At 43.6% G+C, this 57,671-nt stretch carries 63 protein-coding genes (2 of these 63 cut by a window edge); 2 read left to right on the forward strand and 61 right to left on the reverse strand.

The features are described 5' to 3' along the window. From KGMB01110_RS00295 to KGMB01110_RS00520, 46 genes are all read right to left on the reverse strand, one after another. Positions 1-393, reverse strand: the 5' portion of a protein-coding gene (locus KGMB01110_RS00295; protein WP_117602216.1) for an enoyl-CoA hydratase-related protein. Its footprint begins 384 nt before the window's first position; the window shows 393 of its 777 coding nt (coding positions 1-393); the start codon lies at positions 391-393; its stop codon lies off the left edge, out of view. A gap of 75 nt (positions 394-468) precedes the next feature. Continuing rightward, positions 469-1,650 (reverse strand): acetyl-CoA C-acetyltransferase, encoded by a 1,182-nt coding sequence (locus KGMB01110_RS00300; protein WP_117602215.1) that lies wholly within the window; start codon positions 1,648-1,650, stop codon positions 469-471. 765 nt (positions 1,651-2,415) lie between these two features. Further along, entirely contained in the window at positions 2,416-3,048 is a 633-nt protein-coding gene (locus KGMB01110_RS00305) for a cytidylate kinase-like family protein (RefSeq protein WP_117602214.1), read from the reverse strand. An 11-nt stretch (positions 3,049-3,059) separates the two neighbouring features. Continuing rightward, the gene (locus KGMB01110_RS00310; RefSeq protein ID WP_117602213.1) at positions 3,060-3,770 is read right to left on the reverse strand and encodes an ABC transporter ATP-binding protein; all 711 of its coding nucleotides are present in this window, start codon (positions 3,768-3,770) and stop codon (positions 3,060-3,062) included. 15 nt (positions 3,771-3,785) lie between these two features. Continuing rightward, positions 3,786-4,547, reverse strand: a complete 762-nt coding sequence (locus KGMB01110_RS00315; protein WP_117602212.1) for an ABC transporter ATP-binding protein — start codon at positions 4,545-4,547, stop codon at positions 3,786-3,788. 2 nt (positions 4,548-4,549) lie between these two features. Then, positions 4,550-5,596 (reverse strand): branched-chain amino acid ABC transporter permease, encoded by a 1,047-nt coding sequence (locus tag KGMB01110_RS00320; RefSeq protein ID WP_243112603.1) that lies wholly within the window; start codon positions 5,594-5,596, stop codon positions 4,550-4,552. A gap of 21 nt (positions 5,597-5,617) precedes the next feature. After that, positions 5,618-6,502, reverse strand: coding sequence for a branched-chain amino acid ABC transporter permease (locus tag KGMB01110_RS00325; protein ID WP_117602211.1), 885 nt, complete (start codon positions 6,500-6,502; stop codon positions 5,618-5,620). Positions 6,503-6,656: 154 nt separating this feature from the next. Beyond that, positions 6,657-7,832, reverse strand: coding sequence for an ABC transporter substrate-binding protein (locus KGMB01110_RS00330; RefSeq protein WP_117602210.1), 1,176 nt, complete (start codon positions 7,830-7,832; stop codon positions 6,657-6,659). Between the two features lie 202 nt (positions 7,833-8,034). Then, complete coding sequence (rsfS, locus tag KGMB01110_RS00335) at positions 8,035-8,379, reverse strand: ribosome silencing factor (RefSeq protein WP_117602209.1); 345 nt, start codon at positions 8,377-8,379, stop codon at positions 8,035-8,037. Between the two features lie 51 nt (positions 8,380-8,430). Beyond that, positions 8,431-9,036, reverse strand: coding sequence for a bis(5'-nucleosyl)-tetraphosphatase (symmetrical) YqeK (gene yqeK, locus KGMB01110_RS00340; protein WP_119297260.1), 606 nt, complete (start codon positions 9,034-9,036; stop codon positions 8,431-8,433). Beyond that, positions 8,990-9,637 (reverse strand): nicotinate-nucleotide adenylyltransferase, encoded by a 648-nt coding sequence (nadD, locus tag KGMB01110_RS00345; RefSeq protein WP_119297261.1) that lies wholly within the window; start codon positions 9,635-9,637, stop codon positions 8,990-8,992. Before nadD ends, yqeK begins: the two co-directional genes overlap by 47 nt. 11 nt (positions 9,638-9,648) lie before the next feature. Next, positions 9,649-9,939, reverse strand: a complete 291-nt coding sequence (gene yhbY, locus KGMB01110_RS00350) for a ribosome assembly RNA-binding protein YhbY (protein WP_117602206.1) — start codon at positions 9,937-9,939, stop codon at positions 9,649-9,651. A 15-nt stretch (positions 9,940-9,954) separates the two neighbouring features. Next, positions 9,955-11,250: a GTPase ObgE gene (gene obgE / locus KGMB01110_RS00355; protein WP_117602205.1), complete on the reverse strand. Its 1,296-nt coding sequence runs from the start codon at positions 11,248-11,250 to the stop codon at positions 9,955-9,957. A 158-nt stretch (positions 11,251-11,408) separates the two neighbouring features. Then, on the reverse strand, positions 11,409-11,693 hold the full coding sequence (gene rpmA, locus KGMB01110_RS00360) for a 50S ribosomal protein L27 (RefSeq protein WP_117602204.1): 285 nt from the start codon (positions 11,691-11,693) through the stop codon (positions 11,409-11,411). 5 nt (positions 11,694-11,698) lie between these two features. After that, positions 11,699-12,031, reverse strand: coding sequence for a ribosomal-processing cysteine protease Prp (locus KGMB01110_RS00365; protein WP_117602203.1), 333 nt, complete (start codon positions 12,029-12,031; stop codon positions 11,699-11,701). Positions 12,032-12,044: 13 nt separating this feature from the next. Further along, complete coding sequence (rplU, locus tag KGMB01110_RS00370; RefSeq protein WP_117602202.1) at positions 12,045-12,353, reverse strand: 50S ribosomal protein L21; 309 nt, start codon at positions 12,351-12,353, stop codon at positions 12,045-12,047. 251 nt (positions 12,354-12,604) lie between these two features. Further along, entirely contained in the window at positions 12,605-13,033 is a 429-nt protein-coding gene (locus tag KGMB01110_RS00375; protein ID WP_117888504.1) for a CBS domain-containing protein, read from the reverse strand. A 176-nt stretch (positions 13,034-13,209) separates the two neighbouring features. Then, positions 13,210-14,529 (reverse strand): aspartate kinase, encoded by a 1,320-nt coding sequence (locus KGMB01110_RS00380; RefSeq protein WP_117602201.1) that lies wholly within the window; start codon positions 14,527-14,529, stop codon positions 13,210-13,212. Next, on the reverse strand, positions 14,526-15,137 hold the full coding sequence (locus KGMB01110_RS00385; protein WP_117602200.1) for an HAD family hydrolase: 612 nt from the start codon (positions 15,135-15,137) through the stop codon (positions 14,526-14,528). The genes KGMB01110_RS00380 and KGMB01110_RS00385 overlap by 4 nt, the downstream gene beginning before the upstream one ends. A 79-nt stretch (positions 15,138-15,216) precedes the next feature. After that, positions 15,217-15,714, reverse strand: a complete 498-nt coding sequence (gene ybaK / locus KGMB01110_RS00390) for a Cys-tRNA(Pro) deacylase (protein ID WP_117888306.1) — start codon at positions 15,712-15,714, stop codon at positions 15,217-15,219. 43 nt (positions 15,715-15,757) lie between these two features. Then, positions 15,758-17,035, reverse strand: coding sequence for a ribonuclease E/G (locus KGMB01110_RS00395; protein ID WP_119297262.1), 1,278 nt, complete (start codon positions 17,033-17,035; stop codon positions 15,758-15,760). Next, complete coding sequence (locus tag KGMB01110_RS00400; RefSeq protein WP_119297263.1) at positions 16,968-17,729, reverse strand: TIGR03936 family radical SAM-associated protein; 762 nt, start codon at positions 17,727-17,729, stop codon at positions 16,968-16,970. The genes KGMB01110_RS00395 and KGMB01110_RS00400 overlap by 68 nt, the downstream gene beginning before the upstream one ends. Continuing rightward, entirely contained in the window at positions 17,713-19,575 is a 1,863-nt protein-coding gene (locus KGMB01110_RS00405; RefSeq protein WP_119299005.1) for a TIGR03960 family B12-binding radical SAM protein, read from the reverse strand. Before KGMB01110_RS00405 ends, KGMB01110_RS00400 begins: the two co-directional genes overlap by 17 nt. Before the next feature lie 125 nt (positions 19,576-19,700). Then, positions 19,701-20,048, reverse strand: a complete 348-nt coding sequence (locus KGMB01110_RS00410) for an FtsX-like permease family protein (RefSeq protein WP_279220904.1) — start codon at positions 20,046-20,048, stop codon at positions 19,701-19,703. Between the two features lie 5 nt (positions 20,049-20,053). After that, positions 20,054-21,628: an ABC transporter permease gene (locus KGMB01110_RS00415; protein ID WP_119297265.1), complete on the reverse strand. Its 1,575-nt coding sequence runs from the start codon at positions 21,626-21,628 to the stop codon at positions 20,054-20,056. Further along, a complete protein-coding gene (locus KGMB01110_RS00420) occupies positions 21,628-22,176 on the reverse strand; it encodes an ABC transporter ATP-binding protein (RefSeq protein WP_119297266.1) in 549 nt (182 codons plus the stop codon). The genes KGMB01110_RS00415 and KGMB01110_RS00420 overlap by 1 nt, the downstream gene beginning before the upstream one ends. A gap of 149 nt (positions 22,177-22,325) precedes the next feature. Further along, entirely contained in the window at positions 22,326-23,651 is a 1,326-nt protein-coding gene (locus tag KGMB01110_RS00425; RefSeq protein ID WP_119297267.1) for a Wadjet anti-phage system protein JetD domain-containing protein, read from the reverse strand. Then, complete coding sequence (locus KGMB01110_RS00430) at positions 23,596-27,006, reverse strand: SbcC/MukB-like Walker B domain-containing protein (protein ID WP_119297268.1); 3,411 nt, start codon at positions 27,004-27,006, stop codon at positions 23,596-23,598. Before KGMB01110_RS00430 ends, KGMB01110_RS00425 begins: the two co-directional genes overlap by 56 nt. Then, positions 26,963-27,670, reverse strand: a complete 708-nt coding sequence (locus tag KGMB01110_RS00435) for a DUF4194 domain-containing protein (RefSeq protein ID WP_119297269.1) — start codon at positions 27,668-27,670, stop codon at positions 26,963-26,965. Before KGMB01110_RS00435 ends, KGMB01110_RS00430 begins: the two co-directional genes overlap by 44 nt. A gap of 143 nt (positions 27,671-27,813) precedes the next feature. Then, positions 27,814-29,343 (reverse strand): Wadjet anti-phage system protein JetA family protein, encoded by a 1,530-nt coding sequence (locus tag KGMB01110_RS00440; RefSeq protein ID WP_174714257.1) that lies wholly within the window; start codon positions 29,341-29,343, stop codon positions 27,814-27,816. A 73-nt stretch (positions 29,344-29,416) separates the two neighbouring features. Next, positions 29,417-29,740 carry a hypothetical protein gene (locus KGMB01110_RS00445; protein ID WP_117602192.1) on the reverse strand — a complete coding sequence of 108 codons (324 nt, stop codon included), beginning with the start codon at positions 29,738-29,740 and terminating at the stop codon, positions 29,417-29,419. 198 nt (positions 29,741-29,938) lie between these two features. Continuing rightward, positions 29,939-31,222: a bifunctional phosphoribosyl-AMP cyclohydrolase/phosphoribosyl-ATP diphosphatase HisIE gene (gene hisIE / locus KGMB01110_RS00450; RefSeq protein ID WP_119297270.1), complete on the reverse strand. Its 1,284-nt coding sequence runs from the start codon at positions 31,220-31,222 to the stop codon at positions 29,939-29,941. Positions 31,223-31,245: 23 nt separating this feature from the next. Further along, positions 31,246-31,836, reverse strand: a complete 591-nt coding sequence (hisB, locus tag KGMB01110_RS00455; protein WP_117602190.1) for an imidazoleglycerol-phosphate dehydratase HisB — start codon at positions 31,834-31,836, stop codon at positions 31,246-31,248. A 22-nt stretch (positions 31,837-31,858) separates the two neighbouring features. Continuing rightward, complete coding sequence (gene hisD / locus KGMB01110_RS00460; protein ID WP_119297271.1) at positions 31,859-33,154, reverse strand: histidinol dehydrogenase; 1,296 nt, start codon at positions 33,152-33,154, stop codon at positions 31,859-31,861. Next, positions 33,151-33,801 (reverse strand): ATP phosphoribosyltransferase, encoded by a 651-nt coding sequence (gene hisG, locus KGMB01110_RS00465; protein ID WP_117602188.1) that lies wholly within the window; start codon positions 33,799-33,801, stop codon positions 33,151-33,153. Before hisG ends, hisD begins: the two co-directional genes overlap by 4 nt. Positions 33,802-33,837: 36 nt before the next feature. Then, positions 33,838-35,073, reverse strand: a complete 1,236-nt coding sequence (gene hisZ, locus KGMB01110_RS00470) for an ATP phosphoribosyltransferase regulatory subunit (protein ID WP_119299010.1) — start codon at positions 35,071-35,073, stop codon at positions 33,838-33,840. Between the two features lie 78 nt (positions 35,074-35,151). Beyond that, positions 35,152-35,688 (reverse strand): Holliday junction resolvase RecU, encoded by a 537-nt coding sequence (locus KGMB01110_RS00475; RefSeq protein WP_117888295.1) that lies wholly within the window; start codon positions 35,686-35,688, stop codon positions 35,152-35,154. 1 nt (position 35,689) lies between these two features. After that, positions 35,690-36,694 carry an RluA family pseudouridine synthase gene (locus tag KGMB01110_RS00480; RefSeq protein WP_119297272.1) on the reverse strand — a complete coding sequence of 335 codons (1,005 nt, stop codon included), beginning with the start codon at positions 36,692-36,694 and terminating at the stop codon, positions 35,690-35,692. 85 nt (positions 36,695-36,779) lie between these two features. Continuing rightward, positions 36,780-37,355 carry a hypothetical protein gene (locus tag KGMB01110_RS00485; RefSeq protein ID WP_172590445.1) on the reverse strand — a complete coding sequence of 192 codons (576 nt, stop codon included), beginning with the start codon at positions 37,353-37,355 and terminating at the stop codon, positions 36,780-36,782. Between the two features lie 90 nt (positions 37,356-37,445). After that, positions 37,446-38,204 (reverse strand): SDR family NAD(P)-dependent oxidoreductase, encoded by a 759-nt coding sequence (locus KGMB01110_RS00490; protein WP_119297274.1) that lies wholly within the window; start codon positions 38,202-38,204, stop codon positions 37,446-37,448. Continuing rightward, positions 38,201-40,243, reverse strand: coding sequence for a YgiQ family radical SAM protein (locus KGMB01110_RS00495; RefSeq protein WP_119297275.1), 2,043 nt, complete (start codon positions 40,241-40,243; stop codon positions 38,201-38,203). Before KGMB01110_RS00495 ends, KGMB01110_RS00490 begins: the two co-directional genes overlap by 4 nt. After that, the gene (locus KGMB01110_RS00500) at positions 40,230-40,898 is read right to left on the reverse strand and encodes an HAD family hydrolase (RefSeq protein ID WP_117602182.1); all 669 of its coding nucleotides are present in this window, start codon (positions 40,896-40,898) and stop codon (positions 40,230-40,232) included. Before KGMB01110_RS00500 ends, KGMB01110_RS00495 begins: the two co-directional genes overlap by 14 nt. After that, entirely contained in the window at positions 40,892-41,608 is a 717-nt protein-coding gene (locus tag KGMB01110_RS00505; protein WP_117888291.1) for a pseudouridine synthase, read from the reverse strand. The genes KGMB01110_RS00500 and KGMB01110_RS00505 overlap by 7 nt, the downstream gene beginning before the upstream one ends. Then, positions 41,605-43,053: an RsmF rRNA methyltransferase first C-terminal domain-containing protein gene (locus tag KGMB01110_RS00510; RefSeq protein ID WP_119297276.1), complete on the reverse strand. Its 1,449-nt coding sequence runs from the start codon at positions 43,051-43,053 to the stop codon at positions 41,605-41,607. Before KGMB01110_RS00510 ends, KGMB01110_RS00505 begins: the two co-directional genes overlap by 4 nt. Before the next feature lie 46 nt (positions 43,054-43,099). Next, positions 43,100-43,999: a M23 family metallopeptidase gene (locus tag KGMB01110_RS00515; RefSeq protein ID WP_117602179.1), complete on the reverse strand. Its 900-nt coding sequence runs from the start codon at positions 43,997-43,999 to the stop codon at positions 43,100-43,102. Then, positions 43,996-45,450, reverse strand: coding sequence for an aminoacyl-histidine dipeptidase (locus tag KGMB01110_RS00520; protein ID WP_119297277.1), 1,455 nt, complete (start codon positions 45,448-45,450; stop codon positions 43,996-43,998). The genes KGMB01110_RS00515 and KGMB01110_RS00520 overlap by 4 nt, the downstream gene beginning before the upstream one ends. Positions 45,451-45,540: 90 nt before the next feature. Here KGMB01110_RS00520 and KGMB01110_RS00525 point away from each other — a divergent pair, with 90 nt between their 5' ends. Further along, the gene (locus KGMB01110_RS00525) at positions 45,541-46,566 is read left to right on the forward strand and encodes a nucleoside recognition domain-containing protein (protein ID WP_119297278.1); all 1,026 of its coding nucleotides are present in this window, start codon (positions 45,541-45,543) and stop codon (positions 46,564-46,566) included. A 29-nt stretch (positions 46,567-46,595) separates the two neighbouring features. On the opposite strand, the gene KGMB01110_RS00530 is transcribed toward KGMB01110_RS00525, so the two are convergent. The 11 genes from KGMB01110_RS00530 to KGMB01110_RS00580 form a co-directional block, all read right to left on the reverse strand. Continuing rightward, positions 46,596-47,168, reverse strand: a complete 573-nt coding sequence (locus KGMB01110_RS00530; protein WP_117602176.1) for an ATP synthase subunit B family protein — start codon at positions 47,166-47,168, stop codon at positions 46,596-46,598. Positions 47,169-47,170: 2 nt separating this feature from the next. Beyond that, positions 47,171-47,659, reverse strand: a complete 489-nt coding sequence (gene coaD, locus KGMB01110_RS00535) for a pantetheine-phosphate adenylyltransferase (protein ID WP_117602175.1) — start codon at positions 47,657-47,659, stop codon at positions 47,171-47,173. Then, positions 47,652-48,221, reverse strand: a complete 570-nt coding sequence (gene rsmD / locus KGMB01110_RS00540) for a 16S rRNA (guanine(966)-N(2))-methyltransferase RsmD (protein WP_119297279.1) — start codon at positions 48,219-48,221, stop codon at positions 47,652-47,654. Before rsmD ends, coaD begins: the two co-directional genes overlap by 8 nt. A gap of 237 nt (positions 48,222-48,458) precedes the next feature. Then, positions 48,459-48,665, reverse strand: coding sequence for an alpha/beta-type small acid-soluble spore protein (locus KGMB01110_RS00545; protein ID WP_117602173.1), 207 nt, complete (start codon positions 48,663-48,665; stop codon positions 48,459-48,461). A 165-nt stretch (positions 48,666-48,830) separates the two neighbouring features. Beyond that, entirely contained in the window at positions 48,831-49,130 is a 300-nt protein-coding gene (locus KGMB01110_RS15940; RefSeq protein ID WP_119299011.1) for a CAP domain-containing protein, read from the reverse strand. Beyond that, positions 49,130-49,966, reverse strand: coding sequence for a VanW family protein (locus KGMB01110_RS15180; RefSeq protein WP_198411018.1), 837 nt, complete (start codon positions 49,964-49,966; stop codon positions 49,130-49,132). Before KGMB01110_RS15180 ends, KGMB01110_RS15940 begins: the two co-directional genes overlap by 1 nt. An 8-nt stretch (positions 49,967-49,974) precedes the next feature. Further along, a complete protein-coding gene (locus KGMB01110_RS15185; RefSeq protein WP_117888288.1) occupies positions 49,975-50,517 on the reverse strand; it encodes a YqeG family HAD IIIA-type phosphatase in 543 nt (180 codons plus the stop codon). 82 nt (positions 50,518-50,599) lie between these two features. After that, positions 50,600-50,833, reverse strand: coding sequence for an Abi family protein (locus tag KGMB01110_RS00565; RefSeq protein WP_117602170.1), 234 nt, complete (start codon positions 50,831-50,833; stop codon positions 50,600-50,602). Between the two features lie 185 nt (positions 50,834-51,018). After that, a complete protein-coding gene (gene recG / locus KGMB01110_RS00570) occupies positions 51,019-53,082 on the reverse strand; it encodes an ATP-dependent DNA helicase RecG (protein WP_119297281.1) in 2,064 nt (687 codons plus the stop codon). A 4-nt stretch (positions 53,083-53,086) separates the two neighbouring features. Further along, positions 53,087-54,748 (reverse strand): DAK2 domain-containing protein, encoded by a 1,662-nt coding sequence (locus tag KGMB01110_RS00575; protein WP_119297282.1) that lies wholly within the window; start codon positions 54,746-54,748, stop codon positions 53,087-53,089. A gap of 13 nt (positions 54,749-54,761) precedes the next feature. Beyond that, positions 54,762-55,121: an Asp23/Gls24 family envelope stress response protein gene (locus KGMB01110_RS00580; RefSeq protein ID WP_117602167.1), complete on the reverse strand. Its 360-nt coding sequence runs from the start codon at positions 55,119-55,121 to the stop codon at positions 54,762-54,764. A 213-nt stretch (positions 55,122-55,334) separates the two neighbouring features. On the opposite strand from KGMB01110_RS00580, the gene rpmB reads away from it, so the two are divergent. Continuing rightward, the gene (gene rpmB, locus KGMB01110_RS00585; protein ID WP_117602166.1) at positions 55,335-55,520 is read left to right on the forward strand and encodes a 50S ribosomal protein L28; all 186 of its coding nucleotides are present in this window, start codon (positions 55,335-55,337) and stop codon (positions 55,518-55,520) included. An 85-nt stretch (positions 55,521-55,605) separates the two neighbouring features. Here the strand turns inward: rpmB and KGMB01110_RS14995 are convergent, their stop codons facing one another. The 4 genes from KGMB01110_RS14995 to KGMB01110_RS00600 form a co-directional block, all read right to left on the reverse strand. After that, positions 55,606-55,743 (reverse strand): hypothetical protein, encoded by a 138-nt coding sequence (locus tag KGMB01110_RS14995; protein WP_170141668.1) that lies wholly within the window; start codon positions 55,741-55,743, stop codon positions 55,606-55,608. 161 nt (positions 55,744-55,904) lie between these two features. After that, positions 55,905-56,288, reverse strand: coding sequence for a GerW family sporulation protein (locus KGMB01110_RS00590; RefSeq protein WP_117602165.1), 384 nt, complete (start codon positions 56,286-56,288; stop codon positions 55,905-55,907). An 88-nt stretch (positions 56,289-56,376) separates the two neighbouring features. Continuing rightward, the gene (locus tag KGMB01110_RS00595; protein WP_119297283.1) at positions 56,377-57,621 is read right to left on the reverse strand and encodes a hypothetical protein; all 1,245 of its coding nucleotides are present in this window, start codon (positions 57,619-57,621) and stop codon (positions 56,377-56,379) included. A 3-nt stretch (positions 57,622-57,624) separates the two neighbouring features. Further along, on the reverse strand, positions 57,625-57,671 hold the 3' end of the coding sequence (locus tag KGMB01110_RS00600; protein ID WP_174714241.1) for a hypothetical protein. It continues 292 nt past the right edge of the window; the window shows 47 of its 339 coding nt (coding positions 293-339); the start codon falls outside the window, past its right edge; the stop codon is at positions 57,625-57,627.

The raw sequence follows: 57,671 nt of genomic DNA on the forward strand, positions 1-57,671 counted from the left end.
TTCCGGCTGACCGAACATTGCATTCTCAGAGCAGATTCTGATGTCACAACTCATAGAAAGCTCGCATCCTCCACCCAGTGCAAATCCGTTGACAGCAGCGATTACCGGAATCGGGAATGTTTCCAGTTTACGGAAGACATCATTTCCCTTCTTACCAAATGCTTCTCCTTCTGCTTTTGTCAGATTGCTCATCTCGGCAATATCAGCACCTGCAACGAAAGATTTATCTCCAGCGCCTGTTAAGATCAGGCATCTTGTAGACTCCAGATCCACTGCATCGATGGTCTGATCCAGTTCTTCCAGAACCTGGCTGTTCAATGCATTTAAAGCCTTTGGACGGTTGATGGTGATTACACCAACAAAACCTTTCTGTTCATAACAAATGAATTCCATTTTGAAATCCTCCTTTTTGGGTTCAATCCGATTTTCCTTAAAGGGAGCACGCATTCCTGCGTGCTCTCTATGTAATTAGTCTCTTTCTACGATTGTAGAGCAGCCCATTCCGCCACCGATACAAAGTGTAGCAAGACCCTTCTTAGCATCTCTCTTCTGCATCTCATGAAGCAGAGTAACCAGGATACGGCATCCAGATGCTCCAACCGGATGTCCAAGTGCAATTGCACCACCGTTTACATTGACTTTACTCATATCGAACTCAAGGTCATGAGCAACTGCCAGAGACTGAGCTGCGAAAGCTTCGTTTGCTTCGATCAGATCCATGTCTGCAACAGACAGTCCTGTCTTAGCCATAACTTTTCTTGTAGAAGCAACCGGTCCAACACCCATGATAGATGGATCTACACCGCCAAGAGCTCCTGCAACCCATGTAGCCATTGGAGTCACACCAAGTTCTTTTGCTTTTTCTTCGCTCATAACAACGATTGCTGCTGCTCCATCGTTGATTCCGGATGCGTTACCAGCTGTAACGATACCGTCTTTCTTGAATGCCGGACGAAGTTTTCCGATTCCTTCTGCTGTAGTTCCCGGACGCGGTCCCTCATCTGTATCAACAACGATTGTCTGTTTTTTCTGTTTTACTTCAACCGGAACGATCTCATCTTTGAAACGTCCAGCTTCAATTGCTGCGCAAGCCTTCTGCTGGCTGGCTGCTGCAAACTCATCTAACTGTTCACGGGTCAGTCCCCACTGTTCTGCAACGTTCTCAGCAGTGATTCCCATGTGGTAGTCATTGAATGCATCCCAAAGAGCATCGTTTACCATGGTATCAACCATCGGAGCGTTACCCATTCTATATCCGTAACGAGCGTTCTTCAATGCGTAAGGAGCCATGGACATGTTCTCCATTCCACCTGCTACAACAATGTCTGCATCTCCTGCAAGAATCATCTGTGCTGCCATGTTTACACAGTTCAGACCTGATCCACAAACAACGTTTACTGTAACTGCCGGTGTTTCGATCGGAAGTCCAGCTTTTAAAGAAGCCTGACGAGCTACGTTCTGTCCAAGACCAGCCTGGATAACACAACCCATATACACATGATCAACCTGATCAGCCGGAACGCCTGCTCTGTTCAATGCCTCTTTGATAACGATTGAACCAAGTTCCGGTGCTGGAGTTGTACTTAAAGCTCCTCCCATTTTGCCGATTGCGGTACGACAAGCACCTGCCAAAACAACTTTCTTACTCATAATTTGCCTCGCTTTCTCTTTTAACACATTTGGTTGTTAAATATTTCACACACCATGAATTCATTATACCACGAAATTTTTCATTTACAAGTATTTTTTTCAAAAATGTGCGCTGAATTTATTTTAGCATATTTTATAAGAGATAGGAATCATTTTTTCTGAGAGTTGGTACATGTTGATGAAAGTTTTTCAAACTTTAATTTTGCGATAGGATAAAAGATATCTTTTGCCTGAAATCTGCTTATATGGTACCCTTTTTTCGGCGTTTTGTCTAATACAGGCAAATAATTATGATATAGTCGTTTTCTATATCATTTCTTTAAAAAATCCTAAATATTCTGAATATTGCACGATGGAGAAATCAATCCAAAATAGTTTTCGAGAATTATTCTCGCTCGAATTTTCTTTCTTTTTTCGGGAATTTTTCAAAATTTCAATCTCCTGAAAGTGTCAAAAAGGAAATAGAACAAAATGCGTTGATGTAAACCATTACTCTCCCGCAAAAGGTTGCAACGGGAACCGCTTACGCTTGCCTTCGCCCCATAGAGAGATCCCTTTCGAGCGGCGCCCGCGCTCGCTCTCAGAAAGTACCGGGGCTTCGGATGTTCCCTTATGCATTCCTTTTGCGGGAGTTAAAGTTAATTCCTATAATTCCCATATGAAGTTTGATTTTTCCCAAAAAGGTTCGATGAACTTTCTTATCCCCTCAAAATATAAAAATGGCATGGGAAATGATTTCCCATGCCAAATATAATCTCAAACCTCTTAAATTTCTTCTCCGAATCTGATCTTTGTATAAGAGCAGATCTCGTCCACACATCGTTCAAATCCAAGTTTTCCGCTGTCCAGACACAGATCGTAGTTTCTGGCATCATACCATTCATGACCTGTATGATACCGGTAAAAATCTCCACGGAATTTATCGGTCTTTTCGATATATCTTGCCATCTCTCTTTCAGACATGCTGTGACGTTCCATGGATCGATCCAGACAGAACTTCGGATCTGCATGAATAAATACACGGATCAGATTTTCATGATCCTTCAGGATATAATCGGCACATCTTCCGATGATTACGCAGGATTCTTTTTCTGCCAGTTCTTTGATGATCTTTGCCTGATAATTAAACAGGTTATCATCCTTGATAAAATCTTTGTCTTCCGGAGCAAGAAGTTCCCCGTCATAGGGACGGCTCAGGGTCTTAAACCAGGGAGCTTTCCTGAGTTTTTCATCCGACATGCCAAACAATTTTTCATTGATTCCGCTGTCTTCTGACGCCATACGTAAGATCTGGCTGCTGTAACAGTTGATACCAAGTTTTTTTGCCAGCATTGCAGCTATGGTTTTTCCGCCGCTTCCATACTGTCTTGCAATTGTGATTACAACATGTTTCTCCATGAGATCCCCTCCTATTCTCCCAGATAAGCTTTTTTCACGGAAGTATCATTCAGAAGTTCCGTTGCATTTCCTGACATGGTAATATTACCGGTTTCCAGTACATAAGCCCGGTCTGCGATAGCGAGTGCTTTCTTCGCATTCTGCTCCACCAGAAGTACGGTGGTTCCGCTCTCACTGACAGCCTGGATAATATCAAAAATCTCATTGACCAGGATCGGAGAAAGACCCATGGAAGGCTCATCCATCAGAATAATCTTTGGCTTTGACATCAGCGCACGGCCCATAGCCAGCATCTGCTGCTCTCCACCACTCAAAGTACCGGCCATCTGTTTTTTACGTTCTTCAAGACGCGGGAAACGCTTATATACATTTTCCAGATTCTCTTCGATCTCATCTTTATTTTTTCTGGTATAGGCACCCATTTTCAGATTTTCATAGACACTCAGCTCTGCAAAAACACGGCGTCCTTCCGGAACATGTGCCATTCCCATAGTCACAATCTTGTGAGCAGGAACTTTCGTAATATCCTGTCCTTCAAAAATGACAGAACCATGCTTCGGATGAAGCAGCCCTGTAACTGTATGCAGAATTGTGGTCTTTCCGGCTCCGTTGGCTCCGATCAGAGCAATGACTTCGCCTTCATTTACTTCAAATGAAATCCCTTTGATTGCCTGGATCACTCCATAATAGACTTCCAGGTCTTTTACTTCAAGCATCGCCATTTTTGCTTCCTCCTATTATTCTCCAAGGTATGCCGTGATGACCTGAGGATCGTTGAGGACATCGCTGGTCTTTCCGTGCGCAAGAACCTCTCCAAAGTTCAATACCGTCAGCTCTTCGCAGATTCCGCTTACAAGTTTCATATCATGTTCGATCAGCAGGATTGTCATATGAAAATGGTCTCTTACAAACCGGATCATATCCATCAGTTCTCCTGTCTCGTTCGGGTTCATACCTGCCGCCGGTTCATCCAGAAGAAGAAGCTTCGGATCCGTTGCCAGTGCTCTTGCGATCTCCAACTTACGCTGCTGACCGTATGGAAGATTTGCTGCCTGATAAGAAGCAAACTGTTCCAACTCAAAGACTTTCAGAAGTTCCATTGCCTTCTCATTCATTTCTTTTTCAACTTTTCGGTATTTCGGAAGTCGCAGAATTCCCTCGATCGCCATATATGGATGGTGATTATGAAGTCCTACTTTTACATTATCCAATACGCTCATCTGTTTGAATAGACGGATATTCTGAAAGGTTCTGGCAATGCCTGCCTGATTGATATCAATAATCTTCTTTCCGGTAATATCTTCTCCATCCAGAAGGACTTTTCCGGTATCCGGTTTATAGACTCCGGTCAGAAGATTGAAGACGGTAGTCTTTCCGGCTCCGTTTGGTCCGATCAGTCCATAAAGCTGTTCCTTTTCGATGGTAATGTCAAATCCGTTTACCGCACGAAGACCACCAAATGAAATCCCCAGATTTTTTACATCCAATAATGTGCTCATGTCTATTCCGCCTCCTTTTTCTTCTTTCCGAAACGGAAATATTTTTCACGAAATTCAATGGATTTCGGAGCCCAGTTGAATAACATCATCCCGATCAGGACGATGGCATAGATCAGCATACGATAATCAGACAGACCACGCAGCATCTCCGGAAGCATGGTCAGAATAACAGCTGCGATCATGGAACCGCGAACGCTTCCGATTCCGCCGAGAACCACAAATACCAGGATGTTGATAGACATATTGTAACCGAAATTGTTGGTATTGGCAGTCAAGGTAGACAGATTATGTGCGTAAAGTACACCGGCCGCACCCGCCATGGCAGAAGAAATGGTAAATGCCATCAGTTTATATTTAGTAACATTGATGCCGACAGATTCTGCTGCGATCCGGTTGTCACGGATTGCCATGATTGCACGTCCATCTCTGGACTGAATCAGATTTAGAACAATAAACAGGGTAATCATGACCAGAATAAATCCGATTAAAAACGTGGAATCTTTCGGTGCTCCGGTAATTCCCTGAGGTCCGTTTAATACAACCAGACCATCCGGATCCATATTCAGGCTCATTACGTCCTTTGTTGAGAAATGAAATCCTTTTGAGTCTTTGCCGATGTAAAGGGCATTGACCAGATTCTTAATGATCTCTCCAAACGCCAATGTCACAATCGCAAGATAATCGCCTTTCAGTCGAAGAACAGGAATTCCGATCAAAATTCCGAAAATTGCAGCCACTACGATTCCAATCAGCAATGCACATAAGAATCGAACTGTAGGGGAAGTTATGGTGTCTCGCATACATTTTGAGAAAAAGGCACTGCTAAAGGCACCCACACACATAAAACCGGCATGACCGAGACTGAGTTCTCCCAAAATTCCAACGACCAGATTCAGGGACACTGCCAGAATCACATAAGTACAAAGTGGAACAAGAAGTCCCTGCATCAGACTGGAAATGCTTCCGCTTCCGATCAGGATCTGCATAAGGATGAATGCTCCGATTGCAATCGCGTATGTGATCAGATTATTTTTTGCTGTTTTATTCATTGTCTTTTTCATCCCGATCACCTACACTTTCTCCTGAATTTTCTTGCCTAACAATCCGGTCGGTTTTACCAGCAATACAATGATCAAAACCGCAAATACAATGGCATCTGCCATCTGTGATGAAATATATGCCTTTGCAAGAATCTCAATCACGCCCAGAAGCAGTCCACCGATCAAAGCTCCCGGAATTGATCCGATTCCACCGAATACTGCTGCTACGAATGCCTTAATACCAGGCATCGCACCGGTATAAGGGGTTACGCTCGGATATGCGGAACAAAGTAAAACACCTGCAATTGCAGCAAGTCCTGAACCAATTGCAAAAGTAAGGGAAATCGTGGAGTTGACATTGATTCCCATAAGCTGGGCGGCTCCACGGTCTTCAGATACCGCACGCATGGCCTGACCCGGCTTTGTCTTTTGCACGAATAACATCAGTAATATCATGATAATGATACATACTACGATTGTAATGATGGTTTCTCCGGAGATTTTTAACTTTCCTCCTGCCAGTGAAAGGCCTTCCCATTTGACTACAGACGGGAAAGTCTGTGCATTTGCACCAAACACAAGAAGTGCAATATTCTGTAACAGGTAGCTTACGCCAATCGCAGTGATCAATACTGCCAGAGACGACGAAGCATTTCGAAGTGGGCGATATGCAATTTTTTCTACCAGGATACCAAGTACCGTACAGACAACCATCGAAAGAATAATTGCCACCACCGGTGACATTCCGGACTGGGTCATGCTAAGCAATGCAACATAAGCTCCGATCATGATGACATCACCATGCGCGAAGTTCAGCATTTTAGCAATTCCGTATACCATGGTATATCCAAGTGCAATGATCGCATATACGCTTCCAAGACTTAATCCATTTATAAAATACGATATAAAGCTCATATACACTTTCCTCTCATTTCCTATTTGTGAATCAGTTAAAGTACGAAACGATATGATTGAAACAAGGGCGGTACAGAGGGAATTCCACTGTATCCGCCCTATATCTTTTCGATAAATCCGGCAGATTCAAATTGCCGGAAAGTTTACCGCAGGCTTAGTTCTCTTCCAGAACTTTGTATTTTCCACCTTCTACAACTACAACAGTCGGAAGTTTGGTCGGCTCTCCGTCTGCTCCCCATGTAATCTGTTTTCCTGTCAGACCATCATAGGTAATCTCTGTCATAGCAGTTTTTAATGCATCACAGATTTCAGATGTGCTCATATCCGGTGTGATCTCAGCTTTTTCAGCAGCAGCTTTGATTACATATACACAGTCATAAGCGTCAGCAGCGAACTGAATCGGAGTCTCACCAAATTTGTCCTTGAAATCGCTTACGAATGTCTGAGTTTCTTCATCTTCAGCATCTGCTGTAAATGGAGTCAGGAACATAACACCCTCAGCCAGAGATGTGTCGAATCCTTCCAGTGCAAGCAGTCCGTCCATACCGTCACATCCGAAATATTTCGGTGTAAATCCTGCTTTATTTGCCTGTGCAAGAATCAGAGAAGCTTCCTGATAATAGATTGGCAGGAATACAAGTTCAGCACCTGCATCTTTTGCTTTCTGGATCTGTACGGAGAAGTCTTTGTTCTGGTCTGCTGTAAATGCTTCTGCAGCTACCACGTCAAGACCTTTGTTCTTTGCTTCTTCAGCAAATTTCTGATAGATACCGGTTGAATATGTATCAGAACTGTTGTAGATAACAGCGATCTTTGTTGCGATTCCGTTATCTGCGATGTAATCAGCAGATGCAGTTCCCTGGTTCGGGTCTGAGAAACACATACGGAATGCATTCTCATACTGAATACTGTTTTCTGCTGTTGCAGACGGTGTCAGCTGGAACATATTGTCGGCCTGTGTCTCTTCTACAACGGCTGTACACGGTGTAGATGTAACAGTACCTACCAGCATCTGCATACCCCAGTCTTTCAGGTTGTTGTATGCATTCAGTGATTTCTCGGAATCAGACTGATCATCTTCAAACTTGTACTCAATCTGCTTTCCGTTGATTCCGCCTGCTTCGTTGATCTCATCAACTGCAAGCTGGATACCGTTCTGTACGGCTGTACCGTAAATTGCTGCATCACCTGTTGTAGGTCCGATTCCACCGATCTTAAATGTATCGGAAGAAGATGCTTCTTTTTTGTCACTGCTTCCGCCGCAGGCTGCAAGTGAAACTACCATTGCAGCAGCGAGAGCAATGCTTCCAACTCTCTTGATCATTTTCATAATGTTTCCTCCTTAACTTTTTCGTTTGTAACAATCTTAAACTGCTGCAAACGATTTGTCAAGCAAAATAGAGTGCGATCTGTTTTGTTTTTTTATTGTCAAATATAAAACAATAAAATCCTATGGATCCTTTTTTGTTTGCCGGACATACGACAAAAAGGTTCAATGGACCTTTTTTCGTTCGAACAATATCGTGCGTTATTTATAATTTTGACAGATCTACCTTAGTTCCGTCTCTCCAGATTCTCTCCAGATCGTAGAACAGGCGATTCTCTTTGTCGAAAATATGAATGATCACGTCTCCGAAATCCAGCAGCACCCATCCGGTATTTCCCTCTCTTTGTTTAACAGAACAGCCGGCCTTGTGAAGTTCTTCTTCTACGTTTTCAACCAGTGCCTGTACCTGGCTGTCACTGTTACCGTTTGCAATGATAAAATAATCTGCCAGAACAGATACTTTTGAAATGTCGATTACCTGAATATCTTCACCCTTTTTATCATCCAGAGCAGTGTAGGCAATTTTTGCCATTTCCAATGCTTCTATCATGTCTTTTCTCCTTTCTATTCCTCTGCTTTCAATTTACAAAATTCCCATATCTCATCGAACAAGAACAGATCCGTCCAGCCTACAACCCCAATCTGCTTTCGATTTATAAAACTTCCAGGTTTCATAGGACGCAGGATCAATGAGCCGTCCTTGTTTTTCCAGATAGGTAATGGATCCCCTTGTGGCCAGAGCCACTGCCTTGTCCAGATCATGAAACGCTTCATAACGAATCTCTTCCAGACCCGGAATCATCTTTCGTCCCGGTTCCATATAGTCCGCCACATACAGAATCTTTTCCATCAGACTCATATCTGCTCTTCCGGTGGTGTGATACAGAATGGCATCTAAAATCTCTTTGTCTGCGACTTCGTACTTTTCCCTGGCGAAATACGCACCTAGCTTTGCATGCGCCAGTGCAGGGATTTTTTCTTCCGATTCCGTCAGCGTAATTCCTTGTTTCCTGCAACGTTCCACCTGTTCCTGTGCGCTTCCGTACTTCCCGCAGTCGTGAAGCAGTCCGGCTTTCATTGCTTTTTGCACATCTCCGTGATGAGCCATAGCCAGTGCCGCAGAGGTATACATCACGCCAATCGTATGTTCGTAGCGTTTTTCACTCAGTTTCTTTTTCAGACATTCCTGTATTTTCTGATTTTCCACGTTTGTAAAATCCTTTCTCACGAATGTATTGTGCCACAGTATCCGGCACCATATACCGGACCGTATAACCGTTTCCGGCTCGATTTCGAATGGTTGTGGAAGAAATTTCGAGAAGTGGAGCCTGCAGCAGCTCAATCTTTGCCTGATACGTTTCTTCCAGATAACGGATCTGATCTTCCATATCTTTCCGATCCTTGTCATCTCGCATCGCTGCAAGGATCGTACAAGTCGGAAAAATTTCCCGGAAATATTTCCACTGTTCAATTGCAAACAGGGAATCCGCTCCCAGAATAAAATAGAACTGATGCTGAGGATAGGTTTCGCTGAAATGCTGCATGGTACGATAGGTATAGGAATGAGCATTTTCAATCGCTTCATATTCCGAGACTTTAAAATAAGGGACTCCCTGAATCGCTTTTCGTACCATCTCCACCCGCTCCATCACGCCCGGAGTCACTTCCGCCAGACTTTTATGGGGAGGATTCCCGTTTGGAAGAAACCAGATTTCATCCAGACCGAAATCCTCATATGCAAATTCTCCAAGCAAGAGATGTCCGATATGGATTGGATCAAATGTTCCGCCCATGATTCCGATTTTCATAGCCATTCTCCTTATGGAAGGATAATCTTTTTCTTCTCGTCTTTTCCTTCTTTATAAAGTACAATCTTCTTTCCGATCACCTGAACCACCTGGGAACGGGTTCTTTCGGCCACGATCTGTGCCAGTTCTTTCGGATCATCGGCACAGTTCTTCAGTACACTGATCTTTATCAGCTCTCTCGCTTCCAGTGCCTCTGAAATAGCCGCTACCAGACTGGGAGAAATGCTTCCTTTTCCAATCTGGAAAATCGGTTCCATCGTCATTGCCAGTCCTTTCAGATATGCACGCTGTTTTGTTGTCATAATGATCTCCTTTTTCTATTTATAATAATCAAACTGCAATCCGTACATCTTGACCGTATCGCCCTCTTGGATTCCGGCCTGTTCCAGTTCTTCTAAAATTCCGGTATTCTTCATAAAGTTCTGGAAGAAAGCAAATCCTTTTTCGGAATCCAGATTGGTATAACCCAGCATTTTTTCGATCTTCGGACCCTCTACCACATACATTTCGCCGTCTTTTGTCATTTCTTTTGTGACAGTATACGGCAGATCTTCGTAAAGCAGTTCTTCCTCCGGGAAGAATTCCTGTTCAAAGACGACCGGACCTTCCTCCAGATTTTTCAACTGATCATTTACATAATAAAGCAGTTCTTTGATGCCTTTTCCGGAAACTCCTGAAATCGGGAATACCCGGATCCCTTTTGGCTCGTAAGCTGCTTTCAGACGATCGACCGGTGACTCATCTTCCGCATAGATCAGATCTGTTTTATTCGCTGCGATAACCTGCGGTCTCTTTGCAATCTCTGGATTGTAAGCAGAAAGCTCCGCATTGATCTTTTCGATATCATCCACCGGATCCCGTCCTTCTGTTCCGGCTGCATCAACCACATGGATCATCATTTTTGTCCGCTCGATATGGCGCAGAAATTCATGTCCCAGTCCGACTCCTTCCGAAGCGCCTTCAATCAGTCCCGGAATATCCGCCATGACAAATCCCTGTCCGTCCCCTAAGTCTACCACTCCCAGATTTGGGTTAAGGGTTGTAAAATGGTAATTTGCAATCTTCGGATCTGCATTGGTTACACGGGAAAGCAGTGTAGATTTTCCGACATTCGGAAAACCGATCAATCCCACATCTGCAATAACCTTTAATTCCAGGCAAACTTCCAGCTCCTGAAATGGCTGTCCGGGTTGAGCGTATTTCGGAACCTGCATGGTAGCCGTTGCAAAATGCTGGTTTCCGAGACCGCCTTTTCCGCCTTTCAAAACAATCTGCCGACGGTTCTCACCCGACATATCCGCAATGACTTTTCCGCTTTTTGCTTCCTTGATTACGGTTCCCTCCGGTACTTTTAAGACCAGATCTTCTCCATCTTTTCCATGACATCTGCGTTTGCCGCCTTCCTTGCCGTCGCCGGCCGCAAACTTACGCTTATGACGGAAATCAACCAGCGTGTTTAATCCCTTGTCCACTTCAAAGATCAGATCGCCGCCTCTTCCGCCGTCTCCGCCGTCCGGTCCGCCATTTGCCACATAAAGCTCCCGGCGGAAACTGCAATGTCCATCACCGCCCTTTCCGGAACGGATATATATTTTCGCTCTGTCCGCAAACATGCTGTACCTCCTTTTTTATTTTCATCTATCTCATGATCGCCTCTTACTTTAAACAAAGAGGTTTGTTTATTGTTCTGTTAATTATTAAAAACCAAGCGAAAAAAGAAAAGCTTCAGTCGACATCACTCTTGCCGCCTGAAGCCTTTTCAACCTCTCGCTTACTCAGCTACCGGATAAATAGAAACCTGTTTCTTGTCTCTACCTTTTCTTTCATATCTTACAACACCGTCAACTAATGCAAACAGAGTATCATCTCCGCCGCGTCCTACATTCACACCTGGGTGAATCTTTGTTCCACGCTGTCTGTAAAGGATATTTCCGGCTTTTACAAACTGTCCGTCAGCTCTCTTTGCGCCAAGTCTCTTTGACTCGGAATCACGTCCGTTCTTGGAAGAACCCATTCCTTTTTTATGAGCAAAAAACTGAAGATCTAACTTCATCATGATTCTTACACCTCCTCGATATCTACCTTGATGTATTTCTTATAGTCATTCGATCCGGCAGATTCTTCTAATCCGAGAATCATTGCCTTCAACAATAAGTCTGCATCGTGTGTGGGGCGGTTAAGTAAATGATATTCTATCATTCCTGTCTCCTGATCGACCTCCTGCGTAAATGCATCATCTGTGTAGGTTTCGATCGCGTTCATGGTATTGATGATCAGCATGGAAGTCGCTGCGCATACAATATCCTTTCCGCTCTCTGCCATCTCAGCATGCCCGGAAGTCCGAAATCCCATACACTCATGCCTGTCACTCATGAAAATGGTTACATGAATCATTTTCTGCTCCAGACTATGCGTTGATCTTTTCGATCTTTACAGCTGTGTACTGCTGTCTGTGGCCGTTTTTCTTATGATATCCGGTCTTTCTCTTGTACTTGTAAACGGTAACTTTCTTTCCTTTACCATTCTCAACGACAGAAGCTGTTACAGTTGCACCTTCTACATTAGGTGTTCCTACTACCATCTTCTCACCGCCGATTGCAAGCACCTGATCGAAAGTATAAGACTCTCCGGCTTCAACGCCCAGCTTTTCCACTTTAATGACATCGCCTTCGGATACTTTGTACTGTTTACCACCTGTTGCTATAATCGCGTACATATGGCACCTCCTATAAATTACTCGCCAATTACGGTGTTCTGTAACAGAACTTTGAAACCTCATTGTGCGGCATACTGTTTAATCATATATGATTCGTATTATAAAGTCAACAATTTCCTTGCATTTTTAGAAAATATTTTTTCTTTTGTCTCTTCATCCAACGGCATAGAGCGCAGAATCTTCACATAAAAGATATGTAATCGTTAATTTTGCAATACGATCCGGAAACATATGGGTATGAAAATCGATAATCAAGCCTCGTTCTCTCTTTCCGAATATTCTTTCAGTCTTTTATAACAGTAGTTGATAATACTTTTTCTGGTAATAATTCCGATAAATTTCTTCTGGTCATCTACCACCGGAACAAAATTCTGATTCATCGCTTTCTGAATCAGATCTTCCATATCACAGTCTGCATCAACCGCTTCATAATCTGCTCTTCTCGGAAAATCTGTGATAAAAATTTTCTCAGCCTCTTTGATATTCAGAGAAGTGCGGCTTTTGATGCCCCAGAGCAGATCGCCTTCCGTGATAGTTCCTACATATTCGCCTTCTCTGTTCAGCATTGGAATACACGAATACTTATGGTACTCCATCGTCTCCAGAACCTGTCGCAACGTGCAGTAGTCATAGACATACGCCGTTTCAGCTTTTGGATTCAGAAAAAATAAAATATTCATATCTGTTCCTTTCCTGTATAAACAATAGAATGCACGCTCCGCGAACATTCTATTGTCATGAACTAAAAAAGGTTCACTGAACCCTTTTGTCATATGCCTGACAACCAGAACATGCATCTTTGCATCTTCAAAGAATGGAAATGCATGTTTGGGAAAATCTGTAAAAAATAACTTCATTAAAGTTGTGTAACAACGAAAATATCATATAATGCGCGGATCGCATTTTTAAAGTCTTCATGACGGACACCAATGATGATATTCAACTCACTGGATCCCTGGTCGATCATCTTCACGTTGATATTGGCATGTGCCAGAGCAGAGAAGATTCTTCCGGCAGTACCCCTGGTTGCCCGCATACCGCGTCCAACGACTGCAATCAGTGCCAGATTGGATTCCATCTCAATGTGATCTGGATCTACCGCTTTGTGAATTCCTGCAATAACTTTCTGCTCTTTTTCTTCGAATCCATCCTGATGCACAAAAATCGTCATCGTATCAATTCCGGACGGCATATGTTCAATCGAGATATCATTTTCTTCAAATACTTCCAGAACCTTCCGACAGAAACCGACTTCCGAGTTCATCATGGCTTTTTCTACGGTTACGGATACAAATCCATCGGTTCCGGCGATTCCGGTTATCGTGTATTTCGGCTGTCTGCATGTACTCTCTACGATCAGAGTTCCCTTATCTTCCGGAGCGTTTGTATTTCGGATATTGATCGGAATTCCGGCTTTTCTTACCGGGAAAATAGCATCTTCGTGAAGAACAGATGCTCCCATATAAGACAGTTCCCGAAGCTCACGATAGGTAATGGATTCGATTGCTTTTGGATTGTTTACGATTCTCGGATCTGTAATCAGGAATCCGGACACATCCGTCCAGTTCTCATAAAGGTCTGCCCCAACCGCAAGAGCCACCAGAGAACCTGTAATGTCAGAACCGCCACGGGAAAATGTTACGATCGTTCCATCTTCTTTGGCTCCGTAAAATCCTGGAACAACCGCATGTTCCAATTTGGAAAGTCTTGCAGATAACAGATCATTCGTCTCACCTGCAAGGAAGTTGCCCTCAGCATCGAAACGGATGACTTCAGCCGCATCTACAAAATCAAAACCAAGATAGGCAGCCATGATCTTTCCGTTTAAATATTCTCCTCTGGAGGCAGCATACTCTCTGCCAATCTTTTTTCCAAAATTATGACGGATCATCTGAAAATCTTCTTCTAATGAAAGATCCAGGTTCAGTCCATCGATGATTTCCTGATATCTTGCCTGAATTTCTTTTAACTGCTCTGTAAATTTTTTTTCACGAATCGCTGCTCCATAGCAGTTGTAAAGCATGTCCGTAACTTTTGTATCAGAAGAGAATCTTTTTCCAGGTGCAGACGGCACCACAAATCTTCTGCTTTCATCGGAACGAATGATCTGTCCAACTTTCTTGAACTGATCAGAACTGGCAAGGGAGCTTCCTCCGAATTTTACTACTTTTTTCATCTTTCTTGTCCTCCGGTATATTTTCCTGTTAATATTTCTTCCACAGTATGACTGTCAAATACAATTCCATGCATGCCAACAGCATTTGCTGCCTCCACATTTTCCGGTCTATCATCAATAAACCAGGCATCATTCGGTTTTATATTATATCTCGTCATCAGAAGATTGTAAATTTCTTTTTGTGGTTTCATCAACTTTTCACGATAAGAAATGATTCCGCCATCGAATTTTCGAAGAAAATCCAGTTCATATTTTGTTTTTTCGAACAAATACTCCCCATAATTTGAAAGGTAATAGAGTTTAAACCCGGCTTTCCGAAAATGTGCCAGCACTTCTTCTGTATAATCGAATTTACGGATAGATCCATCCAGATGTTCATAGACATCTCTGATTTCTTTTTCCAGATGCGGAGCGTTGTTTATAAACTGTGTCAGCTGTTCCTCCGGTGTCACGCTGCCCTCGTCTCCTGCTTTCCATGCATCACTCAGAAAAATAGCATGGATCAGTTCCTTTTTCACTTCTCCCGTATATCCCAGCATGTCTACACAGACACCGCCGTTATAATCGACCAGGACATTTCCCAGGTCAAACACCACTGTATTCATCATCTTCTCCTCTGTCTTTTTCTTTCTTTTCTTCTATAACATAATGATTCACGATTTTTCTGACTGGTTTGCCTGAAAACTTTCAACCTTTCACCTTTTCGTCAAAAATCACATTCCCATATTCAGCCTTCGCTGCTTTTTTCAGGTCATCCGGCTTTAATTTTAACTGCATTCCGATCTTCCCTCCGCTTACATATATGTATTCCAGCTCTTTTGCGGATTCCTCAATCACCGTCGGAAACTGCTTTTTCATCCCGATTGCCGTGCAGCCGCCTCTTACATAACCGGTCAATGGGGTGATCTCTTTGACATGCAGCATTTCCACCGATTTTTCTCCCACCGCTTTTGCAGCTTTTTTCAGATTTAGTTCCTTTTCAATCGGAATCACGAACACATAATGTCCCCCACTTTTTCCGGTTGTAACCAGAGTTTTATAAACCTTTTCATGTGGCAGCCCCAGTTTGTCAGCTGTTTCAATTCCGTCTGTAAACTCTTCGCACTCATAGGTGCTGAATTCATAAGGAATTTTATTTCGGTCTAAAATTCGCATGGCATTGGTCTTTAATTCTTTCTTACTCATACTACTACATCTTCTCTCTTTTTGCTTCTGACTATTTGTTTTATTAGCACACGCCGAATTGTATACATTCATACAATGGTCGCTGCACCTTTTTTCTGGTCAATTCTACCAGATGGAGCTTCGTAATATCAATCACATTGGTCGGGATTGGATCCTTTTTTACGAATCTTTCTAATAAAGAAAGCAAATCCTGTTGCTCCTCCTTATCAGAAAAATTGATAAAATCGATCAGGATAATCCCTGAAAGATTCCGAAGCCGTATTTGCCTTGCCGCTTCTTTCGCTGCTTCTTCGTTTATTTTCCGATAGGTTTTCTGCGCATCTTTTCCTTTGATATATTTTCCCGAATTCACATCAATTACATGCAACGCTTCCGTATGTTGGATCACCAGATAGCCGCCGTTTTTCAGCCAGACTTTCTCCTGTGTCGCTTTCTGTATCTCCTGATCCAGGTTATACAACTTATGCAAAGACAGAGTTTCTTTCCGGTATTTTCTCAAACAGGAAACATCTTGATTTCCGGTCTTCAGATATTGAAGGATTTCTTCGTATAACCAGTCTTCTTCTACGATAATTTCCTCCAGCTTTTCCAGATTCTGATTGCGGATTTGACGGATATATTCCGGTTCTTCCTGATAAATCCGGCTGAAGCAAGGTCTGTGAGTCGCCGTTTTTTCTATCCTTTTGTAGATACCGATCAACTGCCGGATTTCCTCTTCCACGAGGGTTCTGTCTGCAGTTCCTGCGTTTGTTCTGAGAATCAGACCATAGGAAGAATTCCGAAACTTTTGCAGCCATTCTTTTAATTCCTGTTTTTTCTCCAGTTCTATTTTCCCGGAGACGCCAAGGGTTGTATTTTCATAGGTCAATACCGCATACTTTCCGGCCAGGTTAAATCCCGTAGTTACAGATGGCGCCTTTACTCCGGAGGCTTCCCTGCTGACCTGAACCAGCAGTTCCTCCCCCTCACACAACGGTTTCTTCCCGATTTTTTTGGTAAAAAAAGGAGTTTTATATTGTTTCATAGAATAATAACATTCCGTATGAGGTGCGATCTCGATAAACGCAGCATCCAGATTCCTCTGAATCTTTTTCACACGTCCTACATAAATATCGCCGACCGCCGCTTTGTTACGTTTCAGATCCACTTCCGTCAGATGAAGTTCCGTCAGTTCTTCTTCCACAAACAAAGCCGAGCAAAGTTGCGCCCCATTCTGTGTGATAATCAGTTTATTGCCCATTTCCGGTACCCTCTCAGCCTGCAGAACTTTCTGCACTTTCCGTTCTTTCTTTCGGATCAGCCATTTCTTCCATGATTTCATGTCCCAGACTTTCCAGACTCACAAGTTTTCTTTCGTCCTTTCCCATATCCGCATACATTTCCAATCGGTGGAACTGATACTCGATCTCCCGGTACGTTTCCTCTTCTCCCAGATATTTTACAAAAGCTTCCATCACCAGATTCGGCTTCAGATTCTCGGCACTTCCTGCGGCAAGTTGCATAAAGATCCCCTGATCTCTTACTTCCATCTGATAAATCATAGGAAGGATATCAACTTCTTTCTCACTTCGTTTTGTTTTCTTTACAATGTTTACGGCATCCTGCGCAAGGAAGTCCCCGATATGACCCTTCCAGTGTTCCGGAAATTCTCCATTTTTCGGATATACCAGATAATCAGCCCCTGCAAAGATAGACATTCCGCCCATTTTCTTGGAATCTTCAATCTCAACCAGATTTAATACCTCGATTCCTTCGATTCCAACTTCATTCAGACGTCTTACCGCCTCTTTGGACGCAATCGGCTCTCGCAGCTCAATATCCATGTATTCTCCGTCACTGGTCAGCCCGATTCCCAAAGGACTTGCAAATGACATGATCATATGCGGACTGTAACCTGATGTAAACGCAATTGGAATCTCTGCTCTTCTCATCGCTTTCTGAAAATAGCGCATCACGTCCAGATGTCCGATGAATTTTAAATGTCCATATTTTCGAAATTTAATTCTTGCTTTCAACACAGACACCTCCTTTGTATCTTCCGGCTCCGCAGCCCGAACAGCCCTGTCGGCAATTCGGGGTTACAATCCCCTGATTTGCCCGTTCCCATTCTCGTTTCATAAACTCTTTTGTGACTCCGATATCGATAAAATCCCACGGGAAGATCTCATCCAGATCTCTGGTTCTCATTGTATAAAAATCCAGATCCACACCGGTATTTTCAAAAGCCTTCATCCAAAGATCATTGTCAAAAGATTCGCTCCAGGAATCAAACAGACACCCCAGACGATACGCCTCCTCGATCACTTTCCCGACGCGTCGATCTCCACGGGCAAACACGCCCTCTAAAACCGTTACATCTGCCTCATGCCAGTTATATTTCAGGCTTTTCCGGTTCAACTGCTCCTGGAATTCATGTTTTACGATCGAAGCCCGCCGGATATATTCTTCCGCATGACACATCGGTGCCCACTGGAACGGCGTAAACGGCTTCGGCACAAAGAAAGAAGAACTGGCCGTAATCTGACATTTTCCATGACGCTGTTCTTTCGGAATCTCGTAATATCTTCTCGCTACACGATCTGCCAGTCTGGCAATTTCTTTCATATCTTCTTCTGTTTCATTCGGAAGTCCCAGCATAAAATAAAGTTTCACTTTATTCCAGCCACCTTCGAACGCCTGACCGGCTCCTCCAAGAATATCTTCTTCCGTTAATCCTTTATTGATTACATTTCGCATTCTCTGAGATCCAGCTTCCGGTGCAAAGGTCAGACTGCTCTTCTTCACATCCTGCACCTTACTCATCACATCCAGAGAAAACGCATCGATTCGAAGAGATGGTAATGAGATGTTGATGCTCTGATCCTTAAACTCCTCGATCAAAAATGTAACCAGTTCTTCCAGTTCCTGATAGTCACTGGAACTTAACGAACTCAGAGAGATTTCCTCATGTCCGGTGTTCTTCAACATCACACGCGCATATTCTTTCAGCTTATTGACATCTCGTTCCCTGGTCGGGCGATAAAGCATTCCTGCCTGACAGAATCTGCATCCACGAATACAGCCTCTCTGAATCTCCAGAACCACTCTGTCCTGCGTAGCTTTAATAAAAGGAACTACCGGCTTCTCCGGATAGGTGGCACCGGTCATATCCATAACCACCTGCTTCTGAATCGTCGGTTTTGCGTGAGAATTGTCGGGAACAAAAGACTGGATCGTACCATCTTCCTTATAGGTTACATCATAAAACATCGGAACATAAAGGCCCGGGATCTCAGCCGCCAGTTCCAGAAATTCCAATCGGCGCTTTCCGCTTGCTTTACATTCCTTATACAGATCCAGAAGATCATCATAGACTGTTTCCCCTTCTCCTATATAGAAGATATCAAAGAAATCCGCAATCGGTTCCGGGTTATAGGTACAGGGGCCCCCACCAATTACGATCGGTTCATTTTCATCACGATCATGATTGTATACATGTATTCCGCTCAAATCCAGAATTTGCAAAATGTTGGTGTAGCACATTTCATACTGAAGTGTGATCCCCAGAAAATCAAATTCTTTAATCGGATCCTGGGATTCCAGTGCGAACAGCGGAATCTGTTCTTCCTTCATAATCTTATGCAGATCTGTCCACGGGGAATATACCCGTTCACACCACACATCTTCCCGCTTATTAAACATATCATATAAAATCTGTATACCAAGATGAGACATTCCGATTTCCATTACATCTGGAAAACACATCGCAAAGCGAATCGGAATGTCTCTTGTTTTCATCACCGAATTCACCTCTCCACCAATATAGCGGGCAGGCTTTTCGATCTTCATTAAAATTTCATCACTAAGTGCCAGTTTTCTCATATTCACAACCTCATCATCTGCTTTATATGAAACTTTTTCGGTTCGTCTCACACAACAAACTTTCTTAACGTTTGTTTTACACTCCGATTATTATAGTTGTTTTCTGAGATTACATCAAGTCCCTTTTATTCAGTTCCTTTCAACACATCCACCATATCCAGCGTACGGATCCGTTTGGAGAACATAAAGCTTACCAGCATGGAAACCAGCAGTACAAGTGCTCCGGAAACCACATAGCCTCTGATCGGAAGCGAAAGTGCATAGTCAAAATTCTCTCCGTTACTGTTCATCATCGCATTTAGGGATACATTTCCGAACGGAATTCCAAGCAGCAGTCCTATCAGCGACAGCCAGATATTCTGAACAGTCATAAGATGCCGGATCCGTTTGGATCGCATTCCCATCACCTTTAACGTCGCCAGTTCTTTCTCTCTTTCATGGAAGGACAGAGAACCCGAGTTATACAGAACCACAACGATCAGGATTGTCGAAAATATGTGATTCCCTGCGCATCTGAATTCCGGTAGATCACTCCAACCGTTCCCTCATACCAGTCATTTTTAGAATACAGATGCCAGTAAATCTTATCTCCTACCTGTATGTCCAGATCCTCTGCAAGTTTCCGGCTGACAGCTATCTTTCCCGGAACCATGTCTTCTATTTCGTTATTCAGATCCAACATGGTGTCTACCAACCGGTTACATCCCACTCCGTAAACCATCAGAAGCATTCCCACACAGGTACCGATCACACACATCAGTGCACGCAGCTTCGCTCTGGAAATATCCCGCAGATTGTACTGCACGGTAAAAGAAAAATTATTCCATCCGGGCAGTTTTTCAAACAGGCAGTGCTTTCCTTTTCGAGGAGCTGCCGGTCTAAGAGCCTCCGACGGCTTGATCTTCAGAACCTTCCTGCAGCTAAGCCAGGCAGAAAGTGTACTTGCACCCACCACAAGAAGCAGAATCAAAAGATAGGTCAGATGGAACATCGAGTGCAGCCCCGGAACAATATACCACTGTGCAAAGATCTTCATCATCAGCGGACACAACCAGGTAACACCCAGAAGCAATCCAAGCAGTGCCCCGGCCGTAGAAACGATCAGACTGAAACTGATATAATGAAGCACTACCTTCCAGCGTTTCATTCCCAACGCATTCATGGTACCGATCTGCGTTCTCTCCCGTTCCACCATCCTACTCATAGATGTCGCAATCACCAGAACCGAAATTCCGACAAAAATCAATACAAAAACATAGGAGAATGCCTGATGCTGATCCAGTTCACTGTCCAGTCTGGCAAGCCCCGGAACAGAATCCCGTTCGATCATTGCAGCATAATTCTTTCCCAGCACAGTTTTCAGTTCTTTTTCATGGGCAAGTCCGCCGGCGTCGGTGGTACGAATTACCATCTCCGTATAAGGCATGGTATTGCCCAGAGTCATCACATAACTTAAATATCCCGGATCCGGAAATGCATTGTACGACATGTATACAATCACGATATTCTCCAGAAATGTGTCAACATCACTGTCTGCCTGTCGAAATTCATATTCCGAACTCTCGATCAGACCCTTGATCGTTCTGGTAAACGTCATTCCCTCATATTCAATTGTGAAGGAATCACCCACCGACAGATTTCTCCGCTTTGCAAATGCATTTGCGATCCAGATTCCATCCTTATCCTGTGGATCAAAAGGCTCTCCTTCTATATAATAAGGCGTGTTAACCACGTTTTCATCTTCCAGATAAAGATCTACCTGTACTCCGTCATAGTCTGGCGCACTTCCCTTTAATGAAGTACGAAGCTGTGCGTCTTCCACAAAGTCCAGATCCCGTACCTTCTGGAGTTGTTTTTGGGTAAATCCCTCTCCGTAAACCCAGATATCGGACAAACGGCATTCTTTATGAAATTCTTCTCTGGCAACATGCTGTGAAAGTACATGTCCTTCAAAGGTACAGAACAAAGCAATCGCAAGTCCGGACAACAGGAACACAGAGAAAAATGTTCCAAAATTCTTCCGAAAGTCACGAAATGTTTTTCTGATCAGCATTACCACTCCACCTCCTCCATCGGAAGTGGATGTTCATTCTCCGTGATTTCCAGGATCTTTCCATTCTTCATTCGGATCACTTTATCGGCACATTTCGCAATGTCGGCGTTGTGTGTAACAAGAATAACCGTATGGTGCTGTTCTTTGCATACATTCTGAAGCATTTTCAGGACGATCACACCAGTTTCGGAATCCAGTGCTCCGGTCGGTTCGTCTCCAAGAATGATCTTCGGATTTTTCGCAAGAGCTCTGGCAATGGAAATTCTCTGCTGTTCCCCACCGGACAACTGGGACGGAAATTTATCCCTATGCTCCATTAAGCCAACCGCCTCCAGCATTTCGTCCGCATCCTTTGCATGTTTCACGATGCTTCTTGTCAATGCCACATTTTCATAAGCAGTCAGCCTTGGAATCAGATTATAGAACTGAAAAATGAAGCCGATTTCATCTGCCCGAAAATCTGACAGCTGCCTGTCATTCATTGAGGAAACTTCTTTTCCGTCAATCAGGACTTTCCCTTCGGTAGGCTGATCCACCCCTCCTATCATCCTTTCTTACTAACCCAAATATACTGATCTTTTTTGCGTATACCAACAGCTCAAAAACATCTGTCAACTTCATGCTCGGAAGATTTCTCTCGCAGGATATCATCTGATTTCTCACTATATTTATCATAAGTTAGTCTTGTATAACCAGATTATAACACAGAAGATGGGCATTCCTGCCCATCTTCCGTCAGATCACTTATCTTTTTTCTCAATAAGAGACGTTCCTGTTCAATTTCTTTTCCATATTTCAAAATAGATTCTTTCAAATCTCTCAGCATCTCTGTCTCAAATTGTTCTAACTTTTTTCTTTTCTCTTCATTCAGATCAATTCCAGCTCCATCACTTAATGCTTTTTCATACGTTTCTGTATCCATTTTCCACGGTTTCAACCGTGGGAAAAGTCGGGTTCTATTAAACTCAAAAATCCTCATTCCGCCGTAGTCCATATCGCCCCAATGGAACACGTTCATTTCCGGATAAATTTCTGGAATTTTTTTCAAAAAGGAAATCTCTTTTGGTGAAAAAAATCCATGGCAATACAAATACAATGTATCCTTTCGATACGGCATTGCTTCGTAATTTGCCTTATTTTCTATGATTAAGATCTGTTTCACGCCCGGAAGCTCTATACATTCTGAATGTTCCAGAGTCTGAGCATTTAAAACCGTTCCCCATACATTTTCCGATGTGTCAATAACACCTGTATCAGCGCATGTTAAGACAGAAACATCTCCCGAATGTTTTGTTTTGTCTAAACGATATACCAACGCGCCTTTCCATTCCAACGTCTGTGAATAAGTCAATATTCCATACGCTTTCAGCAAATCTTCATTTTCCATTCCCTCCTCATAAAGAGGAGATAACCTAAGCACTGTACAAACTCTTTTTTCATAATTTTGTTCAAAAATTTTAGAAGAACCACTGATATAAGCGCTAAATACACGTTTCCAGATACTACTTTCATTCTTTGCCATAGCATTTAAAAAGTGAAAGAAAAGCTCATCTCCCAGATTCGGGTCTTTTACAAGCTGCCCTGTTCTCAGGCGTTCCAAAATATCCTCATAATATCCGTATAAAAATGTATCACTTACTTCTTCCTGAAAAGTCTGAATTTTTTCAATCTGTATCTCCTGTTGCTTCTTCGGATCCGCAATTCCAACCCATTCACATAGCCGGGGCATATCTGAGAGATCAAAATGAATTGCTTTCAACTCCATTAAATCCGTCAGAACCGGGGGATCCAGTCGAAGCAGACCTTCTTTTGCCAGCGTTTTTGCCTGTTGCCGGCATGCATTTCGTCCACCAACTGCTTCATAAACTTTTCCATTTATTTTTGGATGGATCGAACCATTCTTTCCCGATCCAGCTCGATAGGAAGCCGTATTCGCTTTTCCGATCAGCCAGAGCGCAAAACGCTTCTCACTGTCTGCCTGCTTCGCCTGTATCGTTTTCTGTGTTATTTTCTTCTCTGCCATTTCCGCCCTCAATCTCCTCCAGGTACTCTCCCTTGTCAATATGCATCATAGAGACCTGATTCTTATGCCGTCTGAAGCCGTAGACACAATCCACGTTTCGAATCAACGACTGCAAACGTTCATCTGGCACACAGACGATCAACTGCAATTCCAGTTCTCTGGCGTATTTCAGGCAGACCTCACTCCGCTCCTTGTCCATCTTGGAAAATGCCTCATCCAGAAGTACCAGGCGAATCTTGGAATCCCGGCTGCTCTGCTGCATGTAAAGCATAGCAAATCCTGCAAGAAGGGCCACATATTTCGGGTTCTGACCTTCTCCACCGGAATCTACGCCTGCCATATCATCTACATAGTTCTTCTTTTCAACTCCGCTTTCATCCACGGAACGCTCATACATGCTGAAGGTCAGATAATTTCGATAATCTGCAAAACGTTCCATCTCTTTTTTCTTCTGTTCCCGATTTCCGTTTTCTTCTTCACGAAGCGGCATGAATTTCTCGGTCAGCAACTGGATCTTCTGCTCATATTTTTGGAAGAATGCATCATCCCCCAGACTGAGCTGTCCGTCAAAGCCATCATGATCCAGCACTTTGCTGTCCAGTTCTTCCGCCATCAGCATCTCATAGAACTGCCCGTTTTCATTCTGTGTCGGAAGCACATCAATCTGATATACACTGTCCGAGAACCGAATCTTCGAAAGCATCCGGTTGATCTCCCGTTTGTGCCGGTAAGCCGCTTTGATCTCCCCGTGAATGGTCGCGATCACATTATCCCTAAGCGAATGGTAGACCATATCATACTGTCGGTTGAATTCTTTCAGATATTTCGGCTCATAGTCGTTCTTACATTGGAATAGAATCTGATCATACACGCTGTTACTGTGTTCTGCCCCGTCAAAACCATAAGTCGGATATTGCTGATTAAATCTGGTTCTGGCGCTCTGGCGCTGATCAGACCAGTGAATCTTTTTCTGTTCCAGATCCTGGCTTTTCTGTTCCAGTTCTCTTCTGTAAACAGGTTCTGCCTTTTCTGTCAGTGCTTCTTCCATTTCCTGGCGGATGGATGAATTTTCCACAAATCCTTCCATCAGATCTGCAAGACGTTGCCTAATAACCGACAGATCCTTTTGAATCTCGCCCCGTTTCTCGCTGAAGGAATAGAGTTGTGATCTTAATACTTCCTGCTGTTTTTCAATCTTTGCAATCGCATCGTTAAGCTGCTGTTTGCGGTCATTCAGTTCTCGAATCAAACTTCCTTCTTTCAGCTCCCGGATTTCCTGTCGAAGCACCGCTTCTTTCTCATAATAAACTTCCAGTTCCTCTGAGGCCCCCTCCATTGCGAAAAACTGTTCAGCATCGATTCTCTGGAGATTTTCGATATTCTGAGCTTCCTGCAGACTCTGTTTTAACTGAATTTCTCCAATCTGCTTTTCTTCCAAATCCTGAATCTCCTCTTCCAGATCTCTCAGACGAGCTTTCGAGACTTTAGTTCCGATACACGCAAATCTGGTATAATCTTTTTTTCGCAAATGCCGGAACATGTAGTTACTGTAAGAATAACAGTCCGGTGTAACTCCATCTCTCACCTGATTCAGTTCTTCTACTGTCTCACATTTGATGATCCGTCCCAGATAACGTTTCAGACACCATTTCACGTAGGAAACATCAGTTTGTACACATGTATACAGGGAGTTTTCTTCCGCTGACGGAGAATCCCGTTGAATCGCAGCCGTATTGATCAGATCCACTTCCTCAAAACGACTGTCCTTCATTTTCCGAAAGATCCGGGCAGCATCCAATGCACAGGCCGGCTCTGTCACCAGACTTTTCTTGATCCGTCCCAAGCGACCTTCAATCGCATTTTTCCACTTTTCATCGGTCACATCGAAGAGATCTGCCAGAATATGAACCTGCACTGTTCGACCATATTGAGCAGTCAACGCCTCCTGCAACTGGGCGCGTGCCGCTCTTAATTCCTTCGGATAAGCCTTCCGATCCTGTCTTAAATCCTCTACCTCCTCCTTCTTTTCACTGAGCAGTTTGTCCCGTTCCTTTATGCTCAACGTGACATCAGACAATTCTTCCACTATCGTGCTTAATGCCGCATCCAACTGTCGTTTCAGTTCCTGAAAGCCCTCCTTTGAAAGTGTTCCATCTTCCACTTCATCCAACAGTTGAAGGGCTTTGTTGCTTACATAATCCGTCACCAGTTCTTCTGTTGACCAACGCTTTAAGCCTTTTTTTAAGTTTCGCCACTGAGCCGACTGATCCGAAAGCAGACGAAGCATCCGTTCCATTTCTTTTAATTCATGTTCTTTTTGCCCCAGGTCACTGGCCTGTAACTTTGCTTCCACCTCGATCAACTCAGATTGTTTCTCTTTTTGCTGCATTAAAAATTCCTGCAGTCTGTTTTCTGTCTCCTGAACCTGATTCTGCACTCCTTTCAGATCCTCGGTTCTTGCCTCCAGTCTTACTTTGGTACTTTGGACATTCAGATGTTTTAGGATTGTATTGATATGAATCTGCTCGGTCTGGTCTTTTAACAGTTCCTGGTCTGCTACATGAATCTCTTCCAGAAGACTGATCCGTTTTTGCAGATCTACCACTCTCTCCCGAATTTCCCGGTAAGCTCCCAACTGCTCGCTGATGGTCGATACCGTATCCTCTTTACTCTTTGGAAACATATAGTCCCGGATAAATTCTCCCGTACCATTGCTCATACGAAGAGCAATCGCACTTTTCTCCATGGTCATCAGACGTCCCGGTTCCACATAACCAAAAATCGTATCGTAGACGGCATTCAGGTACGCTTCTTTGGATGGATAGACCCGGTTGACTTCACCGACACCACGCCGGATTTCCGTTTTTGCTCGTTGTTCCACCAGTTTTCGCACCTGTGCCACAGAATACGGAACTCCATTTTCCAGATACAGATTCTCCGGCATTTCTCCGGCGTGACTGAAAAATGCATATTTTCCAAGCTGGAGATCCTGTTTTGCCACCTCAAATACCACACCGATACAGGTTACATTTCCGCTCCCTGTATCTTTAATCTCCAGTACGATCTGAGAACAGAAGTCGATATTCCCACGGTTCATGGTTCCGTCTTTCTGTGCTCCTCGCAGATAACTCAGCACACTTCGCTTGTTCTTTGAATCATCTGCCGCCTTATTTAAGAAATTAGCAGAAACACTTCCGTAAAGAAGAACCTGGATTGCATCCATTACCGTAGATTTTCCGGATCCGCTTTTTCCGCTAAACAGATTCACATATTCATGAAAGTTCAGTACTTTATGACTGATTCCGCCCCAGTTATTTAATAACATCCGTGTAAACAGTTTCTTCGGTTGTTTCACCTTGTTCCTCCTTTTCCACTCCATCCGATTCCTCATCCGTATGTTTTGTTTCCTGAATCACATGCTGCTCATACTCCGTATTTTCCTGATACTCTTTCAAAAGTTTCCGAATATCTCCCGCTGTCACAAAAAGATGGATCGTACTGTAAATGTAAATCGGCGTATCATCCTCTATGTCCTGCACCGCTCCGGGCACATCGATCATCTGATGGATTCGCATTAAAGTCAGAGCGTCTTTCCATTCCTTTGCCGTCAATTTTCTGGTGATCAGATTGGTATTTCTTCCATAGGATCTCAGTTCTTCCCAGGTTGTAACCGGCGCTTTCAGGCCCTCCCCCATAATCTTATCCCGATAGATTAATTTTGTCAGGAGAATAATGATCGTAGTGGTCAGATTCAGTTTTTCAGTGATGACACCTTCTCCACTGATCCGGTAAATGTGTTCCTGCGAATCATGCTTCAACTCGCAGTCCAGTACAGAAAGATAGTCCTCAATAAAATTCCGGTGTCTGGTACATACTTCATAATACGGATTATCCCGCGGTGTCAATGTCGCCGGATCATATTTCACCTGCAAAATACAGGTCTGCCGGAACAGTGCCTGTATGGTCTTTTTTAACTGTTCCGCTTCTGTTACGGATAATTCTTCTAAATAGGCTGACATCCCTGTGTATCCTCCTTGATGTTCCTTTTGCAGTTCGGCTCTTCGCTTTTGCTGCTCTGATGTTTTATCTGTTTCGTTTTTTGTTTTGCTATCTGTTTCGCTTTCTATTGCACTTTTTATGACTATAGCTCTTTCAATTGTCTTTACTGTTTTTCTTTCGATTGACCTTCATGAAATGCCTTTGATCGAAGAGACAGTGCAGAGAACGTATAACCTTCTTCTGTACTCAGGTCTTCTCCCAGACTGATTTCCTGATCACTCTCGGCATTTTCTGTCGCTTCCTGCCACAAGAAGAATAATTTTTCCAGATCTTCCATGGACTGAATCGAATCTTTCTCCACCTGAAATCTTCCGTCTTTTTCATGCAACTTTCGAAAGGCTCTTAATTCCTCTTTGGTATATAAAGGTTTCAGAATAAAATCATCCAGATTTTCTCCGGAAGTATCTGAAGCCTGTTCTACAGCCTGCGGATCAAAGCTTTCCTGCTTTCTGTCCCTGATCCGGTACATGCTCTTATCGGTTATCGCGCTGTACTGTCTGGATACTCGAATCACTTCCGAAAGTTTTTGCAGAATTTCTTCTTTCTTTTCACTGTGATTGAGCAGATGGATTAGTGCAACCGTCTGGTCTTCGATCTCATTTCCCTCCTGAAGGATATAACGGATTCTGGCCGCTGCACGGGAAGCAAACATGGTCTTCTGTTCAATCAGGCGATTGTAGCGCTTCTCAATGGCATCAAACTGACGTTCAATCTTCTGTATCATATCCATTGCCTCTTCTGCCAGATCCAGCAAATGTTCGATTCTCCGAAGTTTTAACGTCTCCGCTGTTATCAACGGCTGTTCATTGACTGAATGTAACAGGGGACCTGCCGAATTTTCTTCCAATCTTCCTTCGTTTTTTTTCTCCTGCTCTGCGGCAAGGAGACGGATCCGTTCTCCTTCCAGTTCCAGACGCTGATGTTCTTTCTCTTCCAGAATCTGGTCCAACAGCTCTTTTACAGCTTCTTTATACCGGTAAAAACTGTCCGTCGTCGTAAGAATCGCATATTTCTTACTGTCACTGTTATTAATTTCCTTTACCAGAACTTCCTGAATTCCACGGAAATCTTTCTGTCTGGACAATTCATCAAAATAAGTCCGCATCCCGTCCTGCATATTAACCATCATCTGTACCAGTTTCTTGGAAGTGCGAAGCGCACTCTTTAAGATCTCATTATTTTTCTCTTTGTCCGAACGGTAGGTATACAGATGGCTGTATACGGTCAACACACTTTCCCTCTCCTGACTTTCATTTTCACTGAGCATTTTCTGGAACAATTCGATAAACAATTGGCTGTACTCCGGAAAAGTCACCACATAGCAGTTCAACGTCTCATCATAATCCTGTTTCATCCAGCCCCAGTCTTCAAAATGTTTCAGACAGACAGACGCCATATTTCCACGATTTAAGAACACACCGTCCTCTTCCATGTTCTCTTCCTCCCAGAACAGAGACTCCGTTGCAATCTTTTCGTTCATCACATTTTTGCATTCCCGTTCTGTAAGTCCGAGGACAGAATAAGACAGACTCATCTCTTCGTAAATTGCTGCCAGAAACCGGATATAATATTCGGTATATTTACTTGTGAACAGTTTAAAAAAATCCGCCGGAAGGCGTTCCATTAAATTCATCTTCATCCACCGTTTTTCATATAGTTTTCTCTTGTTTTCTTTTTACATCTATTTTGATGTCTGACTCTGTATTTTATTCTCCTGAGAAGTATAACACGGATTGGAGTTCTTTCGCAAATCCTGTCACACTCTTCAGATCCGCCTGCCGACTGATTTCCTGTCTGATGAATTCTGTTTCATTCTTTCCGACCGGCAGACTTCCGGAATTCATGATCAGGTAGCATAGAAATGCCATCATGCTCAACAGCAGACGGAATCCAAAAGAACTCTTATCTTTTGGAACATCCGTCTCTTCTCTATGTAAATGCTCCGGATATCCGGGACTGTATCTGCACTGTGCCTTCATTTCCCGGACCAGATTCTTTCGTCTTTGCTCCGATTCCTTCCATTCCTGCATTTTGCTTTACCCATTTCTGTAGATCTCTTTGTTTTCATTTTATGAAAGGTTATCCCGGAAGATGCGATTTCGGGTTATAGGACAATATGTACTGGCAAGTAAAAAAACGCAAGCCAAAACATGGCCTGCGTCCTTTTAATCTTGACTTTCATTTGACTTTGCACGATAGATACACTCCGTTTTGCAAAGTGGTCAAATCTAGCGGTCTGCCAGTTCTTTCGTAATATCATCCCAGGTAATTCCACGTTCTACCATCAGAACCATGGCATGATACAAAAGATCAGACATTTCGTATTTTACCTCTTCCGGATTCGGATTCTTGGAGGCAATGATCAGCTCCGCACATTCCTCTCCTACTTTTTTCAAAATCTTATCGATTCCCTTATCGAACAGATAGTTGGTATAGGATCCCTCTTTCGGATGCTCTTTTCGATCCTTGATGGTTGCATATACCGATTCAAAGACTTTCAGAGGATCTGTGGTGTCATCGTCTGTTCCCGCAACCGGCTGGAAGAAACAGGTTGGATTACCGGTATGGCATGCCGCCCCGATCTGTTCTACCTTTGCAAGAAGCGTGTCTTTATCACAATCGATCGTCAGTGTTTTTACATACTGGAAATGTCCGGAGGTTTCTCCCTTTACCCAGAGTTCATTCCGGCTTCGACTGTGGTAAGTCATTTTTCCGGTCTTGATGGTATGTTCAAAGGCCTCTTCATCCATATACGCCACCATAAGTACCGCATTGGTCTTGTAATCCTGCACTACAACCGGCAGCAGTCCGTCTGAATTTAACTTGAATTCCGAAAAATCCATCATACTTTCAAAGGAAGTCATCTTAATTCCTTCTTCACTGCATGCCTCTTTAAATGCGTTAAAATCAAAGTGCGGCTGGCTCACAAATTTACCGGAAACGCCTTTGACTCCTGTACTTTTCAGAATTTTGAAAATTTCGCTTTCTTCCATGGTATCCGTCAGCACGACGCATGGAATCTCCGTTACATTCATCACGGAATTCAGATCCAACCGATGCATAAAGACAATCTCTGTGCTGAATTCTTCAATTCGGTGCTGCTGTTTAAACAGTGCATCAAAATCATTTAAGGAAACGGCAATCCGCTCTTTTCCAAATCGTTTGGATACTTCTTCCAACATCTCTGTGCAAACTTGTTTGGACAGATTCAGTACCGCACGTTTTGCACCGGTATACAAAATCTTTTTTACATCTTCCTGACGCTTGATATTTCCGCCGGCAATCATAGGAATCCGGATCACGCGGTTTATCTTTCTCATCAGATTGATAGACTCCTCATGTTCTTCATCGGAATCTGACAGATCGAATACGATCAGTTCATCCGCACCCCTGTCGCTGTAATATTTTGCCAGTCCGACCACATCTTCCGACAGAACTTCTTTGTCATCAAACCATCGGACTGCCTTCCCTTTATAGATAAATACACAAGGGGTTAATCTTTTATAACTCATGTGTCTTCTCCTCTATGGTCTGTCTACAGACTTCCTTTCGTAGACCAGACTTCTTTCATTCTGGGTTCTTCCATTGTCGCCATATCCAGAGCCTTTCCAAATGCTTTAAACATCGCCTCTGCCATATGATGATTGTTGACGCCGTCCAGGATCTTCAGATGAAGATTCATCATCGCTCCGTAAGACACGGCGTAGAAAAATTCCCGGATCATTTCGGTGTCCAGTTCTCCAATCTTCTCCACGGTATAGTTGGCATCATAATTCAGATAGGGGCGGCCGGACAGATCAATGGCACACATTGCCAGAGTCTCATCCATCGGCAGCAGAAAACTTCCATACCGCTTAATCCCTGCTTTATCTCCCAAAGCCTCTGAAATCGCCTGTCCCAACACGATTCCGGTATCTTCTACCGTATGATGACAGTCTACATCCAGATCTCCGTTGACATGAACCGTCAGGTCAAACAGTCCGTGTCTTGCAAATCCATCCAGCATATGATCGAAAAAACCGATTCCGGTATGAATGTCATTTTTTCCCTGTCCGTCCAGACAGATCGTTACCTCAATCTGTGTCTCTTTTGTCTCTCTGTGACAATTTCCAATACGCTGTTCCATCTTCTTCCTCCATCCGCAGCTCTTAATCTTCCGGGAAACGAACTTTGATTGAATTTGCATGAGCCGTCAGTTGTTCTGCTTCTGCAAATGTCTCAATGTCTTTATGTACTGCTTCCAGTGCCTCTTTTGAATAGGCAATAATACTGGATTTCTTCAGGAAATCATCGACAGAAAGCGGAGAGAAGAACTTGGCGGTTCCATTGGTCGGCAGGATATGGTTTGGTCCTGCAAAATAATCGCCCAGCGGCTCACTGCTGTATTCTCCCAGGAAGATTGCTCCGGCATTGCGGATCTTCATCATGACCTGATAGGGATCCTTTGTCACGATCTCAAGATGTTCAGATGCAATCTCATTGGCTGTCTCGATCGCTTCCTCCAGAGTTTCAGCCAGAAGAATGTGTCCGTAATTTTCCAGCGATTTCTTTATGATCTCACTTCTTGACAATACTTTTAAGAAGCCTTCAATTTCTTTATTTACGGCATTTGCCACATCTTCGCTGGTGGTCACCAGAATGGCGGATGCCAGTTCATCATGCTCTGCCTGTGATAAAAGATCGGCAGCTACAAATCTCGGATTTGCAGTTTCGTCTGCGATCACCAGAATTTCGCTTGGTCCGGCGATCGAATCAATGCTGACATGTCCGTAAACCGCTTTCTTTGCCAGTGCCACATAAATATTTCCCGGGCCTACGATCTTGTCAACCTTTGGAATACTCTCGGTTCCGTATGCCAACGCTGCGATTGCCTGAGCACCGCCCACTTTGTAAACAGCGGTTGCTCCTGCTTCGTGAGCTGCCACTAATGTGGTAGGATTCACCTTGCCATCCGGTCCCGGAGGTGTGGTCATAATGATTTCCTCCACGCCCGCTACCTTTGCCGGCATAATGTTCATCAGTACGGAAGACGGATAGACAGCCTTTCCGCCCGGCACATAGACACCCACTCTCTGAAGCGCCGTCACCTTCTGTCCCAGCATGGTTCCGTTGGGTTTGCTGTCAAACCAACTGTACTGCATTTGTTTTGCATGATAAGACTCAATATTTTTCAGAGCTTTTCTGACAACTTCCAGAAGACTTTCATCTACCTGGGTATAGGCTTCCTGAATCTCTTCTTCTGTCACTTTGATAGTCTCTGCCGTGATTTTTGCATGATCAAACTGTTCTGTATAAGCAAACAGCGCCTGATCCTTTTCCTCTTTTACGCGGTTCAGGATTACCTGAACTCTTTCTTCATACTGTCCGTACTGGTTCGGACTTCTCTTTAACAGATCTTCCAGAAGGTTTTTTCTGGACTCTGCAGTCAGTCTTTCGATTTTCATCTTTTTCCCTCCTGAAGCATGGTTCTCAGATTTACGATCAGATTCTGGATCCGCTCACTTTCCATTCTCATGCTGACCGGATTCACGATCATTCTGGCAGACAGCGGACAGATTTCTTCCAACACTTCCAGTCCGTTTTCTTTCAATGTGGTACCTGTCTCCACAATGTCCACGATCACCTCGGAAAGTCCAACGATCGGTGCCAGCTCGATGGAACCATTCATTTTGATGATCTCCACCGTCTGATGTTTTTTATTATAGAAATAGTCTTTTGCAATATTCGGGTATTTGGTTGCTACGCGGATCAGTTCCTTCCGGTTCAGAAGGTCTTTCGCTTCTTTATATCCGCAGACGCACATTCTGCATTTTCCGAAGCCTAGATCCAGAACCTCATAAGCGGAACGGCCGGCCTCTACGATGGTATCCTTGCCGACAACGCCGATATCTGCTGCTCCATATTCTACATAAGTCGGCACATCCGGTCCTTTTGCCAGGAAAAATTTTAATTTCAGATCTTCATTTACAAAGATCAGTTTTCTCGAATCCTTGTCCTTCATCTCTTCGCAGGTGATTCCCGCTGACTCCAGCATCTCCAGTGTCTTGTCAGCAAGTCTTCCCTTTGTCAGAGCAAATGTTAAATATTTCATCTTGTAGCCTCATTTCTCTCTTTGCTCATTTATATTTTATCCAATCAGCTTTTCTTCTCCGGTCAGAACATTTGTCATCAGAATCTTCTTATCTTCCTGGAGCCAGAGTATACTGATGACCTGACGGCGTTTGCCATATTCCAGATATGCTTCCTTGGTATCCTCCTCTGTCCGTTTGAGAATTTCCACACGTTTTCCTTTTCCGCGGAAATCTTTTGCCAGAGCGACTGCCCACTTGTAGGTTTTTTCTGTATAAACAATCAATGTGGTATACCCGCAGTCTATGTTGATCTTCTGGCGGTTCAACGCATTCATCAATTCGTCCAGAAGAATGGCAAATCCGATGGACGGGGTGCTCTTTCCGAATTTTTCTACCAGATGATCATAGCGTCCTCCACGCACCACAGCATCTCCGGTTCCGTAAGTATAAGCACGGAAGACAATTCCGGTATAGTATCCGTAACTTCCCTGCAGACTCAAATCAAAGGTAATATATTTCTCCACACCGTACATTTTTAACATCTCATACATTTTTCTTAAATGTTCAATGGCGAGTCCGGCATTGACGGTCGGCGCAATATCTGCAGCCTGTTCCAGAACATCCACATCTCCGGTCAGTTTCGGCAGAATACGGAACGCATCTCTGACGCTTCCTCTTACAGAAGAGGCTTCCATAATCTCATCCACGCCAAAATAGTTCCGGTTGTTGATCAGTTCGATCAACTGATCCAGTTCTTCTTCCTCAAATCCGGTCTCATCCAACAGTCCCTGAATGAAATCCACATGACCGATACTGACCTGAAAATCTTCCAGACCGGTCTTTTTCAACCCATCGATCATCATAGCAATCATTTCCACATCTGCTTCCACAGAATCTACACCGAGAAGCTCGGCTCCCATCTGTGTATTCTCTTTCAGTCTGCCCAGATAACTGGAATGATTGATGAAGGTATTGCCGATATAACAAAGACGGATCGGCATCGTTTCCTGTTCATATAAAGTAGCCGCTGCACGTGCGATGGACGGCGTGATATCCGGTCTTAAAACCAGTGTATTTCCCTCTCTGTCAAAAAATTTATATAATTCTCTGGAAGAGATCGTTCCGATTTCTTTCCGGAACACATCGAAGTATTCAAAGGTCGGTGTCTGGATATCATGATAACCATACAAATGAAACATCTCATGCAGTTTGTCCTGCACCGCAAGCTTCTTTGCACATTCCTGATTATAAATATCCCGCACTCCCTCCGGAGTATGTAATAGCTGTTTCATAACACTTAACAGTCCTTTCACTTTATCGTAGTAAAACATTAAAATCTTCTAAAATTATACGCAGTTTCCCATCCGTTGTCAAGTATCCCGAATATCCAGGTCTTTTTGCAGATAATCCAGATACGGGATCCTGCTCAGTCGATTTAGTTGAAGAAAAAAATCCGGATTCAATTCTTCCATTCGAAAGCTTTTTCGTCCACCGTTTTTTCCACGGTTCCAGAAATATTCCAACTCTTCAAATCTCATATAGTAGAGCTTCTGCTCCTCTGTATAATAGATTAGAAGAAAGGAAATTCCTTCCTGTTGTTCAAACTGCCGCATAAATTCTACCTGATGTTCATGGATATTCTGAAGCGGGAATGTGATACTTGCACATTCCTTTGCATCAAAACAGACCGGGATTCCCTGAACAGCTCCAATATAATCAACGGTACTGATCTTATCAAAATATGCCAGCGTAATATGTCGCTTCTCCTTATCTATCCGAACCGGCGTAATAGGAGTCGGAATTTTCTGAATCAGCGCCAGACCTTTTTCCCGATACCATTCATTGGTATGGTTGATCAGATCTTCCAGTGTCGATCCTCTCAAACCTCTGGAATTCCAGGTTCCCATCCTACATCACCCCCAGATCTTTACAGATCCTGCAAAACAGTTCCGGCGGATCTGCTGTAAAAGTTCTTCCGCCCAGAGCCGAAAGTGGGCTGTCCAAGGAAAGAGATTTCGGCACTTCCAGTCTCCAGGAATGAAGCAACTGGCTTTGCAGTCCATAGCCCTCTTTTAATTTCTGATTCCAAGAACGGTTTCCGTATTTAAAATCCCCGGCGATCGGATGTCCGATGGATGCCAGATGGGCACGGATCTGATGGGTTTTACCTGTGATCAGTTTCACTTCCAGCAAGGTATATCCGTTCTTCACACAAACCGGACGATACGCTGTCTCAATCCGCTGTGTCCCGGGTTCTTCCTTTTTCGAGATCAGAACCTGATTGGTCTTTTCATTTTTCTTCAGATATCCGGAAATCTTTTCTGAATGTTCCAACACACCTTTTACCAGACAGAGATAATATTTTCCCACAGATCTGTCCCGGAACCATACACTCAGCTCCTGAAGACCCTGAAGACTTTTTCCTGCCGTGATCAGCCCACTGGTATTCCGATCCAGACGATTGCAGATCGAAGGCTTAAATGTCTGAAGTTCTTTTTCTTCAATTGCATGTGTATCCAGAAGATAACGGATCACATACTCATTGACCGACACATCCTCCGGTGTTGCTTTCTGGGATAAGATTCCCACCGGTTTGTTTAAGAAGAGAACATTTTCATCTTCATATACCACAGACGCTTCTAACGTCCACTGATTCCGTTTCTTCTGATTCAGAGCCGGTACGTTTTCCCTGGCTCCTGCAAATTTATCAAAGGTCTCGTCTGAAAGATAGAGTTTAATGGAATCTCCGGTTTTCAGTTTTTCATTTCCGGTTGCTTTCTTATCATTCAACACGATATTCTTTTTCCGAAGCATCTTATAAAAAAAGCTTTTCGGAGCCTCTTTTAAAAGTTTACCCAGATATTTATCCATCCTCTGATTGGCTTCATTTGGTGTGATTACAAATTCACGCATAGTTTTCTGTTCCCTGTTTCTGTTCTTTCCTCAACCATTCTGTTTTAATTATCACTCTGGTGTTTTTCTTTACCTCTTCCGAATGTCACATCGAAATGTTCAAAATCAGATGCCGGACAGCATCTTCCATTCTTTCGTCATCTGCCTGATCAATCTCGGCGATCGCATTCATTCCCTCTGCACGGCTTAAGAACTGAGAATATTTTTGGAAGATTTTAACCGTCATCTTATCATACCCATTCTGAGAAAGGATGTTCTTGATGTGTTTTCCCAGATAAGCACAGTCTACCTTCTGACTTCTGGTATACCCACAAACCGTGTGCCCGGAAATCACAATACAGTCTACCGGCATGATCTTCTCCGTACTGGTAATAATCATATCATAGGCAACCGTCAGATACTCTGTGTTTTTTCGGATTTCCTCTGCCGTCTCAGACGGAATGGAACGATAGGGAAATCTGGTAATGACACCGACCAGAAGTTTGCAGGCCGGAAGTGCCCCCAGAATCGCCACCACTGTCAACAGATTCAGTCTGGTTCCGGTCTGGATGATTCCAAGCGCAAGAATTGCCAGAACCAGGGCAAATGAAATCAGTGTTTTTATGATCTCCACCTTCAGTTGATGATCCAGATATCCGGGTTCTCCTTTTTTTTGCTTCATAATTGCTGTATCTCCTTCATTTTGAGTTTACTTCTGTATTTACAAATCATATCTCGGATGTTATGCTTCTGTTCTTCTGCAGGAATTTTTTCAGATTCCCATGATCCAAACCAGAAAATCAATCGGTAAAATCTTCGTCAAAATACGTACCAGCTTCATACTGCCACCGTATACCGAAAGTTTTTTCCGTTTTCCCGAATCAATCAGCGCTTTTCGAACCACTGCATTCGGATCTGCAAGGAACGGCTTTTTCCAGGCAACTATCTTCATGGTATCCGATGCAAAAAATTCCGTAGCAACCGGTCCCGAACAAACTGCCGTCACATAAATCTTTTTCTTCTTCAACTCTCTTCCCAGTGCTCTGGAAAAGGAAAGAACAAAGGATTTGGTTGCCGCATAGACCGCAAATCCCGGTTGCGGACAAAACGCCGCTCCCGATGCCAGGTTGATGATTCTGCTTTTCTCAGAAAGATAAGGGAGCACTTTCTGTGTCATTTCCAGAAGTGCCTCGCAATTCAGTCGTACCATTTCCGGCTGCAGTCTGTCATTGATTTCTGCCAGATCTGCTATGGTGCCATTGCTCCCCACACCGGCTGCATTGACCAGCATCCTCACGTCCGGGCTTGTAGCCTGTAACAGATAGGCGAATTCTTCCAGAAACTTCGGATCCGTAATGTCTCCATCCAGAGTACGCAGCGGATACATACTTTCTTCCTGTAACTGCGTCAGACGTTCTCTCCGTCTCGCAATCACCCAGATTTCGTCCAGTCCTGTGTACAGCCTGGAAATCTGTTTTACAAATTCTCTTCCCATACCGGAGGATGCTCCGGTCACAATCGCTATTTTCATCTTCGTTTCCTACCCCGTTCTTTTCCTTTCCGAGAAGCTCCTGTATTTTTACCCACTCTTCCATCCGGTCTTGTTGTCTGTTTCTGAACGTTCGATCCGTTTTTCTTTTGCCTTTTCTGATTATTATGATTCCCCTGACTGTTTCGGTCATTCCGATGTTCTCCGCTTTTCTGCCCGTTACGGTTTATTCGGGATTTTAGATTCGTCTTTCCCGTTTCCTCGATCCGCTCTTTTTTGAACTGTCTCGGCCGGATCAGACATTTCTCATCAAAACCGATCAGATCCGTTCTGCCGGCCTTATGAAGCGCTTCCTTTACCAAATCATAATTTTTCGGATTCCGATACTGAATCAAAGCCCGCTGCATGGCTTTCTCATGGGGATCTTTCGGAACATACACCTTCTCCATCGTCCTTGGATCAAGCCCGGTATAATACATACAGGTCGAGATTGTGGAAGGAGTAGGATAGAAATCCTGCACCTGCTCCGGCATATAGCCCAGATCCCTGCAAAATTCAGCCAGTTCGACCGCCTCTTTCATCGTAGATCCCGGATGGGAAGACATCAGATAGGGAACCAGATACTGATCTTTGTGAAGGTTCCGGTTCATATCTTTAAATTCCTGAACAAATTTCAGATACACCGCTTTTTCCGGTTTGCCCATCATCTTAAGCACCGGATCCGAAATATGTTCCGGCGCAACTTTTAGCTGTCCGCTGACATGGTACTCACAGAGTTCTTTTAAAAACTCTTTCTTTTTATCTTTCAGCAAATAATCAAACCGGATGCCTGACCGGATAAAGACCTTCTTCACCTTCGGAATAGCCCGCAGTCTTCTTAACAGTCTGACATAATCCGAATGATCCGCATTCAGATTCTTACAGGGTGCAGGAAACAGACATTGCCGGTTGATGCAGACGCCGTGTTCCATCTGTTTCTCACAGGCCGGGTGACGGAAATTAGCCGTAGGGCCGCCCACATCATGAATGTAGCCTTTAAAATCTTCCAACTGCGTCATTTCTGTGGCTTCTTCCACCAGAGAATCCTGACTTCTGACCTGCACGATCCGTCCCTGATGGAAGGTCAGGGCACAGAAACTGCAACCGCCAAAACATCCCCGATTACTGATCAGACTGAATTTTACTTCTGAAAATGCCGGGATCCCGCCTTTTTCATCATAAGAAGGATGCCATTTTCTGGTATAAGGCAATGCGTAAACATCATCCATCTCCACGACAGAAAGTGGTTTTGCAGGTGGATTCTGAACCACATAAAGGTGTTCCCCGTAAGGTTCCACCAGACATTTTGCCGTAAAAGGATCTGTGTTCTGATATTGAATCAGGAAACTCTCTGCATAGGTCTTTTTACTTTCCCGAATCTGCTCATAAGAAGGCAGCAGTTTTGCATCATACACACTGTCCAGATTTTTCGCCTTGAACACCGTCCCCGGAATAAAAGTCAGATCTTTTACCTCGATTCCGCTGTTCAGCGCATCTGCGATCTCTACGATAGAATGTTCGCCCATCCCATAAGAGATCAGGTCAGCCTGTGCATCCAGCAAAATGGAACGCTTCACCTTGTCCGACCAGTAGTCATAATGTGCCATTCTTCGAAGACTTGCCTCAATCCCACCCAGAATAATGGGCGTATGCTTATAGGTCTGACGGATCAGGTTTCCATAGACCACTGCCGCATAATCCGGTCGTTTTCCCATCTCTCCGCCTGGGGTATAGGCATCGGTTTTCCTTCTTTTTTTCGATACAGAATAATGATTTACCATGGAATCCATATTTCCGGCACTGACCAGAAACGCCAGTCTGGGTTCTCCAAGAACAGCAATGCTTTCCGGATCTTTCCAGTCCGGCTGGGAAATGATTCCCACCGTGTACCCTCTGGATTCCAGGATCCGGCTGATGATGGCATGTCCAAAAGAGGGATGATCCACATAGGCATCCCCGATCACATACACAAAATCCAGTTGTTCGATTCCACGTTCTTCCATATCCGCCCGACATACAGGCAAAAATTTACAGTTGTTCATAGGTTCCTTTCAAAACTTCAAAATAATCCTGAATAAAATAATCTGCCAGCGCACGTTTCTTTTCGATCTGATCCTCAGAGAACTTGTCTGCGACAGCACAGGTTTTCATGCCGGCTGATTTGCCTGCCATCAGTCCTGCCGGAACATCTTCAAAGATCAGACAGTCTTTGGGATCCACTCCCAGATCCTCTGCCGCTTTCAGATACACATCCGGAGCCGGTTTCCCAATCTTCACCTCATCTGAAGTACAGATGGCGTCAAATTCCTGCAGGATTCCTCTGGCCTCCAGAACCATTTCTGTCATATCACGGTCATTGCTGGTCGCAATTCCGATTTTAATTCCGCATTTTTTCAGTTCTTCTAAAAATTCTTTCACACCGGACTTTAATTCCACTTCATCCCGATATAACCGATATCCCATTTCCATCCAGTCTGCTTTGATCTGTTCTACAGAATCCCTGATCTGAGGAAATGTTTTCTTATAGTATTTCGCAACATCTGTAAAACTCATTCCCTCGATGGCTTCATAGAATCCTTCCGGTTCCACCAGTTGATATCGTTTTACATAATCAACGTCTACTTCTTCCCAGACCCACATGGAATCGATCAATGTTCCGTCCATGTCGAAGATCACGCCCTTGATTTCCTCTAACATAATTTCTTTTTCTCCTCTTCTGTAAGTTCTCTGTATTCTCCCGGCTTAAGCGTTTCATCCAGAGAAAGTTCTGCCATCTGAACTCTTTTCAGAAAGGTAACTTCCTTTCCCAGTGCATGAAACATCCGTTTTACCTGATGGAATTTTCCCTCATGAATCGTCAGGGATATATAAGAAGTCTGTGTCTTCTCATCCACTGACAGAATCTGAAGCTTTGCCGGTGCACAGGGTTTCTTCTCCCCGATCTCCACACCCGCTGCAAACTTCTCTATATCTGTCTGATCTGCCATTCCCTGAATCTTTGCCTCATAGATTTTATCCACATGATGAGCCGGGGAAAGCAACCGATGCGCCAGCGGCCCGTCATTGGTAATCAGCAACAGTCCCACGGTATCTTTGTCAAGTCTTCCCACCGGAAAATAGTCCTGTCCTTTCAGCTCCGGAATCAGATCCAGCACCGTCTGATCTCTGCGATCTGTGGTGGCCGAGACGACTCCCGCCGGTTTGTATAACATATAGTAGCGATATTTTTCATAGGAAAGCAGCTTTCCCTGCACCGAAATATTCTGAATTTCGGTATCTACTTTATACTCCGGACTCTTTATTATTTTCTGATCCACACAGACCAGCCCCTGCCGGATCATTTTTTTCACTTCACTTCGAGTCCCGCAGTTCATATCTGAAAGGTATTTGTCCAGCCTGATTTTCATGACTGCCATCTCCATCCCGGCAGATATTTATTTTTTAAAGTGCCGGAAGCAAGTTTGCCCCAGCCCAACGGATAACCGTCCACACAGACTAAAGACCAGCCCTTGTCTTTCTGCTTGCGTCCGGAGCCTGCTTTCTGCTTCTTCTGACTGCTATTGCTGCACAAATCCGAAACATCCAGAGTCTCTCCTTTTAAATAACGATGAACCCGCTCATCTTCCACTGACAGATTCAGAACCTGATCATATTCTTCCATTTTCAGATACATCGCCAGTGCCTGACTCGGTTCAAACCGGTTCTTCTTCAGTTCTCCGAGAAGCAGTCCGGTTCTTAAGAAACGGATGCCTTTCAGATCCGGCAGCTCTGCCGGCATATAGTAAACCCGTTCTTTTTTCAGATCCAGTCTGGACGGATCCAGAGGCAATGTAAGATGTCCCAGGAACTCTTCCAGTTCTTCCGGAATCTTCTTCAACCCACCTGCGCTGCCTGGAACAGTCTGCTTTTTCTGTCGTTCCAGATTCGTTTCCGTATTTTCGCATCCTTCCGAACCTTTTTTTAACAGGGCAAGATAGTGACCTTCCCCTTTCATGCAATGCGGGAAAATCCGGACTGTTTTCACAAGATCTTCTCTGTCATCTTTCGGAATTCCCGGTCGGAATCCCTCATATCCCTTCATTTCACAGATTTCAAATTCCGGGAACTGCTCCAGAAGAGACAGGATCGTCTCTTCATTTTCACGACGGTCAAAGGTACAGGTTGAGTACAGGATCATTCCTCCCGGTTTCAACATTTCTGCCGCCTGAGCGATAATGCTTTTCTGGATTTTCGAGAAAAATTCCGGCCCGTGTTCTTCCCAGGCTTTCACCATTCTCTTTTCCTTCCGGAACATTCCCTCTCCGGAGCAAGGGGCATCGATCAGAATTTTGTCAAAATATTCTCTGAAATAAGAAATCAGTTTTCCCGGCTCTTCACTTAGAACCAGCAGATTTCCGACGCCGGACAATTCCAGATTTTTCAAAAGTCCCTTTGCCCTGGAACTGCTGATATCATTTGCCGCAAGCACGCCTTCTCTGCCAAGCTTTGACGCGAGTTCCGTGGCCTTTCCGCCCGGTGCCGCGCATACATCCAACACCTTTTCCCTCGGCTGCACCGGCAATCTGTTGGCAGGAGTCATGGCACTTGGTTCCTGCAGATAATACAATCCGGCCGCATAATAGGGGTGTTTTGCCGGCTGGATGCTGTCTCCGTCATAATAGAATCCGTTTTCAATCCACGGGATCGGTTCCAACTTCCATGGACAGATCTTCTGAAAGTCCTCCACAGAAATCTTTAACGTATTTACACGCAGACCATAATATCGCTTTTCCTCGTAACAATCTATGTAATCCTGAAATTCCTCACCCAAAAGGTCTTTCATCTTTTCTTCAAATGCAACCGGTAATTTCATAAAGTGTTTCTTTCCTTTCTTATGTCCGCTATTTGCAATCCTCCGCTCAGTATATCATGAATTCTTGTATTGCGCCAGTTGTTGAAAACACTTGTCTCACAGAATTCACAGATCGATCTTTCAGATAACACAACACCGGATAGGGATTGATACTGATTTCCTGCTCTCCCCGGTTCAGATAGATTCCCACGTGTAAATGTACCGGGAACTTTCCTGTGGTACCTTCCTCTCCATATCCGCTGTCGCCCATAAATCCCAGAAAATCTCCGGCTTTTACCGGATCTCCCTCTTTCAGATTCGCATAGGAATCCAGATGTGCATAATAAAAATACGCTCCTCCCGGTGCAAGGATGCCCAGACGGTATCCTCCTTTTTCCAGCCATCCTTTCTGGCTTACGATTCCGTCCGTCATGCTGACGATCGGATAGGTTCCACGCTTATTTTCCTTCGGCATTAGATCCGTTCCCTCATGTCCGCGTTTGCCACCGTACGTCCGTTCCTGCATCCAACTGTTTCCGAATGTGATCCGGTTCTCATCAGCCCCATTTCCCGAAGCCACCGGAAAATACTGAACATCATTCCAGATCTGACGGCAGGTATCCGCATAGTCCTCGTAGCCACGTTGCCTTTGCCACCAATTCATCCGTTTCTTCCATTTTTTCGTATCTGTCAGCCTTTCGGTTTCTGTGAGAATTTTTGCATCTGTCAGATAGAATGTATCTTCTCCATAATTGGTTTCCAGGAAATAGAATCCAACAGCCTCTCCCGGATCCTCAAAGTTTCCAATCTCTTCCAGAAATGTCTCAGACACCGGCTGGCTTCGAAAATCCTCTTCCAGATAGAATGTCTCGGAAATCCTTCCTTTTTTTGCTTCCTCTTCCAGTATTCTTTGATCTGTTACTGTAAAAAACACCAGACCCACCAGAAAAATCAGCATTTTTTTCATACAGTCAAAGCCTCTAAGATCTTCAGGATCAGTTTCCAGGTTCGTCCGGTAGACTCTATATCCAGACGTTCCTTTACGGAATGGATATCGTAAATCTGCGGGCCAAATGACACGCAGTCAAATTCCTCTTTCTTTCCTGCAAAAATGCCGCACTCCAATCCGGCATGGATCGTCAGAAACTGCGGATCTTTTCCATATAAAGTATGGTAGCAGTTGCGAATCGTCTTCTGTAATTCCGAATCCGGCTGATGTTCCCAGGACGGATATTCACCAGAGATCTTTGCGTGCATTCCGGGAATCAGATCTTCCCACTGCACAAACCGTTCTTTCATTTCTTCCACTTTGGATGCAAAAGAACTTCGGATCAGCGTTTCGAATAGCACAGCATCTTCTGTGGTATTTACAATTCCAAGATTGCAGGAAGTCTCCACCATCTGCTCCAGCGTCCTGCTGTATTCATAGACACCGTTTGGGCAGTTGTTCAGATAAAAGATCACCGCTTCTTTCGCACGCTGAGCGAGAACCTTTTCCTGTAAATCTTCCCGCTTCTCATGCGTCAGTTTAAGATTCGGTTCCGACGCTCCGAATTCTTTTTTCAATGTCTTCTCATATGCTATCCATTCCCCGATAATCCGGTCGGCAGATTCCGGATCAGCCAACAGTATAGCTTCACAGGTTCCGGGAATCACATTGTTCTTCTGTCCGCCTTTCAGATCAACCAGATCAAAGAGAAACTCTTTTCTTTGCAGACCATTTAAAAATCGCCCCATCAGTTTATCTGCATTTCCCGGCTGATTGATGATCTCCACACCGGAATGACCGCTCTTTAAACCGGTCAGAAAAAGTGTAAGTCCGGTTCCATGTTTCTCTTCTCTCGAGATATTCAGCGACATCTGAACCGTTGCTCCGCCGGCACATCCCACGGTAATGATTCCTTCATCTTCCGAATCAAGATTTAACATTTTTCTGCCATCCACTCTGGCAAAATCAAAACCGATTGCCCCATCCATACCGGTTTCTTCATCGGTTGTAAGGATCACATGAAGCGGTGGATGCACCAAATCGTCCGAATCCAGAATGGCCAGTGCATATGCCACAGCGATTCCGTCATCGGCTCCTAATGTGGTATCTTTTGCTTTCACAAATCCATCTTCCACATACAGCTCCAGCGGATCTTTTTCAAAATCATGGAGACTTTCCGCCGTTTTCTCGCAGACCATATCCAGGTGTCCCTGAATCATGACCGGCTCACAATTCTCACATCCCCTGGAACCCGGCTTTTTGATCCATACATTTTTCCACGGATCCTGTTCCACCCAGAGATTCCTTTGCTTTGCGAATTCCACACAATAGTTACTGATTTCCGTTACATTACCGGAACCTCTTGGAATCCGGCTGATTTCCTCGAAATAATAAAACACCTTTTCCGGATAACATGCTTCTAATTTCATTTTTACACTTCGCCTGCTTTCTTCATTAATATTTACAAAGTTATCGCATAAAATATGATGATATCATATCAAGATTTCCGGAGGATCTCCATGAAATCCGTTCTTTCTTCCCTTTTCACCCTTTTTTGCTTTTTCCTGATCCTTCTGTGCCCCCGGGAAGCATTTGAAGGCGCAAGATCCGGACTTTTCCTGTGGTTTGAGACCTTACTTCCGACTCTGTTTCCATTTATGGTGCTCACAAATCTTCTGATTCATACACAGGCACTTTCTTATATCACTCAGGTACTGAAACCGATCCTCTGTCCGATCTTTCATGTCTCTGAAAACGGAAGCTTTGCCATCCTCTGCGGATTTCTCTGTGGATATCCGATGGGAGCCAAAGTCATTGCCTCTTTGTGTCGGGAACAGAAGCTTTCAAGTTCGGAAGGTCAGTATCTTATGTCTTTCTGTAACAATACAAGCCCCATGTTTCTTTTAAATTATGTGATTCTTTCTGCATTGCATCTTCCCGGAAAAACCGGAAACATTTTGTTGCTGTCTCTGGCATCCCCGGTATGCATAAGTTTCTTTACACGCTTTCTGGTTTTCGAATCGGAGACACATCGTTTCCGATTCCACAGACCACACCCTCTGTTTCCGGCAAAATTCCCATCCGTTCTTGGTAGAAAATCTGTCACCTGTTCCAACGGCCCCGGCATGAAATCCATCTCCCGTTCTGCTTCACAATTTGCTTCTGCAGCCCCGAACCTCTCGTTCCTGAAACTTCTGGAAGAAAGCCTCGCCGATGCAGCCGCAGCGATCCTGCAGGTTGGAGGATATGTGATCCTGTTCTCCGTACTTTTAAAACTTGGCATCAGGTTTCGAATCGACCGGACGCTTCCCGGATTGATGGCGCTTTCCACTCTGGAAATCACAACCGGGATTCAGTTACTGACACAAACTCCTGGTTTCTGCCGTATTCCCTGTATTCTGTTCCTTACAGGATTCGGCGGCGTCTGCGCATTGTTCCAGAGTGCTGCAATGATCCGGGATTCCGGCCTGTCCTTCTTTCCTTATATAATAGAAAAGCTGGCTACCGGGTTGGTAACCAGCCTGTTAACATTCCTGTTTTTATAGAGAACGCGACGCTTTCTGTATAAAAGCCCTTAATTCTCCTCTACATACTCATCGGATCCATCCGGAATATCCAATTCTGCCCGGTTGGATCTGACCACATCGTAACACTCTTTCAGAGAATTTACCAGACCGTCATACTTGGTGGTATAGCTGTCCAGCGTATGTCCGATAATACTTTCTGCATTGGCAAGAAGATCATCTGTATACTGTACTGCTCCGATTCGGATCGCATTGGCATCACGGGTCGCATTGTCTACGATCTCCTGTGCCTGTGCAGTCGCCTGTGTCACGATCTCATTGGCCTGCGCATATGCCTGCTGCATAATCTCGTGCTCGCTGACCAGTTCTGTGGTCTGAACCTGAGCCTCTTCCAACATCGCATCCGCCTTTGCCTGTGCATCAGCCAGTATCGCATCCCGATTACTGATAATCTTCTGATAACGTTTGATCTCATCCGGAGTCTTCATGCGAAGTTCCCGAAGTAATTCATCCAGATGTTCTTTATTTACAATAATCTTCGTCGTCGACAACGGCTGAAACTTACAGTCTCTGTCAATATATTCTTCGATTTCATCAATAATCTGTTCAATACGGCTGCTCATTGTTACACTCTCCTTTTATTCATCTTCTGCTCAAGTGCAGCAGCTACAGCTTCCGGCACAAACTGTGAAATATCTCCCCCAAAAGCCGCAACTTCTTTTACCGTAGTCGAGCTGAGATAGGAATATTCGATACTCGTCGTAAGGAACATCGTCTCAACTTCCGGTTCAAGCTTGTGATTTGTCTGAGACATCTGAAGCTCATACTCAAAATCCGTAATCGCCCGAAGTCCGCGTACCACAAAATCTGCCTCTACCTGTTTTGCAAAATCAATTAATAAGCCCTCGAATGGTACAACCTTCACATTTGAGAACTCATCCGTCACTTCTTTTAACATTTTAACACGTTCTTCTACAGAAAACAACGGCATTTTTGCATTATTATTAAGCACTCCGACTACCAGTTCGTCTGCAATTCTTGCGGATCTTCTGATAATATCGAGATGCCCGTATGTAACCGGGTCAAAACTGCCCGGATAAACTGCTCTAAGCATTTTTCGTCCTTTCCGCGCGTTCCAGGAACACGTGCATGTTCGTTTTATATTCTTTTTTCTTGATCAAATGATACCCGAGATCTTCCAGATAAGAAAAATCAGTAGACAGCGATGCCTCCACGATCAGCAGAGTCTCTTCATCTATCAGGCTGGAGTCCTTCAAAGCTTCCAAAACTCTCTTCTCCAACTGTCTGTCGTAAGGCGGATCCATGAACACATAGTCAAAATATCTCTGCCCCTCCATGCGTCTCAGTGCGGCAAACACATCACATTGCAGAATCTCTGCCCTCTCGTCCAGTCTGGTAAATTCCAGGTTCTCTTTGATGCAGGCAGCCGCTTTCTTGTTTTCCTCTACAAATACGGCATTCTTTGCACCTCTGCTCAGTGCTTCAATCCCGATTGCCCCGCTTCCTGCAAAAAGATCCAGAAAGGATATGTCCGCCAGTCCATGAGCGATCATATTAAACAGCGTCTCTTTGATCCGGTCTGTCGTCGGTCTTGTCCCCATACCCTCTACCGTCTTCAGCCGTAATCTCTTCGCGCTTCCTGCGATCACTCTCATATAGTTCCTCCTAACCGTCCATTTTTCGATTGTCTCTTATTCTCGAAAACTCATTGCGTACATTATAATAATTTGTCTGATTATTGTCAATATTTGTATGTTAAAAGAAACAGCAAAGAAATCGGGAAGGGACTTCCACTCAAGCAAATACAACAAAAGAGATCAACAGAACAGATCAAATCCAATTCCGTCAATCTCTTTTCTTACTTTTTACACTTCAATTTTATGCAGGAAGACCTATTTACCAGCCATCTGCTTTTCCTGCTGTTCAATCATTTTCTTTACCATATAGCCTCCGACAGATCCGTTCTGTTTGGAAGTCAGATCTCCGTTGTAACCATCGGTAAGCGGAACTCCCAGCTCGTTCGCAACTTCGTATTTGAATTTGTCCAATGCGCCTTTTGCTTCCGGTACAGCTGTTCTGTTAGATGAACGATTTGTCATTTTTATTTCCTCCTTCATATGAGTTCTTTTTGTAACGTTTAGGATTGTTACGCTCATAGTATATGGAGAGAATTTGTTTTTACACTAGAAGTTCCTGCAAAAACTGACAAATTTATACAGAGAATATAATGCCACTTGTAAGATTTAAATTAGAACTTTTCTTCATTAATATTCTGTTGCAGAAAACATTTGTGAGAAATGATATACATAACCATTATCTACTTTTTTACAAAATACTCCAATTCCAATAGAAGAATAATTATTACTTAAGATATTTTGATTATGTCCAGGTGATGCAAACCAATCATTACAAACTTGTTCTGCACTTTTTTGTCCTCGTGCTAGATTCTCACCAGATACATATCTCCAAGAAGAAAGTGCCCATTCTCCATTTGGTCTAGTATGTGAATATGTATTTGTAATTTCATAGGCTCTAATATTTTCTTCATCAAATAGTCCATCTATTAATCATTGATAATCAGTTCTCCCGGAATCAAACTGTAATCATACATAACTTCTGAGTGATTATCCAACACCAGATTTCTATAAAGGACTTTTCCTGTTTTTTTATCCACAGTTTCTTTATAGATCTGAGATATTCGGTAATATTTCTCTCCTTCTTTTTGAAAATGATGGTTTTCCTCAACGATTCGATAAGAATATTGAAAAGGGTGCATACTTCGAAGTTCCGCATACAAATTACCATCGGCACACCAGACAAGTAATTGAACCGGCTGCTCCGTATTATTTTTAAAACGATAATCTATGTAATTATAATTTACAGAAGTCCCAGAACTAAAAGGTACTCTTTCTCCTTCATCTGGTGCCAATGCATCGGAATGACTATGAAATTCCGTCACTGTAAGCGGACTGTGAAGCACCAAAAAGTGAATGGTATTGCTGAGATTACACAATCCACCTCCTATCCCTGGTTTAATCCTGTTTTTCTCGATAACACGGCCCTCTTTGTACCCTTTACGTTTTGTTGTGCTCCCGATTAGTTTCCAAAATGAAAACATTTCTCCCGGATAAATAATCAATCCATTAAGTTTCTTGCACGCAAGTCCGATATTTACCGCTTTATTTTGCTGGAGATTTTGATCGATTCCTTTTCCCTTTTTAATTAAATGCGAGTGATGTTCATATACCAGATTAGGCAATTTCCTTTTTATGATTTTCATTGCAAAACATTCCCTACTTCTTAGATTTTGAAGATGTCTTTTAAAAATTTCTTTTTGAACAGAAATTGCATAACAAGCAGGATTTATCTCGCAAAAAAGCTTTTCTTTCTTCCATAACATAATTCTAATTATTCCTCTGTTTTCTCTATATAAATATTTCCTATTCTGTTTGTGTGGCGTGAGCTACCTTTGTATAATAGAAGCACCAACTTTTCTAACCAACGCTTTTTTCCAATCCTTTTTTCATCCGAAAGCCGAATAAAATCCACCAAAATGTTAGAAATCCCCGCACAATTTGCTCCATAAATATCTGTGAACACTTGATCTCCAATGCAAACAACCTGTTCGGTGCTGACTCCAAGAATCGTCAAAGCCTTCTGATATCCCTGAATGTCAGGCTTATTCGCATCCGAAATGTATGGGCTATCTATATTTTTGAGAAAACATAAAATCCTCTCTTCTGTATTATCTGACAATATGATGGTTTTCAGACCGATTCCATGTATTGTATGAAAAAGCGCGTCTATTTCTGGTGTTGAATCATCCCCGTGATGAACCAATGTATTGTCCAGATCAAATATAATTCCACGATATCCTTTTTGATATAGCTTTTGATAATCAATATTGAATACACTTGGCACATGTATGTCTGGATAGTAATTACGAAACATTTTCCCTCCATGTAATCTGATACTAAATACAATATCAGAGTTTATTTTCTAAATTGCTTTACACTTTTTCAAAACCAAAATGTTATCTAAGAGAACAATTGGGAAAAGTAATACGCATAACCCATATAGGAAATTTCCCATCATATGTATCATTATGATGTTTTGCAAAAACTTCTTTATCTCCATATTTCCGAATGGCCTCTTTATAATCCATCTCAAATTTGTGAAATCTATCTGCGTTTTCAAAAGATTCTTCATCATAATACCCCAATGGCCCAAATGTTTTTGCATGATAATAACCAATATACGTACGCATAGAAACCTTTGGTTTCTAATATTTCTATCTGTTCTTCAATTGATTTAAAAGGCTTTACATTTTGTATCATAAAAATTCTCCAGAAAACAAAAGTCCCACCGTGTTACGCATGTAGCAAGCTACCTAGGCTCAGTGGGATCTATTACTTATAATATACCCTGTACAAGATGATCTGTCAACAAAATTTACAACGTCTTCTCTATTTCACATTCCCGGATATAGTTTTGCACCCGCTCAAACAGTGCTTTCTCTTCCGCCTCTCCGTTTTCCTCTCTTTTCAGGATCTCGCTTGCCGCCTGACTGGCCTGTTTTAACAGTTCTGCGTCCTGGTAAACATCTCCCAATTTAAAATCCATCAGACCGCTCTGACGGATTCCGAAGACATCCCCGGGTCCGCGCATTTTCAGGTCTTCCCCTGCAATATAGAATCCATCATTGGAGGATTCCAGAATTTTCAGCCTTTTTTTCGTCTCTTTGGATTTGGAGCCACTCATGAAAATACAGTAGGACTGATGTTTTCCTCTTCCCACTCGTCCACGCAACTGGTGAAGCTGAGCCAGACCGAACCGTTCTGCATTCTCGATCATCATCACCGTAGAATTCGGCACATCGATTCCGACCTCAATGACCGTAGTCGATACCAGCACATCGATCTCATGAGCCGCAAATTTCTCCATAATCTCTTCTTTTTGCGCCGGTTTCATTTTCCCGTGAAGATATTCGACCCGGATTCCGGAGGCCAGCTCTTCTTTCAGCTTTTTGGCGTAATCGGTTACATTTTCAGCTTCCAGCCCTTCACTTTCTTCTACCATCGGACAGATTACATAGCACTGCCGTCCCTCAGCGATCTGTTTTTCCATAAACCGGTAAGCAGTCTGCCGATAACTTGTATCTACCACACAGTTTTTGATGGGTTTTCGGTTGGATGGCAACTCGTCAATCACTGAAATATCGAGATCTCCATACAAAATCAACGCCAACGTTCTGGGAATGGGGGTCGCACTCATCACCAGAATATGAGGTGACTTGCCTTTGGAAGCAAAACACTCCCTCTGTCGGACTCCGAATCGATGCTGTTCATCTGTGATAACCAGCGCCAGATCCGCATATTCCACCTTTTCCTGAATCAGTGCATGGGTTCCGATCACCAGGTTCGCCTCACCGGTACAGATTGCTTCATAGGCGATTCGTTTTTCTTTCGCCGTCATGGATCCAGTCAGCAATATTGGGGAAATACTGTCTCCCAGTCCATATTTTTCTACCATTTCCGTCACCGATTCATAATGCTGTCTTGCCAGAACCTCCGTGGGTGCCATCATAGCTCCCTGGTATCCGTTCAGACAGGCGGTAAACAGAGACAATAACGCCACGATTGTTTTTCCGGAACCTACATCTCCCTGTACCAGTCGGGACATCACCGTATGTTTCTGAAAATCCTCCTGAATCTGAACCCAAACTTTTTTCTGAGCGTTGGTCAGATCATAGGGTAATGCTTCTTCAAATCGGTGCACTGCCTCCGGGACTTCCATCCGGTACTGATTATTTGCCCGTTCTTTCTGATCTTTCATTTTACGAAGTGCCAGCGTAAAGATCAGAAATTCCTCAAACACCAGTCTCTTTCTTGCCAGAAAGAACTCTTCCCGGTCTTTTGGAAAATGGATTCCGCGGATCGCAGCGCCATAGTCTTCCAGTCCGAATTCTGTTTTCAGTTCTTTTGACAGAATATCCTGCGCAAGCGGCAAATCCTCCAGTGCCTGATGCATGGTTTTGGTCATCAGATTATTGGTCAGTCCTGCTGTCAGCGGATACACCGGTTGCAGGGTATTTAACTTCTTCTGATAAGATTCTGCCGGAACAAACAATTCAGGATGCTCCATCACCAGTTGATTCTGTTTTCGGATAATTTTCCCGCGCACTGTAATTCTCCCGCCGGATTTTAAGGTGTTACGAAGGAAAGTCATCCGATACCAGACGATCCGAAGGGTTCCTGTCAAATCTTTAAGATAGGCGGTCGTCACCTGCATTCTGGGACTCCCGCCTACCTGTACTTTTCCGTATAATAGTCCGGTTACTGCCGCAGTCATGCCTTCTTCCAGTTCTGACACCGCAACCGGCTCTTCATAAATATCGTAACCTCTCGGAAAATACCGGATCAGATCTCCAACGGTACGGATATTCAGTTTCTGAAACATCCGCTCCGTCTTCTCTCCGATTCCTTTGATTTCCCGGATTCCGGTATATTCATTCATAAAATTACTCCACAGACATTACATAATAATAGATCGGCTGTCCGCCCAAATGCAAGTCAATGTCGATCTCCGGATAGAGAGCTTCTACCTCTTCTGCCAGTTTGGAAGCATCCTCTTCCTGAACGTCTTCTCCATAATACAGGCTGATCAGGCTTGTGTCTTCATCCACCAGCGTCTGCAGCATCTCCAGGGATACTTTTTCTACAGATTCTCCGACTGCAACAATTCCCTGATCTGCGATTCCCATGATATCGCCTTCATGGATCTCCTTGTCATCGATGTGGGTATCTCTTACCGCATAGGTCACCTGTCCGGTCTTTACATTCTGGATCTCTTCACACATCATCTCTTCGTTTGCCTTCGCATCCTGATCCGGCATAAAGTTAATGATCGCAGTCACGCCCTGAGGAACTGTCTTGGTCGGGATCACGATAATCTCCTTATCCTCGGTCAGATCCTTTGCCTGATTTGCTGCAAGGATAATGTTTTTATTATTTGGCAAAATAAAAATGGTATCAGCCGCAACCTGATCGATTGCCTGAAGCATATCATCGGTACTCGGATTCATGGTCTGTCCGCCTTCGATAATATAATCGGCACCCAGTTCACGGAAGATCTCGTTCATTCCCTCTCCGATTGAGACAGTAATGAATCCCATCGGTTTGCGTTCTTCCTGTTTCTTTGCCTCTGCCTGCTGTGCAGCCAGTTTCTCCGCATCCTTGATCAGCTTCTCCTGATGCTCTTCTCTCATGTTATCGATCTTCATTCTGGAAAGCTGTCCGTAAGTCAACGCTTTCTGGATTGCAAGACCCGGATCGTTGGTGTGTACATGGATCTTTACAATATCATCATCTGCCACGCATACGATAGAATCTCCGATGGATTCCAGATAAGCTTTGAATTTCTGCTCATCCTGCTCGTCAAATTTCTTGTCCAGCATGATGATAAATTCTGTACAATATCCGAATTTGATATCAGCCTGCGCCTGCTCGCCGACTCTTGTCATCTTGGTTCCGGCACTTGCTGCAATCGCACTGTAATCGACTTCTTTGCCCTGGTAAGCATCATAAGCACCACGCAGAACTTCCATCAGACCCTGTCCGCCTGAGTCCACAACTCCTGCTTCTTTTAAAACCGGAAGCATCTCCGGGGTCTGCTCCAGAACAGCCTGTCCGTGCTTTAAAACTTCCGGAATAAATACATCCAGATCTTCGGTCGTCTCAGCCAGTTCTTCGGCTTTTTCTGCCATGCCTCTTGCCACGGTCAGGATCGTTCCCTCTTTTGGCTTCATAACCGCCTTATAAGCGGTCTCCTTTGCGCGAACCGTAGCCTTTGCAAGCGTTGCCACATCAATCTCATCAAAGTCACGGATTCCCTTTGTAAATCCACGCAAGAGCTGAGAAAGGATAACTCCGGAGTTACCTCTCGCGCCACGTAAGGATCCGGAAGAAATAGCTTTTGCCAGAGTCTTCATATCTGTCTGCTCTAACGCACTGACTTCCTTTGCCGCAGACATGATAGTCAACGTCATATTGGTTCCTGTATCCCCGTCCGGTACCGGAAATACATTCAGTTCATTAATCATTTCTTTGTTCGCATCAAGATTTGCTGCGCCTGCAAGAAACATCTTTTTCAACATTTCTGCATTTATCGTATTTGTTGCCACAACTGGTTCCTCCTTAATCAATGACTCTTACGCCTTCCACGTAAATGTTGATCTTCTCAACTTTCATGCCTGTAAATTCTTCCACTTTATATTTTACATTACTCATAAGATTATCCGTTACAGACAAAATGTTTACGCCGTAAGACACGATCACATGGAAATCCAGTTTGATCGTATTTTCTTCTGTAACCTCCACCTGAATTCCGTGAGTCAGGCGTTCCTTTTTCAACAGATGGACCAGACCATCCTTCATATTAACGGCAGCCATTCCAACAATACCAAAACACTCTACAGCCATAGAGCCGGCATATTTTGCAATCACTTCCGGATGGATCGTAATAATTCCCATATCTGTGCTCATACAACCCTTCATCATATATTCCTCCAATCTTTTCTATGGATTAATCGCAGATTAACAAGTGTATTATAACCTCTTTTCCTATATTTGACAAGGACAGCACATCATTTTTAGCAATGCAATGAAATTATTTCGTCAGAAACACTTGCAAACTGTATAACTTTCTGATAGAATATCAGTGTTGTGAGCCTATAAGTAGGCTATTTCAGATTGTTAGGAGGTGCAGTGATGGCTAAATGTGCTATTTGCGAAAAGAGTGTTCACTTCGGCAATAACGTGAGCCACTCTCATAGAAAATCACCAAAAATGTGGAGATCTAACGTAAAGTCCGTACGTGTTAAAACAGAAGGCGGATCCAAAAAGATGTATGTATGTACTTCTTGCCTGAAGTCCGGACGTGTAGAACGTGCATAATCAGAGACTGACATAAAAAAATCCGAAATCTTATGGTTTCGGATTTTTTTAATGCTCAAATGTGGATTATAGGATAAATCATTCTCTAACAGCAAAACAGATGATATCCCAGAAAAAGAAATAACAGGATCAGAAAAATCTCCAGCGCGACATAAGGCAGGATCAGTACAAGAATCATGCCAAACGCTATACAGAACAATGCAAATCCTATTACTCTTTTCATCGATCACATCCGCCTTTCCTATGCTATACAGCTTTCATCGCAATTCCTGCTCACTTATTTCTCCTGCTTTTATCATATGAAAAGAGTTAATCAAATGTGAAGGATTTTCATTTCTTTTCCGTTTTATTCTTCCTGTGAGAAATCAACGTCACTTTCTCTTCTTATTCTTTATCCAGAAGATCCATCACATCTTCTTCTGTTACATTCTCTTCCTTTTTATCTGTAAAACGATTCACCAGTTCCGGAACCATATCCAGGATCTTTGTCATGGTGTCCTGATTTTTGATATTGACCAGACGGGTCATGCCATCCCGTATTACCAGAACTGCACTTGGAGTCATCTTTCCTCCGATACCGCCGGCACCCTTGTCTTTCTTATCTCCGGAAAAAGAACCGGCACCGATTGCAAAGGAAACGTCCACCAACGGAAGAATGATCGTATCATCAATATGGATTGCTTCTCCGATCACTGTTTTGGATGAAACAACTCCATCCATCCCTTTAAATAATGCTTCAACTGTTGTTTTAAAATTATTCTCTGCCATTTTTTATCCTCCAGCTCTTTTTTATCGGTCCATTCAGGAATACCGCCACTGATCTCATTTTATTGCTCATTGTTTATTGTGATGGGAGTTATCTCGCATCTAATATATTTTTTACATCCCTATAAGTTCTTCTGACACTCTTATTTAAAAGTAAGCCAAGCCCCGATCTCACAAAATAACTGACTCTTATCTTGCCTTTGACAGAAGCTCTTCCCACGATACACGTCTGTTCAAATTCCGGACAGATCTCAAACGCTTCTCCGTACCATGGATACAGAACAGATAATGCTGCCAACACCTTTCCGGTATAATAAGGATCCTCAAATCCATATCTGACTCTTCCATTTAGTCTGCCCGGTTTTAAGGAAATCAACAGTTTTTTCAGACTCTTCAGTGCCTTGGAAAATGCCCGTTTGTGATCCTCATTTATCAGAAATGCTTCTGCCCACTCTTTCCGATCAGATATTTGCTCTATTGTATCACAGATTTTACGGAATGTATATTTGATCTTCTTCCAGATTCCGGAAATCCGTTTCCAAATTTGTTTTCCTTTTTCTGTTTTTTCCGAAGTCTTTTTATCTGAAGATTTTTCTTTCTTATCCTTCCTGTTCTTTTTCTCTGGCTTCCTTTTCTTCTCTGCTAAACGTGAGTCTTTCTCTTTTTTCGTCGATTTTCTGTCTTCTTCAACCCCGGTGTCCGAAATTCGTTTTACCAGTTTCGAACGCTTTACCGATTCAGCCTGTGTCTTCGATTCCGTTTCGGATTCTGAAGTTTTCGCGGTTTCAGACTCTGCGATTTTCTCCGTTTCAGTTTCTTTGTTATTTCTGTCACTTATGCTTTCCGCATCTTTCGGCTGCGCAGAATTTTCCATTATCGTTCGTTCTTCTGTCTGCTCGGAATCAGTCTGCTCTTCCAGGTCTTCTGACACGTTTTCCGTATCAGACAGCACGGATTTTTCTGACACATCCCGCGTTTCTTCCAATTCTGCAAGCATTTCCAGATCCGTCTTTTCCGGATTCTCCACTTCTACAGTCTCATTCTTTACCGACTTATCATCTACAGTACTGTTTCCGAGTTTCTTCCATAAGATCCTCAGCTCATAGTGCAGCTTTCCGTTCTTGTATTGGAATCTCCCCCGAATCAGACGAAAGAACCAGGTCACCGTACCCCTGGCTCTGATGGACGAAACGGAATTCTTCACTCCCACTTCTCCCTCGTAACGAACCGGCACAAACAAGACGGTCAACACGGCTAAAAGCAGAATACCCAGAATGACCAGGAGCAGTATTCCAATGATTTTTAATAATGTAAAAAGAATATGTAGTATCATCATAAACTATCGCTTTCCCGCTTTATAAGCGTCCTGCTCCTGTGTGATATATT

Origin of the sequence: Mediterraneibacter butyricigenes (assembly GCF_003574295.1) — a bacterium.
GTDB classification, from domain to species: Bacteria; Bacillota; Clostridia; order Lachnospirales; family Lachnospiraceae; genus Mediterraneibacter_A; species Mediterraneibacter_A butyricigenes.

Bases quoted from the DNA above. Each gene is read 5' to 3' on its own strand.
- KGMB01110_RS00300 (WP_117602215.1), bottom strand. From the start codon at position 1,650: ATGAGTAAGAAAGTTGTTTTGGCAGGTGCTTGTCGTACCGCAATCGGC.
- KGMB01110_RS00305 (WP_117602214.1), bottom strand. From the start codon at position 3,048: ATGGAGAAACATGTTGTAATCACAATTGCAAGACAGTATGGAAGCGGC.
- KGMB01110_RS00310 (WP_117602213.1), bottom strand. From the start codon at position 3,770: ATGGCGATGCTTGAAGTAAAAGACCTGGAAGTCTATTATGGAGTGATC.
- KGMB01110_RS00315 (WP_117602212.1), bottom strand. From the start codon at position 4,547: ATGAGCACATTATTGGATGTAAAAAATCTGGGGATTTCATTTGGTGGT.
- KGMB01110_RS00320 (WP_243112603.1), bottom strand. From the start codon at position 5,596: ATGAATAAAACAGCAAAAAATAATCTGATCACATACGCGATTGCAATC.
- KGMB01110_RS00325 (WP_117602211.1), bottom strand. From the start codon at position 6,502: ATGAGCTTTATATCGTATTTTATAAATGGATTAAGTCTTGGAAGCGTA.
- KGMB01110_RS00330 (WP_117602210.1), bottom strand. From the start codon at position 7,832: ATGAAAATGATCAAGAGAGTTGGAAGCATTGCTCTCGCTGCTGCAATG.
- rsfS (WP_117602209.1), bottom strand. From the start codon at position 8,379: ATGATAGAAGCATTGGAAATGGCAAAAATTGCCTACACTGCTCTGGAT.
- nadD (WP_119297261.1), bottom strand. From the start codon at position 9,637: ATGAAAATCGGAATCATGGGCGGAACATTTGATCCAATCCATATCGGA.
- yhbY (WP_117602206.1), bottom strand. From the start codon at position 9,939: ATGACAACAAAACAGCGTGCATATCTGAAAGGACTGGCAATGACGATG.
- obgE (WP_117602205.1), bottom strand. From the start codon at position 11,250: ATGTTTGCGGACAGAGCGAAAATATATATCCGTTCCGGAAAGGGCGGT.
- rpmA (WP_117602204.1), bottom strand. From the start codon at position 11,693: ATGATGAAGTTAGATCTTCAGTTTTTTGCTCATAAAAAAGGAATGGGT.
- KGMB01110_RS00365 (WP_117602203.1), bottom strand. From the start codon at position 12,031: ATGATTCATGTAACCATTTTCATGAGTGACAGGCATGAGTGTATGGGA.
- rplU (WP_117602202.1), bottom strand. From the start codon at position 12,353: ATGTACGCGATTATAGCAACAGGTGGTAAACAGTACAAAGTATCCGAA.
- KGMB01110_RS00375 (WP_117888504.1), bottom strand. From the start codon at position 13,033: ATGAATATTTTATTTTTTCTGAATCCAAAAGCTGAAACGGCGTATGTC.
- KGMB01110_RS00380 (WP_117602201.1), bottom strand. From the start codon at position 14,529: ATGAAAAAAGTAGTAAAATTCGGAGGAAGCTCCCTTGCCAGTTCTGAT.
- KGMB01110_RS00385 (WP_117602200.1), bottom strand. From the start codon at position 15,137: ATGATGAATACAGTGGTGTTTGACCTGGGAAATGTCCTGGTCGATTAT.
- ybaK (WP_117888306.1), bottom strand. From the start codon at position 15,714: ATGAGTAAGAAAGAATTAAAGACCAATGCCATGCGAATTTTAGACCGA.
- KGMB01110_RS00395 (WP_119297262.1), bottom strand. From the start codon at position 17,035: ATGAAATCATGGAAGAAATGGCTGATCCGAAAGAAAGAACGGAAAGTG.
- KGMB01110_RS00405 (WP_119299005.1), bottom strand. From the start codon at position 19,575: ATGAGAAAACTGGCACTTAGTGATGAAATTTTAATGAAGATCGAAAAG.
- KGMB01110_RS00415 (WP_119297265.1), bottom strand. From the start codon at position 21,628: ATGCTGATCAGAAAAACATTTCGTGACTTTCGGAAGAATTTTGGAACA.
- KGMB01110_RS00420 (WP_119297266.1), bottom strand. From the start codon at position 22,176: ATGATAGGAGGGGTGGATCAGCCTACCGAAGGGAAAGTCCTGATTGAC.
- KGMB01110_RS00425 (WP_119297267.1), bottom strand. From the start codon at position 23,651: ATGGCAGAGAAGAAAATAACACAGAAAACGATACAGGCGAAGCAGGCA.
- KGMB01110_RS00435 (WP_119297269.1), bottom strand. From the start codon at position 27,670: ATGTCAGCCTATTTAGAAGAATTATCCGTAACAGAAGCGGAACAGTTA.
- KGMB01110_RS00440 (WP_174714257.1), bottom strand. From the start codon at position 29,343: ATGAATTTAATGGAACGCCTTCCGGCGGATTTTTTTAAACTGTTCACA.
- KGMB01110_RS00445 (WP_117602192.1), bottom strand. From the start codon at position 29,740: ATGCAGGAATGGAAGGAATCGGAGCAAAGACGAAAGAATCTGGTCCGG.
- hisIE (WP_119297270.1), bottom strand. From the start codon at position 31,222: ATGAGTTATAAAAGATTAACCCCTTGTGTATTTATCTATAAAGGGAAG.
- hisB (WP_117602190.1), bottom strand. From the start codon at position 31,836: ATGGAACAGCGTATTGGAAATTGTCACAGAGAGACAAAAGAGACACAG.
- hisD (WP_119297271.1), bottom strand. From the start codon at position 33,154: ATGAAAATCGAAAGACTGACTGCAGAGTCCAGAAAAAACCTTCTGGAA.
- hisG (WP_117602188.1), bottom strand. From the start codon at position 33,801: ATGAAATATTTAACATTTGCTCTGACAAAGGGAAGACTTGCTGACAAG.
- hisZ (WP_119299010.1), bottom strand. From the start codon at position 35,073: ATGAAACAGCTATTACATACTCCGGAGGGAGTGCGGGATATTTATAAT.
- KGMB01110_RS00475 (WP_117888295.1), bottom strand. From the start codon at position 35,688: ATGGGAACCTGGAATTCCAGAGGTTTGAGAGGATCGACACTGGAAGAT.
- KGMB01110_RS00480 (WP_119297272.1), bottom strand. From the start codon at position 36,694: ATGCGTGAATTTGTAATCACACCAAATGAAGCCAATCAGAGGATGGAT.
- KGMB01110_RS00485 (WP_172590445.1), bottom strand. From the start codon at position 37,355: ATGAAGCAAAAAAAAGGAGAACCCGGATATCTGGATCATCAACTGAAG.
- KGMB01110_RS00490 (WP_119297274.1), bottom strand. From the start codon at position 38,204: ATGAAAATAGCGATTGTGACCGGAGCATCCTCCGGTATGGGAAGAGAA.
- KGMB01110_RS00495 (WP_119297275.1), bottom strand. From the start codon at position 40,243: ATGAACAACTGTAAATTTTTGCCTGTATGTCGGGCGGATATGGAAGAA.
- KGMB01110_RS00500 (WP_117602182.1), bottom strand. From the start codon at position 40,898: ATGTTAGAGGAAATCAAGGGCGTGATCTTCGACATGGACGGAACATTG.
- KGMB01110_RS00505 (WP_117888291.1), bottom strand. From the start codon at position 41,608: ATGAAAATCAGGCTGGACAAATACCTTTCAGATATGAACTGCGGGACT.
- KGMB01110_RS00510 (WP_119297276.1), bottom strand. From the start codon at position 43,053: ATGAAATTACCGGTTGCATTTGAAGAAAAGATGAAAGACCTTTTGGGT.
- KGMB01110_RS00515 (WP_117602179.1), bottom strand. From the start codon at position 43,999: ATGAAAAAAATGCTGATTTTTCTGGTGGGTCTGGTGTTTTTTACAGTA.
- KGMB01110_RS00520 (WP_119297277.1), bottom strand. From the start codon at position 45,450: ATGAAATTAGAAGCATGTTATCCGGAAAAGGTGTTTTATTATTTCGAG.
- KGMB01110_RS00525 (WP_119297278.1), top strand. From the start codon at position 45,541: ATGAAATCCGTTCTTTCTTCCCTTTTCACCCTTTTTTGCTTTTTCCTG.
- KGMB01110_RS00530 (WP_117602176.1), bottom strand. From the start codon at position 47,168: ATGAGCAGCCGTATTGAACAGATTATTGATGAAATCGAAGAATATATT.
- coaD (WP_117602175.1), bottom strand. From the start codon at position 47,659: ATGCTTAGAGCAGTTTATCCGGGCAGTTTTGACCCGGTTACATACGGG.
- rsmD (WP_119297279.1), bottom strand. From the start codon at position 48,221: ATGAGAGTGATCGCAGGAAGCGCGAAGAGATTACGGCTGAAGACGGTA.
- KGMB01110_RS00545 (WP_117602173.1), bottom strand. From the start codon at position 48,665: ATGACAAATCGTTCATCTAACAGAACAGCTGTACCGGAAGCAAAAGGC.
- KGMB01110_RS15180 (WP_198411018.1), bottom strand. From the start codon at position 49,966: ATGTTATGGAAGAAAGAAAAGCTTTTTTGCGAGATAAATCCTGCTTGT.
- KGMB01110_RS15185 (WP_117888288.1), bottom strand. From the start codon at position 50,517: ATGTTTCGTAATTACTATCCAGACATACATGTGCCAAGTGTATTCAAT.
- KGMB01110_RS00565 (WP_117602170.1), bottom strand. From the start codon at position 50,833: ATGCGTACGTATATTGGTTATTATCATGCAAAAACATTTGGGCCATTG.
- recG (WP_119297281.1), bottom strand. From the start codon at position 53,082: ATGAATGAATATACCGGAATCCGGGAAATCAAAGGAATCGGAGAGAAG.
- KGMB01110_RS00580 (WP_117602167.1), bottom strand. From the start codon at position 55,121: ATGAAGGGTTGTATGAGCACAGATATGGGAATTATTACGATCCATCCG.
- rpmB (WP_117602166.1), top strand. From the start codon at position 55,335: ATGGCTAAATGTGCTATTTGCGAAAAGAGTGTTCACTTCGGCAATAAC.
- KGMB01110_RS14995 (WP_170141668.1), bottom strand. From the start codon at position 55,743: ATGAAAAGAGTAATAGGATTTGCATTGTTCTGTATAGCGTTTGGCATG.
- KGMB01110_RS00590 (WP_117602165.1), bottom strand. From the start codon at position 56,288: ATGGCAGAGAATAATTTTAAAACAACAGTTGAAGCATTATTTAAAGGG.
- KGMB01110_RS00595 (WP_119297283.1), bottom strand. From the start codon at position 57,621: ATGATGATACTACATATTCTTTTTACATTATTAAAAATCATTGGAATA.